The organism is Streptomyces sp. NPDC101490, assembly GCF_044767145.1.
GTDB lineage: Bacteria > Actinomycetota > Actinomycetes > Streptomycetales > Streptomycetaceae > Streptomyces.
Genome location: NZ_JBIWNI010000033.1, coordinates 1 through 48285 on the forward strand (window position 1 = coordinate 1; position 48285 = coordinate 48285).

Annotated in this window: 36 protein-coding genes, 1 tRNA gene, 1 rRNA gene and 1 pseudogene; 22 read left to right on the forward strand and 17 right to left on the reverse strand. The window is 72.7% G+C overall.

Features of this window, described 5'->3' with window-relative positions:
- Nucleotides 1-105: ribosomal RNA gene (rrf, locus tag ACIRQY_RS33270) — 5S ribosomal RNA — on the forward strand; the annotation flags it as partial.
- 4 nt (nt 106-109) lie between these two features.
- Nucleotides 110-185: transfer RNA gene (locus tag ACIRQY_RS33275), tRNA-Thr, on the forward strand.
- A gap of 105 nt (nt 186-290) precedes the next feature.
- On the opposite strand, the gene ACIRQY_RS33280 is transcribed toward ACIRQY_RS33275, so the two are convergent.
- Nucleotides 291-2939 (reverse strand): SpoIIE family protein phosphatase, encoded by a 2649-nt coding sequence (locus ACIRQY_RS33280; protein WP_351796753.1) that lies wholly within the window; start codon nt 2937-2939, stop codon nt 291-293.
- Between the two features lie 269 nt (nt 2940-3208).
- On the opposite strand from ACIRQY_RS33280, the gene ACIRQY_RS33285 reads away from it, so the two are divergent.
- The 9 genes and pseudogenes from ACIRQY_RS33285 to ACIRQY_RS33325 all read left to right on the forward strand — a co-directional run.
- Complete coding sequence (locus ACIRQY_RS33285; protein WP_403931924.1) at nt 3209-8683, forward strand: HAMP domain-containing protein; 5475 nt, start codon at nt 3209-3211, stop codon at nt 8681-8683.
- Nucleotides 8684-9033: 350 nt separating this feature from the next.
- A complete protein-coding gene (locus ACIRQY_RS33290; RefSeq protein WP_030694290.1) occupies nt 9034-9705 on the forward strand; it encodes a two-component system response regulator in 672 nt (223 codons plus the stop codon).
- Nucleotides 9706-9830: 125 nt separating this feature from the next.
- Nucleotides 9831-12647, forward strand: a complete 2817-nt coding sequence (locus ACIRQY_RS33295) for a DNA translocase FtsK (RefSeq protein WP_403931929.1) — start codon at nt 9831-9833, stop codon at nt 12645-12647.
- A 348-nt stretch (nt 12648-12995) separates the two neighbouring features.
- Entirely contained in the window at nt 12996-13826 is an 831-nt protein-coding gene (locus tag ACIRQY_RS33300; RefSeq protein ID WP_351796744.1) for a RodZ domain-containing protein, read from the forward strand.
- 91 nt (nt 13827-13917) lie between these two features.
- Entirely contained in the window at nt 13918-15417 is a 1500-nt protein-coding gene (rimO, locus tag ACIRQY_RS33305; RefSeq protein WP_351796741.1) for a 30S ribosomal protein S12 methylthiotransferase RimO, read from the forward strand.
- A complete protein-coding gene (pgsA, locus tag ACIRQY_RS33310) occupies nt 15414-16088 on the forward strand; it encodes a CDP-diacylglycerol--glycerol-3-phosphate 3-phosphatidyltransferase (protein WP_403931932.1) in 675 nt (224 codons plus the stop codon). The genes rimO and pgsA overlap by 4 nt, the downstream gene beginning before the upstream one ends.
- Nucleotides 16085-16621: a CinA family protein gene (locus ACIRQY_RS33315; protein ID WP_351796736.1), complete on the forward strand. Its 537-nt coding sequence runs from the start codon at nt 16085-16087 to the stop codon at nt 16619-16621. The genes pgsA and ACIRQY_RS33315 overlap by 4 nt, the downstream gene beginning before the upstream one ends.
- Before the next feature lie 94 nt (nt 16622-16715).
- Nucleotides 16716-17099, forward strand: coding sequence for a helix-turn-helix transcriptional regulator (locus ACIRQY_RS33320; RefSeq protein ID WP_351796733.1), 384 nt, complete (start codon nt 16716-16718; stop codon nt 17097-17099).
- 357 nt (nt 17100-17456) lie between these two features.
- Nucleotides 17457-17681 (forward strand): annotated as a pseudogene (locus tag ACIRQY_RS33325) (hypothetical protein); the annotation flags it as partial.
- 160 nt (nt 17682-17841) lie between these two features.
- Here ACIRQY_RS33325 and ACIRQY_RS33330 read toward each other — a convergent pair.
- From ACIRQY_RS33330 to ACIRQY_RS33340, 3 genes are all read right to left on the reverse strand, one after another.
- A complete protein-coding gene (locus ACIRQY_RS33330; RefSeq protein ID WP_403931936.1) occupies nt 17842-18609 on the reverse strand; it encodes an SDR family NAD(P)-dependent oxidoreductase in 768 nt (255 codons plus the stop codon).
- A 164-nt stretch (nt 18610-18773) separates the two neighbouring features.
- Nucleotides 18774-19598 carry an Fpg/Nei family DNA glycosylase gene (locus ACIRQY_RS33335; RefSeq protein WP_403931938.1) on the reverse strand — a complete coding sequence of 275 codons (825 nt, stop codon included), beginning with the start codon at nt 19596-19598 and terminating at the stop codon, nt 18774-18776.
- A 384-nt stretch (nt 19599-19982) separates the two neighbouring features.
- On the reverse strand, nt 19983-24635 hold the full coding sequence (locus ACIRQY_RS33340) for a DEAD/DEAH box helicase (RefSeq protein ID WP_403931941.1): 4653 nt from the start codon (nt 24633-24635) through the stop codon (nt 19983-19985).
- Nucleotides 24636-24726: 91 nt separating this feature from the next.
- Between ACIRQY_RS33340 and ACIRQY_RS33345 the strand changes: the two genes are divergently transcribed.
- The 3 genes from ACIRQY_RS33345 to ACIRQY_RS33355 all read left to right on the forward strand — a co-directional run bounded on the left by ACIRQY_RS33345 (nt 24727) and on the right by ACIRQY_RS33355 (nt 27032).
- Entirely contained in the window at nt 24727-25563 is an 837-nt protein-coding gene (locus ACIRQY_RS33345) for an AraC family ligand binding domain-containing protein (RefSeq protein ID WP_403931943.1), read from the forward strand.
- 333 nt (nt 25564-25896) lie between these two features.
- A complete protein-coding gene (locus ACIRQY_RS33350) occupies nt 25897-26727 on the forward strand; it encodes an AzlC family ABC transporter permease (protein ID WP_403931946.1) in 831 nt (276 codons plus the stop codon).
- Complete coding sequence (locus tag ACIRQY_RS33355) at nt 26724-27032, forward strand: AzlD domain-containing protein (RefSeq protein WP_403931948.1); 309 nt, start codon at nt 26724-26726, stop codon at nt 27030-27032. Before ACIRQY_RS33350 ends, ACIRQY_RS33355 begins: the two co-directional genes overlap by 4 nt.
- A gap of 78 nt (nt 27033-27110) precedes the next feature.
- Here ACIRQY_RS33355 and ACIRQY_RS33360 read toward each other — a convergent pair whose 3' ends face one another.
- Complete coding sequence (locus ACIRQY_RS33360) at nt 27111-28040, reverse strand: hypothetical protein (protein WP_403931951.1); 930 nt, start codon at nt 28038-28040, stop codon at nt 27111-27113.
- Between the two features lie 79 nt (nt 28041-28119).
- Here ACIRQY_RS33360 and ACIRQY_RS33365 point away from each other — a divergent pair, with 79 nt between their 5' ends.
- The gene (locus ACIRQY_RS33365; protein WP_351791127.1) at nt 28120-28314 is read left to right on the forward strand and encodes a DUF3046 domain-containing protein; all 195 of its coding nucleotides are present in this window, start codon (nt 28120-28122) and stop codon (nt 28312-28314) included.
- A gap of 435 nt (nt 28315-28749) precedes the next feature.
- Nucleotides 28750-29892 (forward strand): AI-2E family transporter, encoded by a 1143-nt coding sequence (locus tag ACIRQY_RS33370; protein WP_403931995.1) that lies wholly within the window; start codon nt 28750-28752, stop codon nt 29890-29892.
- 196 nt (nt 29893-30088) lie between these two features.
- On the opposite strand, the gene ACIRQY_RS33375 is transcribed toward ACIRQY_RS33370, so the two are convergent.
- On the reverse strand, nt 30089-31687 hold the full coding sequence (locus ACIRQY_RS33375) for an IucA/IucC family protein (RefSeq protein ID WP_403931954.1): 1599 nt from the start codon (nt 31685-31687) through the stop codon (nt 30089-30091).
- A gap of 63 nt (nt 31688-31750) precedes the next feature.
- On the opposite strand from ACIRQY_RS33375, the gene ACIRQY_RS33380 reads away from it, so the two are divergent.
- On the forward strand, nt 31751-33349 hold the full coding sequence (locus ACIRQY_RS33380) for an IucA/IucC family protein (RefSeq protein ID WP_403931957.1): 1599 nt from the start codon (nt 31751-31753) through the stop codon (nt 33347-33349).
- Between the two features lie 138 nt (nt 33350-33487).
- Here ACIRQY_RS33380 and ACIRQY_RS33385 read toward each other — a convergent pair whose 3' ends face one another.
- From ACIRQY_RS33385 to ACIRQY_RS33395, 3 genes are all read right to left on the reverse strand, one after another.
- Nucleotides 33488-34393: an NAD-dependent protein deacetylase gene (locus ACIRQY_RS33385; RefSeq protein ID WP_403931960.1), complete on the reverse strand. Its 906-nt coding sequence runs from the start codon at nt 34391-34393 to the stop codon at nt 33488-33490.
- Between the two features lie 61 nt (nt 34394-34454).
- Nucleotides 34455-34964, reverse strand: coding sequence for a DUF3291 domain-containing protein (locus tag ACIRQY_RS33390; protein WP_403931962.1), 510 nt, complete (start codon nt 34962-34964; stop codon nt 34455-34457).
- Between the two features lie 32 nt (nt 34965-34996).
- The gene (locus ACIRQY_RS33395; RefSeq protein WP_403931965.1) at nt 34997-35800 is read right to left on the reverse strand and encodes a helix-turn-helix transcriptional regulator; all 804 of its coding nucleotides are present in this window, start codon (nt 35798-35800) and stop codon (nt 34997-34999) included.
- A gap of 268 nt (nt 35801-36068) precedes the next feature.
- Between ACIRQY_RS33395 and ACIRQY_RS33400 the strand changes: the two genes are divergently transcribed.
- The 3 genes from ACIRQY_RS33400 to recX all read left to right on the forward strand — a co-directional run bounded on the left by ACIRQY_RS33400 (nt 36069) and on the right by recX (nt 38703).
- Entirely contained in the window at nt 36069-36518 is a 450-nt protein-coding gene (locus tag ACIRQY_RS33400) for a PTS glucose transporter subunit IIA (RefSeq protein ID WP_403931968.1), read from the forward strand.
- A 480-nt stretch (nt 36519-36998) separates the two neighbouring features.
- The gene (gene recA / locus ACIRQY_RS33405) at nt 36999-38132 is read left to right on the forward strand and encodes a recombinase RecA (protein ID WP_403931971.1); all 1134 of its coding nucleotides are present in this window, start codon (nt 36999-37001) and stop codon (nt 38130-38132) included.
- A 4-nt stretch (nt 38133-38136) separates the two neighbouring features.
- On the forward strand, nt 38137-38703 hold the full coding sequence (gene recX, locus ACIRQY_RS33410; RefSeq protein ID WP_351791105.1) for a recombination regulator RecX: 567 nt from the start codon (nt 38137-38139) through the stop codon (nt 38701-38703).
- Nucleotides 38704-39063: 360 nt separating this feature from the next.
- Here the strand turns inward: recX and ACIRQY_RS33415 are convergent, their stop codons facing one another.
- From ACIRQY_RS33415 to ACIRQY_RS33450, 8 genes are all read right to left on the reverse strand, one after another.
- Nucleotides 39064-39471 carry a rhodanese-like domain-containing protein gene (locus ACIRQY_RS33415; protein WP_351791103.1) on the reverse strand — a complete coding sequence of 136 codons (408 nt, stop codon included), beginning with the start codon at nt 39469-39471 and terminating at the stop codon, nt 39064-39066.
- Nucleotides 39468-40103, reverse strand: coding sequence for a cysteine dioxygenase (locus ACIRQY_RS33420; protein WP_403931974.1), 636 nt, complete (start codon nt 40101-40103; stop codon nt 39468-39470). The genes ACIRQY_RS33415 and ACIRQY_RS33420 overlap by 4 nt, the downstream gene beginning before the upstream one ends.
- A 96-nt stretch (nt 40104-40199) precedes the next feature.
- The gene (locus tag ACIRQY_RS33425) at nt 40200-40286 is read right to left on the reverse strand and encodes a putative leader peptide (protein ID WP_315986099.1); all 87 of its coding nucleotides are present in this window, start codon (nt 40284-40286) and stop codon (nt 40200-40202) included.
- A 32-nt stretch (nt 40287-40318) separates the two neighbouring features.
- On the reverse strand, nt 40319-42199 hold the full coding sequence (locus ACIRQY_RS33430) for an FAD-dependent monooxygenase (RefSeq protein ID WP_403931976.1): 1881 nt from the start codon (nt 42197-42199) through the stop codon (nt 40319-40321).
- A 190-nt stretch (nt 42200-42389) separates the two neighbouring features.
- Nucleotides 42390-43280 (reverse strand): amino acid ABC transporter permease, encoded by an 891-nt coding sequence (locus ACIRQY_RS33435; protein ID WP_403931979.1) that lies wholly within the window; start codon nt 43278-43280, stop codon nt 42390-42392.
- On the reverse strand, nt 43277-43951 hold the full coding sequence (locus ACIRQY_RS33440) for an amino acid ABC transporter permease (protein WP_403931981.1): 675 nt from the start codon (nt 43949-43951) through the stop codon (nt 43277-43279). Before ACIRQY_RS33440 ends, ACIRQY_RS33435 begins: the two co-directional genes overlap by 4 nt.
- A gap of 120 nt (nt 43952-44071) precedes the next feature.
- Entirely contained in the window at nt 44072-44893 is an 822-nt protein-coding gene (locus tag ACIRQY_RS33445) for a glutamate ABC transporter substrate-binding protein (RefSeq protein ID WP_403931984.1), read from the reverse strand.
- Between the two features lie 54 nt (nt 44894-44947).
- The gene (locus tag ACIRQY_RS33450; protein ID WP_403931986.1) at nt 44948-45745 is read right to left on the reverse strand and encodes an amino acid ABC transporter ATP-binding protein; all 798 of its coding nucleotides are present in this window, start codon (nt 45743-45745) and stop codon (nt 44948-44950) included.
- Nucleotides 45746-46021: 276 nt separating this feature from the next.
- Between ACIRQY_RS33450 and ACIRQY_RS33455 the strand changes: the two genes are divergently transcribed.
- Together ACIRQY_RS33455 and ACIRQY_RS33460 are read left to right on the forward strand one after the other, a co-directional pair.
- Nucleotides 46022-46732, forward strand: coding sequence for a response regulator transcription factor (locus tag ACIRQY_RS33455; RefSeq protein WP_403931989.1), 711 nt, complete (start codon nt 46022-46024; stop codon nt 46730-46732).
- Between the two features lie 18 nt (nt 46733-46750).
- Nucleotides 46751-48157, forward strand: a complete 1407-nt coding sequence (locus ACIRQY_RS33460) for an ATP-binding protein (protein WP_403931992.1) — start codon at nt 46751-46753, stop codon at nt 48155-48157.
- The last annotated feature ends 128 nt before the right edge of the window (nt 48158-48285 follow it).

The following is a 48285-nucleotide window of genomic DNA, read 5'->3' on the forward strand; positions in this document are numbered from 1 at the left end:
AGCGTTAGGGAAACGCCCGGTTACATTCCGAACCCGGAAGCTAAGCCTTTCAGCGCCGATGGTACTGCAGGGGGGACCCTGTGGGAGAGTAGGACACCGCCGAACATATGCCCTTTTAGCTCAGTCGGTAGAGCGTCTCCATGGTAAGGAGAAGGTCAACGGTTCGATTCCGTTAAAGGGCTCCAAAAGAAAGGCCCCCGCCTTGTGGCGGGGGCCTTTTTTGTGTTTCCGTAGCGAAGAAATGAGCCGGGTGGTTCCCCTCGTCAGGGGGAACCACCCGGCTTCGGCTGTCAGCGGTCGTGCGGCTCGCGCAGGCGCATCGCGAGAATGGCCATGTCGTCGGAGGCCGGGGCCTGGGCGAAGCGCTCCACCGCCCGCAGGATACGGGCGGCGACCGCGCCGGCCGTCAGGCCCGTGCACGTGCTGAGGACTTCAGCGAGACCGTCGTCGCCCAGCATCCGGGAGCCCTCGCGGCGCTCCGTCACACCGTCCGTGACACAGAGGAGAACATCGCCCGGGTCGAGCGTCACCGTCTGCTCGTACAGCTCCAGGTCGTCCATGACGCCGAGCAGCGGCTGCGGCTCGGCCGCCGGGCTGACCCTGCCGTCCGGGCGGAGGCGCAGGGGCAGCGGATGGCCCGCGCAGACGACCTTCAGGACCGCGGAACCGTCCTCCTGCGGATGCATCTCGCCGTACAGCAGGGTCAGGAAGCGGCTGCGGGGGCCCTCGTCGAGGATCGCCGCGTTCAGCCGCTCCAGGACCGCCGGGCCGCCGAAGCCCTCGCGGGCGAGGAGGCGCAGGGCGTGCCGGGCCAGACCGGTGACGGCGGCCGCCTCCGGTCCCGTACCGCAGACGTCGCCGATGGCGAAGCCGTAGACGCCGTCCCTGATGGGGAAGACGTCGTAGAAGTCGCCGCCGACCTCGTTGCCCTCGCCCGCCGCGCGGTAGATGACGTCCACCTCGACACCGGGGATGTCCGGGGTGCGGGGCGGCAGGAGACTGCGCTGGAGGGACTGGCTGATCGCCACGCGCTCCGAGTACAGACGGGCGTTGTCCAGGGCCAGGGCGGCCCGGCGCGAGAGGTCCTCGGCGAGCTCCAGGATCTCCTGGCGGAAATGGTCCTCCGAAGGACGGCCGAGGGTCAGCATGCCGATCACCCGGTTGCGGGCCACCAGCGGCAGGACGACCGTCTCGCCCGCCACCGTGCTCGCGGTGGTGAACGTGGCGTCGATGCCGGAGGACAGCGGGCCCGCCGGACGGTCGAGGGAGTGCACCGAGGCGGTCAGCGCGGCCCGGTGGGCGGCGTCGCCCGGGGCCGTCCAGACACGGGCGCCGGGGGTCGGCACCGGGTCCGGCGGGGCGATCGACGTCAGCAGGTCCTTCAGTCCGTCGATGCGGTCCTCGTCCTCGTGGAGCACGTACGACAGATACGGGTCGGAGGCCTGGTCGGCGATCGTGTAGACCGCGCACCAGGTGGCCAGGGTCGGGACCGTCATCTGGGCCATCAGGGCCAGGGTCTGGTCGCGGTCGAGCGTGCCCGCGAGGAGGTCGGACGCCTCCACCAGGAAGCTGAGGGAGCCGCGGCGCAACCTCTCCAGTTCGCCCAGGCGGGCGGACTCGACGGCCAGCGCGATGCGGTCGGCGGCGAACTGGAGGCGCAGGGCCTCCTCGTTGGAGTAGCGGTTGGCGGCCTCGGCCGCCACGCCCAGGGAGCCGGTGAGCCGGCCCTCGACCTTGAGCGGGACCGTGACCACCGAGCGCATACCGGTCGCTTCGAGGAGCGGGACGGCGCCCGGCACCGCGGCCAGGTCCTCGTGGACGGCGGGCATCCGGGCGGAGCCGTACCGGCTCGCGCCGGTCTCGACGGGGACGCGGGCGAAGCGCTGGCGGGCCGCCGGGAGACCGGTGGTCGCCCGTACCTCCAGTTCCGTCTCGTCGTCGGTGGCCAGCAGGAGGAAGGCCGCGTCGCCGTCGAGCATGTCGCGGGCGCGTTCGACGGTCCGCTGGAGCAGGCCGTCCAGGTCGTCGGGGGCGGGCGAACCGATGAAGACCTCGAAGGGGTCGACGGCCGTGCGGTTCTCGGTGCCCGGGTCGGCGGCGGGGCGCTGCGGGGTCTGGAGGACGGCCCGCTCGTGCTCGCGGACCAGGAGACAGACCGTGGACGGTTCGCCCTGGGCGTCGCGGACCCGGAGGTGGGAGGAGTAGACGGGGATGACACGGCCGTCGGAGCAGCGGAGGCCGTAACTGCCCTCCCAGCGGGAGAGGCGCAGGGCCTCGGCGAGACCGGTGCCGGTGCCGGGGGTGTGGGGCCAGGCGGCGAGGTCGCCGAGGGGTTTGCCGACGACCTGCCCGGCCTCGTACCCGAAGAGCTCCTCGGCGTCCTCGTTCCAGGAGGTGATGGTGCCGCCGCGGTCGATCTGGGTGACGGCGACCCGGACGCGGCTGTCGGCGACCGGGAGGAGCGCGTCGGGGACGACGGGGCCCGCGGAGCGGGTGCCGACCGCGCGCTGCGGGAGGTCGAGGCGGAACCAGACGTGCTTGCTGGTGGGGGAGTAGTCGACGCCCCAGCGGTGGGCGAGGGCGGCGCAGAGCAGCAGGCCCCGGCCGTTCTCGCGGTCGGGGTTGCCGAGCGTGCGGCCGCTCTGGACGGGGATCTCGCGCTCGGGATAGCGGTCGGCGACCTCGATGCGGATGCCGTCGTCCGAGCGGAGGCAGAGGACCTCGGCGGAGGTGCCCGCGTGGATGACGGCATTGGTGACGAGTTCGCTGGTCAGGACGACGGCGTCGTCGACGAGCTCGGGGTGTCCCCAGCCCTGGAGGGTGTCCCGGACGAACGCGCGGGCGGCCGCGACGGACCGCCCGACGGGCTCGAAGCCGGCAGTCGCCCGCGCGGTGATCACAGAACTCCTCGTACGCGTCTCGACGCCCGGCTCTGCCATGCTCGGTCTGTCCTCCCGCTGCCCGGTGGTCGTACGCGTGCCGTCCCGCCCCCGCCGGGCGGACCGGGGCGGATGGACAGCCGGGAGCCAGGTTACTTTCCTTCACCGTGCGCGCGGATGCCGGTCGCGCTGATTGCGCCCCCGCCGGGGTAGGGACGCTTGTGCGAAGCTGCCGAACTGTTATCGCCTGGTTGGCGGACGGTGAAACACTGGGCAGGCTACCGGCGGGAGCCGGAACGGAACGTTCGACCCCTTTCGGGAGGGACACGGTGGAAGCTGGCACGGCGGCGCGACGCGGCGGAGGCGGCGGTACGCGCGCGAGGGGCGGGCGTTCCCGTGGGGGGACGGTCCAGGTGGACGCGGCGGCGCTGGAGCGGCTGCTCGGCGCCCTGGTCTCCATGCGGGACGGGAACCTGCGCAGGCGTCTGACGATCTCCGGCGACGGGGTGATGGCGGAGATCTCCACCGTCTTCAACGAGGTCGCCGAACGGCAGTCGCACGTGACGGGGGAGCTGTCGCGGGTCCGCCGGGTGGTGGGCCGCGAGGGCAAGCTCTCGGAACGTCTGGAGGTCGGGTCGGGCGAGGGCGCGTGGGCGGTGGCGATCGAAGCCGCGAACGCGCTCGTCGACGATCTGGCGCGGCCGGTGTCCGAGGTGGGCCGGGTCCTGTCGTCGGTGGCCGAGGGCGATCTCGACCAGCGGATGGACCTGCGTTCGGAGGGGGCGGACGGGACGGTCCGGCCGCTGCGCGGGGAGTTCCTGAAGGTCGCGCGTACCGTCAACAACCTCGTCGACCAGCTGTCGCTGTTCGCGTCCGAGGTGACCAGGGTCGCCGTCGAGGTGGGTACCGACGGCAAGCTGGGCGGGCAGGCGCACGTGCGCGGGGTGTCCGGTTCGTGGAAGGACCTCACGGACTCGGTCAACACGATGGCGGGTCGGCTGACGGCACAGGTGCGGGACATCGCCCTGGTGACGACGGCGGTCGCCAACGGCGATCTGTCCCAGAAGGTCACGGCGAACGTGGCCGGGGAGATGCTGGAGCTGAAGAACACCGTCAACCGGATGGTGGACCAGCTCTCGTCGTTCTCCTCCGAGGTGACCCGGGTGGCCCGCGAGGTGGGCACGGAGGGCGAGCTGGGCGGCCAGGCGGAGGTGGCCGGGGTGTCCGGGGTCTGGAAGGACCTTACGGACTCGGTCAACACGATGGCCGGGAACCTGACCAACCAGGTGCGGGACATCGCCCTGGTGACGACGGCGGTCGCCAACGGCGATCTGTCGCAGAAGGTGCGGGTGTCGGCGCGCGGGGAGATCGCGCAGCTCGCGGACACCATCAACCAGATGACGAAGACGCTGCGGATCTTCGCCGACGAGGTGACCCGGGTGTCGGGCGAGGTCGGCGCGCAGGGGCTGCTGGGTGGTCAGGCGCAGGTGCCGGGTGCGGCGGGGACGTGGAAGGACCTGACCGACTCGGTCAACACCGTCTTCCGGAACATCACCACGCAGGTGCGGGACATCGCCCAGGTGACGACGGCCGTGGCCAGCGGTGATCTGTCGCAGAAGGTCACGGTGGACGTGGCCGGGGAGATGCTGGAACTGAAGAACACCGTGAACACGATGGTGGACCAGCTGTCCGCCTTCGGTTCCGAGGTGACCCGGGTGGCCCGGGAGGTCGGTGTCGAGGGACTGCTCGGCGGGCAGGCGGAGGTGCGCGGGGCGGCGGGGACGTGGAAGGACCTCACCGACTCGGTGAACACGGCCTTCCGGAACCTGACCAACCAGGTGCGGGACATCGCCCTGGTGACCACGGCGGTCGCCAATGGTGATCTGTCGCAGAAGGTCACGGTGGACGTGGCCGGGGAGATGCTGGAACTGAAGAACACCGTGAACACCATGGTGTCGCAGCTGTCGTCGTTCGCGGACCAGGTCACCAGGATGGCGCGGGACGTGGGCACCGAGGGCAGGCTCGGTGGGCAGGCCCGGGTGGACGGCGTGTCCGGGCGCTGGCGGGAGCTCACCGACTCGGTGAACTTCATGGCGGGGAACCTGACCTCGCAGGTGCGGCAGATCGCCCAGGTGACGACGGCCGTGGCGCGGGGTGACCTGTCGCAGAAGATCGACGTGGACGCGCGCGGCGAGATCCTGGAGCTGAAGAACACCATCAACACGATGGTCGACCAGCTCTCCGCCTTCGCCGAGCAGGTGACGCGGGTGGCCCGCGAGGTGGGCACCGACGGACGTCTCGGCGGCCAGGCGCAGGTGCCGGGCGTGGCCGGGGTGTGGCGGGATCTGACGGACTCGGTGAACGGCATGGCCGGGAACCTGACCACCCAGGTCCGCAACATCGCGCAGGTCGCCACGGCGGTCGCGCGGGGTGACCTGTCGCAGAAGATCGACGTGGACGCGCGCGGCGAGATCCTGGAGCTGAAGAACACCCTCAACACGATGGTGGACCAGCTGTCGAACTTCGCCGAGCAGGTGACCCGGGTGGCCCGCGAGGTGGGCACCGAGGGGATGCTCGGCGGTCAGGCCGAGGTGCAGGGGGTCTCCGGCACCTGGAAGGACCTGACCCAGTCGGTGAACTTCATGGCGAACAACCTCACCATCCAGGTGCGGCAGATCGCCGAGGTGACGACGGCGGTCGCCAAGGGCGATCTGTCGAAGAAGATCACGGTCGACGCCCGGGGCGAGATCCTTGAGCTGGTGACGACCGTGAACACGATGGTGGACCAGCTGTCGAACTTCGCGGACGAGGTCACGCGGGTGGCCCGTGAGGTGGGCACGGAAGGCATCCTGGGCGGTCAGGCGCGGGTGCGCGGGGTCACCGGCACCTGGAAGGACCTCAGCGACAACGTCAACCTGATGGCCAACAACCTGACGAGCCAGGTGCGGAACATCGCCCGGGTCTCGGCGGCGGTGGCCAACGGCGACCTGACGAAGAAGGTGACGGTGGAGGCGCGCGGCGAGGTCGCCGAGCTGGCCGAGACCGTCAACACGATGGTGACGACCCTGTCGTCGTTCGCGGACGAGGTCACCCGGGTCGCCCGCGAGGTGGGCACCGAGGGGGAACTCGGCGGCCAGGCAAGGGTCCCGGGCGTCGCGGGCACCTGGAAGGACCTCACCGAGTCGGTGAACTCGATGGCGTCCAACCTGACCGGTCAGGTGCGGCAGATCGCCGCCGTGACCACCGCCATCGCCAAGGGCGACCTCACCAAGAAGATCGACATCGACGCGCGCGGCGAGATCGAGGAGCTGAAGAACACCATCAACACGATGGTCGACCAGCTGTCGAACTTCGCCGAGGAGGTCACGCGGGTGGCCCGCGAGGTGGGCGTCGAGGGCATCCTCGGCGGTCAGGCGCACGTGCGGGACGTGGACGGCACCTGGAGCGATCTGACCGAGTCCGTGAACGAGATGGCCGGGAACCTGACCCGTCAGGTGCGGGCCATCGCGGCGGTCGCCACGGCCGTCACCCGGGGCGACCTCAACCTGAAGATCAACGGGGTCGACGCGGCGGGCGAGATCCAGGCCCTCCAGGACAACATCAACACGATGATCACCAACCTGCGCGACACCACCCTCGCCAACGAGGAGCAGGACTGGCTGAAGGGCAACCTGGCCCGCATCTCCGGTCTCATGCAGGGCCGCCGGGACCTGGACGACGTGGCCTCGCTGATCATGAGCGAGCTGACGCCGGTGGTGTCGGCGCAGCACGGGGCGTTCTTCGTGGCGATCCCGACCGGCTCCGCGCACAGCGACGCGGAACCCGTCGGCGAGGGCGACGGCTCGTACGAGCTGCGGATGCGCGGGAGTTACGGGTACTCCACCGGTTCCATGCCGACCTCCTTCCGGCCGGGCGAGACCCTCATCGGTACGGCCGCCGAGGAGAAGCGGACCATCCAGGTCAATGTGCCGCCGGGGTATCTGAAGATCTCCTCCGGGCTCGGCGAGGCGGCGCCCGCGCACGTGATCGTGCTTCCGGTGCTCTTCGAGGGCAAGGTCCTCGGGGTGATCGAGCTGGCGTCCTTCCAGCCGTTCACCCAGATCCAGCGGGACTTCCTCAACCAGCTGGCCGAGCTGATCGCGACCACCGTCAACACGATCAGCGTCAACACCAAGACCGAGGTGCTGCTCCAGCAGTCGCAGCGGCTCACGGAGCAGCTCAAGGAGCGGTCGGCGGAGCTGGAGCACCGGCAGAAGGAGCTCCAGGGCTCCAACGCCGAACTGGAGGAGAAGGCCGAGCTGCTGGCCCGGCAGAACCGTGACATCGAGGTGAAGAACACCGAGATCGAGGAGGCGCGGCAGGTGCTGGAGGAGCGGGCCGAACAGCTCGCCGTCTCCATGCGGTACAAGTCCGAGTTCCTGGCGAACATGTCGCACGAGTTGCGCACTCCGCTCAACTCGCTGCTGATCCTGGCCAAGTTGCTCGCGGACAACGCCGAGACGAATCTGACGCCCAAGCAGGTCGAGTTCGCCGAGACCATCCACGGCGCGGGTTCCGACCTGCTCCAGCTGATCAACGACATCCTCGACCTGTCCAAGGTGGAGGCGGGCAAGATGGACGTGTCGCCGACCCGGATCGCGCTGGTCCAGCTCGTCGACTACGTGGAGGCCACGTTCCGCCCGCTCACGGCGGAGAAGGGCCTGGACTTCTCGGTGCGGGTCTCGCCCGAGCTGCCCGCCACGCTCCACACCGACGAGCAGCGGCTGCTCCAGGTGCTGCGCAACCTGCTGTCCAACGCGGTGAAGTTCACCGACACGGGCGCGGTGGAGCTGGTCATCCGGCCGGCCGGGGCGGATGTGCCGCAGTCGATCCGCGAACAGCTCCTGGAGGCCGGTTCGCTGCGCGATCCGGAGGCCGATCTGATCGCGTTCTCGGTCACCGACACCGGTATCGGGATCGCCGCGAGCAAGATGCGGGTCATCTTCGAGGCGTTCAAGCAGGCGGACGGGACGACCAGCCGGAAGTACGGCGGTACGGGGCTGGGGCTCTCGATCAGCCGGGAGATCGCGCGGCTGCTCGGCGGTGAGATCTACGCGGCGAGCGAGACGGGCCGCGGTTCGACGTTCACGCTGTATCTGCCGCTGAGCCCCATCGAGTCCCCGTCGCACGGGTACGGGCAGGGGGCGCAGGACGCCGAGGAGCCGCAGGGCGGCGGAGCGGCGGGCATCCAGTCGTTCCCGTACTTCCCGCCGCCGTCGGGGCGCTCGGAGGACCGGTCGGGTGCCGGGGCGCTGTTCCGGCACCGGCGGAAGGCCGCTGCGGAGGCGACCGGGGCGGGCACCGTCGTGCCGCATGGGTCCGGCCGGGCGGAGGCGCGGGAGCGCGTCGAGCGGGAGCCGGAGCCCGAGAAGCGCCGGGGCTACGGCTTCTCGGGCGAGCGGGTGCTCATCGTCGACGACGACATCCGCAATGTGTTCGCGCTCACCAGCGTCCTGGAGCAGCACGGGCTCGCGGTGCTGTACGCGGAGAACGGCCGGGAGGGCATCGAGGTCCTGGAGCAGCACGACGACGTGGCGCTCGTCCTGATGGACATCATGATGCCGGAGATGGACGGGTACGCGACGACGACCGCGATCCGGCGGATGCCGCAGTTCGCGGGGCTGCCGATCATCGCGCTCACGGCGAAGGCGATGAAGGGCGACCGGGAGAAGGCGATCGAGTCGGGCGCCTCGGACTATGTGACGAAGCCGGTGGAGTCCGACTACCTGCTGTCCGTGATGGAGCAGTGGATGCGGGGCGAGTGAGCCCGCGCGGGGGCCCGTGGTGCGGGGAGGACACCGCGCGCCACGGGCCCCGGGCGCCCGGAGGAGGCCGCCCGGCGGCCTTCCCGGGCGCACCCGGCGAGGCCGTCGGACGGCTTCCGTGAGAAGGGTGTGAGAAGGCCGCGCACGGGGAACCTTCTGATCTCCCACCGCGTTTCAGGTACGTGCGCGGTGACATCGCGGTGACAGGGTGTGGCGACGGGCGGGGTGCGGCTACGATGACCGGCACAAGGACGGACGGCGTCAGAGAGTCGTCCCCTGGGGCGGCGCCCGGTGCCACCCCCGGTTCGGGGAGCCGGGGAGAGCCGTTGCCGGGGCGAGGAGGACGGGGCATGGTGCAGAAGGCCAAGATCCTCCTGGTCGATGACCGGCCGGAGAATCTGCTGGCGCTGGAGGCCATTCTCTCCGCGCTCGATCAGACGCTGGTGCGGGCATCGTCAGGGGAGGAAGCGCTCAAGGCGCTGTTGACGGACGACTTCGCGGTCATCCTGCTCGACGTCCAGATGCCGGGGATGGACGGTTTCGAGACCGCCGCGCACATCAAGCGGCGCGAGCGGACCCGCGACATCCCGATCATCTTCCTCACCGCCATCAACCACGGTCCCCACCACACCTTCCGGGGGTACGCGGCCGGTGCGGTCGACTACATCTCGAAGCCGTTCGACCCGTGGGTGCTGCGCGCCAAGGTCTCCGTCTTCGTCGAGCTGTACATGAAGAACTGCAAGCTGCGGGAGCAGGCGGCGCTGCTGCGGCTCCAGTTGGAAGGCGGCGAGGGCGGTCACGGCAAGGAGTCCGCCGGGCTCCTCGCCGAACTCTCCGCCCGGCTCGCGGCCGTCGAGGAGCAGGCGGAGGCGCTGTCCAAGCAGCTCGACGACGACTCCGCCGACGCCGCCGCGGTCGCCACCGCCGCGCACCTGGAGCGGAAGCTGACCGGGCTGCGCCGCGCCCTGGACGCCCTCGAACCGGGCACGGGAGCCGCGCCGACGCTGCCCGCCCAGGGCTGACGTACCGTCACGGACCGTTCCGGCGGCCGTCGTCCGGCGTGAGACGGCGTCACCTTCGCGCCCCGGCAGGGCGACACGTTCGGGTGAGGCGGACAGCGGCTGCTCACACCGGTAACCTCGGCACCATGGCTTCACGTACGTCCGGCAAGGGTTCCCAGGGCACGGCGGGCACCGCCAAGCCGCGCGCCGGCCGTACGGCGGGCGCCGCGAAGAAAGCGGCCCCCGCGAAGCCCCCCGCCAAACCGCCCGCGAAGAAGGCGCCTGCGAAGAAGGCCGCGCCCGCCAAGCGCGCGCCCGCGCGGAAGACCGCGAAGAAGGCCCCGCCCCGCCCCGCACCGTCCCCCACCGGGGGCGTGTACCGGCTCGCGCGGGGCGCGTGGCTGGGGGTCGCGCACGGTGTGGGGGCGGTGCTGCGGGGGATGGGACGGGGAGCCAAGGGCCTCGATCCGGCCCACCGCAAGGACGGTCTCGCGCTCCTCCTCCTCGGTCTCGCGCTGATCGTCGCCGCCGGTACCTGGTCCAATCTGCGGGGCCCGGTCGGCGACCTCGTCGAGATGCTGGTCACCGGTTCCTTCGGCCGGCTCGACCTGCTCGTCCCGCTGCTGCTGGGCGCGATCGGCGTACGGCTGGTCCTCTACCCGGAGAAGCCGGAGGCCAACGGCCGGATCAGCATCGGCCTCTCCGCCCTCGTCATCGGTGTCCTCGGCCAGGTCCACATCGCGTGCGGCTCGCCGGGGCGCGGTGACGGCAGCGCGGCCATGCAGGACGCGGGCGGGCTGATCGGCTGGGCCGCTTCCCAGCCGCTGGTCTTCATGATGGGCGAGGTCCTCGCCGTACCGATGCTGGTGCTGCTCACGGTCTTCGGGCTGCTCGTCGTCACCGCCACCCCGGTCAACGCGATCCCGCAGCGGCTGCGGGCCCTCGGCGCCCGCCTCGGCATCGTCGAACCCGCGTACGACCCGGCGGAGGCTGAAGGGTACGAGGGGCGCGAGGGGTACGACGAGGACTGGCGGGAGGCCCGGCCGGGGCCCCGCGCGGCCGGTCCGGTGCGGCGGCGCGGCCCCGCCGAACCGTACGACGTGGACCGGGCGGAGGAGGAGATGCTGGAGCGGCGCAAGGGCGCGGCCCGGCGTCCGGCCGGGCGGCCCGCCTTCGACGACGGCCCGGACCCGGTCGACATCGCGGCGGCGGCCGCCGCCGCGCTCGACGGCGCGGTCCTCAACGGGATGCCGCCGTCCCCGATCGTCGCCGATCTGACCAGGGACGTCACCGCCGACCGGAAGGCCGCCGCGCAGGCCGCCGCCGGGGGCGGGCGGGGCCGGGGGGGAACGGGGGTCGGAGGTGCGCCCGTGCCGCCTGCTCGGGGGAGTGACCAGCGGCCCGGCGGAGGCGTACCGGATCTGACCAAGCCCGCTCCCGAGCCGACGGATCTGCCGCCCAGGGCGGAGCAGCTCCAGCTGGCCGGGGACATCACCTACGCGCTGCCGTCGCTGGACCTGCTGGAGCGCGGCGGGCCCGGCAAGACGCGCAGCGCCGCCAACGACATCGTGGTGGACGCGCTCTCCAACGTCTTCACCGAGTTCAAGGTGGACGCCGCCGTCACCGGATTCACCCGGGGGCCGACGGTCACGCGGTACGAGGTCGAGCTCGGCCCCGCCGTAAAGGTCGAGAAGATCACCGCCCTGACGAAGAACATCGCCTACGCGGTGGCCTCCCCGGACGTCCGGATCATCTCGCCGATCCCCGGCAAGTCCGCGGTCGGCATCGAGATCCCCAACAGCGACCGCGAGATGGTGAACCTCGGGGACGTGCTGCGGCTCGCCGCCGCCGCCGAGGACGACCATCCGATGCTGGTGGCGCTCGGCAAGAACGTCGAGGGCGGCTACGAGATGGCCAACCTGGCGAAGATGCCGCACGTCCTGGTCGCCGGGGCCACCGGCTCGGGAAAGTCCTCGTGCATCAACTGTCTGATCACCTCGATCATGATAAGGGCGACCCCCGAGGACGTCCGGATGGTCCTCGTCGACCCCAAGCGGGTCGAGCTCACCGCGTACGAGGGCATCCCGCACCTGATCACCCCGATCATCACCAACCCCAAGCGGGCCGCCGAGGCCCTCCAGTGGGTGGTGAAGGAGATGGACCTCCGCTACGACGACCTGGCGGCCTTCGGCTACCGGCACATCGACGACTTCAACCAGGCCATCCGGGACGGCAAGATCAAACTTCCGGAGGGCAGCGAGCGCGAGCTCAACCCCTATCCGTACCTGCTGGTCATCGTCGACGAGCTGGCCGACCTGATGATGGTCGCGCCCCGGGACGTCGAGGACTCGATCGTCCGGATCACCCAGCTCGCGCGCGCCGCCGGAATCCATCTGGTGCTGGCCACGCAGCGGCCGTCCGTGGACGTCGTCACCGGCCTCATCAAGGCCAACGTGCCGTCCCGGCTGGCCTTCGCGACCTCCTCGCTCGCCGACAGCCGGGTCATCCTCGACCAGCCGGGCGCCGAGAAGCTCATCGGAAAGGGTGACGGGCTGTTCCTGCCGATGGGCGCCAACAAACCCGTCCGCCTCCAGGGCGCCTTCGTCACCGAGCACGAGGTCGCGGCCGTCGTGCAGCACTGCAAGGACCAGATGACCCCGGTCTTCCGGGAGGACGTCACCGTCGGCACCCGGCAGAAGAAGGAGATCGACGAGGACATCGGCGACGACCTCGACCTGCTGTGCCAGGCGGCGGAACTCGTCGTCTCCACCCAGTTCGGTTCCACGTCGATGCTCCAGCGCAAGCTGCGCGTCGGCTTCGCCAAGGCGGGACGGCTGATGGACCTGATGGAGTCACGGAACATCGTCGGGCCGAGTGAGGGATCGAAGGCGCGGGACGTGCTGGTGAAGCCCGACGAACTGGACGGGGTGCTCGCCGTGATCCGAGGCGAGTCGGAGGTGTGAGGGCGGGGCGGAGAGGGCCCGAGGACGCCGGGGCGCGGGGCCTGGGTCGCCGGGCGCGAGGGGGGCGAGGACGAGCGGGGTACGGGGGCGTGAAGACCTGGTGACGTGGCGGGCGGGGCGGGTGGGGTGCCCGCCGGGCGGGGTACCCGGCCGGGACCGGGCCGAGACTCACTCGTAAGGGAACGGCGGGCAACCGTTTCCCCTGGCCGTACGTCAAGTTGGACGGAGGGACAGCAGGATGTCCCAGCCTCATGGCGTACAAACAGCACCCGCCCGGTTGCCCCACCCTTTCGTACCACCCATAGACTGAACGTCCAGCAGGTGGCTACACGCTCGAAAGGCGCTCTCGTGTCCATCGGCAACTCCCCCGAAGACGACCGGACCTTCCCGGCAGACGACCGGGACTCGATCGGTCGCGCTCTCCAGCAGACCCGCATCGCCGCCGGTCTCACCGTCGAAGAGGTCAGTGCCTCCACCCGTGTCCGGATTCCGATCGTGCACGCGATCGAGGAGGACGACTTCTCGCGCTGCGGCGGCGACGTCTACGCCCGTGGGCACATCCGTACCCTCGCGCGCGCCGTCGGTCTCGATCCGGTACCGCTGATCGAGCAGTACGACGCCGAGCACGGAGGCCGCCCCGCGCCCACCCCCGCCGCCCCGCTCTTCGAGGCGGAACGCATCCGGCCCGAGCCCAGGCGGCCCAACTGGACCGCCGCGATGGTCGCGGCCATCGTCGCCGTCGTCGGCTTCGTCGGCTTCACGATGTTCAACGGGAACGACGACACCAAGGGCGCCACCACCGCCGCCGAGGGCGGTCCCGCGCCCGCCCCCGACAAGGCCACCTCCGCCGCCAAGCCCAAGCCGGTCAAGCCCGTCGCCCCGAAGCCCACCGAGAGCGCCATCGCCGCCGTCCCCCAGGACAAGGTCACGGTCAAGCTCTCCGCCCTCGACGACAAGAGCTGGATCTCCGCCAAGGCCCACGACGGCAAGGTGCTCTTCGACGGGCTCCTCCTCAAGGGCGAGTCCAAGACCTTCCAGGACGACGAGCGCGTCGACCTCGTCCTCGGCAACGCCGGAGCGATCGAGCTCTACGTGAACGGCAAGAAGCTCGCGGACAAGTTCGAATCCGGCCAGGTGGAGCGGCTGACCTACACCAAGGGCGACCCCGAGGCCGGCTGAGCCCCGCCGGAACGGCGCCCGATGTGACCCCCGTCGCCCAGGTGAACCCTGCGCGACGGGGGAACGGCCGGGACGAAGTAGTCTTGAGTCCATGCCCGAACGCCGTACCGTCGCCCTTGTCACTCTTGGCTGCGCCCGTAACGAGGTGGACTCGGAGGAGCTCGCAGGCCGCTTGGCAGCGGACGGCTGGGAGCTCGTCGAGAACGCCGAGGACGCGGATGTCGCCGTCGTCAACACCTGTGGGTTCGTCGAAGCCGCCAAGAAGGACTCCGTCGACGCCCTGCTCGAAGCCAATGATCTGAAGGACCACGGCAAGACCCAGGCCGTGGTCGCCGTCGGCTGCATGGCCGAGCGGTACGGCAAGGAACTCGCCGACGCCCTCCCGGAGGCCGACGGCGTCCTCGGCTTCGACGACTACGCCGACATCTCCAACCGCCTCCAGACCATCCTCAACGGTGGCAGCGTCGAGGCCCACACCCCCCGCGACCGGCGCAAGCTGCTGCCCCTCTCGCCCGTCGAGCGCCAGCAGGCCGCCGCCGCGGTGGCCCTGCCGGGCCACGGCGCCGTGGCGGCCCCCGAAGCCCCCGAGGACGTGCCGAGCGACCTGCCCGACGGGCTCGCGCCCGCCTCCGGTCCCCGCGCCCCGCTCCGCCGCCGCCTCGACACCAGCCCCGTCGCCTCCGTGAAGCTGGCCTCCGGCTGCGACCGCCGCTGCTCCTTCTGCGCCATCCCCTCCTTCCGGGGCTCCTTCGTCTCGCGCCGTCCCTCCGACGTGCTGAACGAGACGCGCTGGCTCGCCGAGCAGGGCGTCAAGGAGGTCATGCTGGTCTCCGAGAACAACACCTCGTACGGCAAGGACCTCGGCGACATCCGCCTCCTGGAGAGCCTGCTGCCCGAGCTGGCGGCCGTGGACGGCATCGAGCGCGTCCGCGTCAGCTACCTCCAGCCCGCCGAGATGCGCCCCGGCCTGATCGACGTCCTCACCTCCACCGAGAAGGTCGCGCCCTACTTCGACCTCTCCTTCCAGCACAGCGCCCCCGACGTGCTGCGGGCCATGCGCCGCTTCGGCGACACCGACCGCTTCCTGGAGCTCCTGGAGACCATCCGCTCCAAGGCCCCGACCGCCGGTGCCCGCTCCAACTTCATCGTCGGCTTCCCCGGCGAGACCGAGGCGGACTTCGCCGAGCTGGAACGCTTCGTCACCCACGCCCGCCTCGACGCCATCGGCGTCTTCGGCTACTCCGACGAGGACGGCACCGAAGCCGCCACGTACGAGCACAAGCTCGACCAGGACGTCGTCGACGAGCGGCTCGCCCACCTCTCCCGGCTCGCCGAGGAGCTCACCGCGCAGCGCGCGGAGGAGCGCCTCGGAGAGACCCTGGAAGTGATGGTCGAATCCGTGGACGACGAGGACGGTGTGATCGGCCGCGCCGCCCACCAGGCGCCCGAGACCGACGGACAGGTCATGCTCACCACGGCCGACGGTGCGAGCCCCGACCTGGCCCCGGGCCGTATGGTCAGGGCCAAGGTCGTCGGCACGGAGGGTGTCGACCTGGTGGCCGAGTGTCTTTTCGAGGAGGCGGGCAGATGACCGGAGTCCCGGCATCCGCGACGGGCGGGACCGGAAGGCCGACGCCCCGAGGCAAGCTGGGCACGGCGGCCGTCAACCAGGCCAGTCTGTGGAACATCGCCAACATCCTGACCATGATCCGGCTCGTCCTCGTGCCGGGCTTCGTGCTGCTGCTGCTCCAGGACGGCGGTCACGACCCGGTCTGGCGCGCCTGGGCCTGGGCCGCGTTCGCCGTCGCCATGATCACGGACATCTTCGACGGGCACCTCGCCCGTACGTACAACCTGGTCACCGACTTCGGGAAGATCGCCGACCCGATCGCCGACAAGGCGATCATGGCGGCCGGGCTCATCTCGCTCTCGATGCTCGGGGACCTGCCCTGGTGGGTCACCGGGGTCATCCTGGCGCGGGAACTGGGAATCACCCTGATGCGCTTCTGGGTGATCCGGCACGCGGTCATCCCGGCCAGCCGCGGCGGCAAGATGAAGACGCTGGCCCAGGGCACGGCCGTCGGCATGTACGTGCTGATGCTCACCGGGCCCCTGGCCACCCTGCGCTTCTGGGTGATGGCGGTGGCCGTCGTCCTGACGGTCGTCACGGGTCTGGACTACGTCCGGCAGGCGATCGTGCTGCGCCGTGAGGGGCTCGCCGCCGAGCGGGCGGACAACCGGCCGGAGACGGCGGCACGGTGACCGAGGCCGCCCGGGTGCTGGCGCTGCTCGCGGAGCGTGGTCACACGCTGGCCGTGGCGGAGTCGCTCACGGGTGGTCTGGTGGCCGCCGAACTCACCTCGGTGCCCGGCGCCTCCGCCGTCTTCCGGGGCTCCGTCACCGCCTACGCCACGGCCCTCAAGCACGAGCTGCTCGGCGTCGCCCCGGACCTCCTCGCGGCGCGCGGAGCGGTCGATCCCGAGGTGGCACTGCAGATGGCGGCGGGTGTACGGGACCGGCTCGGCGCCGACTGGGGGATCGCGACGACCGGAGTCGCGGGCCCCGACCCCCAGGACGGACAGCCCGTCGGCACCGTCTACGTGGCCGTCGCCGGACCCCCCGCCACGGACGCCCGCGCCGGGAAGGTGGCCGCTCTGCGGTTGAACGGCGACCGCGCGGAAATCCGTACGGAGAGTGTACGGAGCGTGCTGGAGCTGCTCCGTGCGGAACTCCCGGCGAATGCGCGGGCACAGGATACGGAACACAACGGGGGGAATGGATGTTTGCAGCCCTGAGTGAACACGACATCGCTCCCCGCACGGCTGCGGCGCGAGGCGGTACGGTGGGGCGTGAAGGATGCGGCTACGCGGTCCGAGGAGGGAGCCACCGATGATTCTGCTCCGTCGCCTGCTGGGTGACGTGCTGCGTCGGCAGCGCCAGCGCCAGGGCCGTACTCTGCGCGAAGTCTCCTCGTCCGCCCGAGTCTCGCTCGGCTATCTCTCCGAGGTGGAGCGGGGGCAGAAGGAGGCATCCTCCGAGCTGCTCTCCGCGATCTGCGACGCGCTGGACGTACGGATGTCCGAGCTGATGCGTGAAGTGAGCGACGAACTGTCCCTGGCCGAACTGGCCCAGTCGGCAGCGGCGAGCCAGCCGGTGCCGTCGCCGGTCCGCCCGATGCTCAACTCGGTGTCGGTGACATCGGTGGGCGGTGTGCCCACCGAGCGGGTGACCATCAAGGCACCCGCGGAAGCGGTCGACGTCGTCGCCGCCTGAACCGAAACGGTGCGAAGCCCCGGTCGGCGCCCCCTGGTGGGGTGCCGACCGGGGCTTCGTCTTTGTGGGGCCCTTCCGGCGGGCGGTGTGGTGCCGCTGCCGGGCGGGGCGGTTTCATAGTCTTCCGCGCGGGGCGGTCCCGCGACCGTCGTGTGTGGGGCGTCCCGTGGCCGTCGCGCGCGGCGCTGCGGTGGTTCGCCCTTTCGTTTTGTCGCGTAATGCCTGAGATGCCGGGTTCTGGTCGGGCGTGCCATGGTGGGGGGAATGTGCGACCGGGCCGTGTGCGCCGGGTCTGCCTCCGGTGCGCCCTCCCGCGGGGTGATCCCGCCGGTCTAGCGTCGACGGCAGGAGGCGGCCATGGTGCGGCGACGGGTGCCGCCGGCGACGCTCGCGCTGGTCGCGGTCGGGCTGGTGGCCGGGGGGCTCTGGTGGTGGGCGGTGCTGCGCCTGCTGCTGGTGCCGGGTGAGGCCGGACCGGTCGAGGGGGCGGTGGCGGCGGGCGGCTGGGGGCTGAGCCTGCTGCCGGTGCACGCGGCGGCGGCATCGGTCCGGGCCGGGAGGGGCGGCGGGTCCGGGGGGTCCGGAGGCTCGTGGTTCGGCCGGGCCGGGGGATCGGGTGATTCGGGGGTGGACGGCTCCGGGCGGTGCGGTCCGGGTGGGAGTGACGGCTCGGGCGGTCTCTCGGTACGGGCTCCTGGCTCCGGCGGTGCGGGGGGTGCGGGGCGCTTCCGGATGCGGGGGATCACCAGGGCATGGCCACGCCGCCGTTCGGGCGGAGGATCTGACCGGTCGTGAAGGCGGAGGCGTCGCACGCGAGGTGCAGGACCGCGTGCGCCACGTCCTCGGCCTCCCCGACCCGCCCCAGCGGTGAGTGGCGGACCATTGCCGCCTCCGCCTGTTCCTGGGCCGCCGGGTCGTGCCGGTCGGTCATCGGGGTGCGGACCCAGCCGGGGGCCACCGCGTTGACCCGGATGCCGTAGCGGCCCGCCTCCACCGCCAGGGTCTTCGTCAGCTGGACGACGGCCGCCTTGGCGACGCTGTAGCAGAGCAGTCCCGGGCTCGCGGTGTCCATCGCACCCGAGGCCATCGTGACGATCGAGCCGGGCACGCCCGCGTCGATCATCGAGCGGGCCGCCTCCTGGCAGGCGTGGAGGACACCCTTGAAGTTGACCGCGAGGACGCGGTCCAGATCCTCGTCCCGGGTCTCCAGGACCGTGCTCGTGTGCATGATCCCCGCGACCGCCGCCATCACGTGCAGCGGTCCGGCCGCGCGGACGGCGACGGCCAGCGCGGCGCGGTCCGTGACGTCCAGGACGTGCGGGTACGCGGAGCCTCCCGCCCGGGTGATCAGAGCGATGGTCTCCTCGACGCCCCGCGCGTCGAGGTCCGCGCCGTGCACGGTGGCGCCGGACCGGGCGAGGAGGAGCGCCGTCGCCCGCCCGATGCCGCTCGCGGCGCCGGTGACGAACGCGGTGCGGCCGGTGAGGTCGTACGCGGGGAGAGTCGTCATGACCGGACCGTACGACTGGATCTGACGGATCGTCAATTGATGGGGATGGGTGGGATGGGTCGGCTGGGAGGGGCGGAGGGAGTGGGTGGGGTGAGGGGGGGAGGGGGATGGGCGAGGCGGTGAGGTTGTCTCGGGCTGGTCGGGTTTCGGGGGCCTCAGGGGCCTCAGGGGGCTTCGGGAGTGGCGGGGGTGGTGGGGGATTCGGTGGTGGGGCCGTGCTGGCAGCCGGGGCACCAGTACGTCACCCGGTCGTCCAGCTCCGCCTTGCGGATCGGGGTGCCGCAGCGCAGACAGGGGCGGCCCGCCCGGCCGTAGACGTACAGAGGGGTCCCCGGGCGGCGGGTCGTGGTGGTGCGGCGCTCCGGGTGGTCCTTGTTCGCCTCCAGAAGGCGGTGGGCGGTGGCGGCCAGTCGTTCGGGAGTGCCGGGGGCCAGTTCGCCCACCGGGAGCCAGGGGGTGACGCCCGCGAGGAAGGCCAGCTCGGACTTGTACACATTGCCGATGCCCGCCAGGTTCCGCTGGTCGAGCAGGGCCTCGCCGAGTGGTCGGGCAGGGTCGGCGCCCAGGCGGCGCGCGGCCTCCGCCGGGTCCCAGTCGGGGCCCAGCAGATCCGGGCCGAGGTGGCCCACCGTGCCGGACTCCTCGGCCGTGCGGATGAGTTCGAGCACGGGGAGCCGGTAGCCGTACGCGGTCCACTCCGCGTTTCCGAGGACGGCCCGGATCTGGTGGTCGGGGCCGCCGCGCGGGTGCCGCCCGGTGGCGTACACCCGCCAGGCACCGTCCATCCGCAGATGGGAGTGGAGGGTCAGCCCGCCCTCGATCCGGGTGAGCAGGTGTTTGCCGCGTGCGGTGACGTCCAGGACCGTACGGCCGGTCAGGTCGGCGGTGGCGAACCGGGGCACCCGGAGGTCCGAGCGGGTCAGCACCCGCCCGGCCAGCGCGATGTGCAGGCGCCGGGCGGCCTGCCAGACGGTGTCTCCCTCGGGCACGGTTCCATTGTGCCGGGCGGGGCACGGGCGCACGGGCGCTGTGGGGGCGAGACGCGCTCGGCGGGCCGTGCGCGGGGAACCTGCGGGACGGCCCTGCGGAGCTTCGTGGACCGTGCCATGGGTGCTGTGCCGTTGTGGGAGTGCCGCCGACTGGCCGTTGTGCGTTCCCGCGGAGCCCCGATTGCCGTGCCGGGTGCCGTGGGGCGGGCGGGATCCGGAAGAGTGGCCTGGTGGCCTGGTGGCCCGAGGCGGAGGCCCCTCGGTGGTTTCTCCGCCGGACCGGACGGTGGCCGGGCCCGCCTCCGGTCGCGGTGCGGTGGGACCCGGCATCGGGCGGGGTGGTCGCCGGGGCCGCGCGAACCGCCCGAGAACCTCTGGACCGGGTCACTGCGCGCGCAGGCGCAGACCTCTGGGGGTCGCCACGAAGCCCGCCGTCTCCAGGGGGCGGGCCAGCGGGGACGTCAGGGCCGTCGCGCCGTTGATCCGCTCCACCGTGACCGTGCCGAGCGTGCCCGCCCGCGCCGCCTCCGCCAGGGCGCCCGCCGCCGCCGTCAGGGCTGGATCGTCCGGCTCGGCGGGCCAGCACAGGAGGGTCTTGCCGCCCCGCTCCATGTACAGCGTCAGTTCGCCGTCGACCAGGACCACCAGCGCGCCCGCCTTCCGGCCCGGCTTGTGCCCGGCGTCGGTGGGCGGCTCGGGCCAGGACAGGGCGGCCCCGTACGCGTTCGCCGGATCGGCCGCCGCGAGGACCAGCGCGCGCGGGCCCGCCGCCGCCTCCACGCCCCGGTCGCGCGCGGTGGCCGCCGCCCGCAGCCGGTCCACCGCCCCGTCCACCGCGAACTGCGCCGCGCCGAGCCCCTCCACCACGTACCCGCGCCGGGCCTGCCCGCTGTCCTCGAAGGCCGCGAGGACCCGGTACACCGCCGAGAAGCCGCCCGCCACGCCCTCGGCGGCCACCGCGCCCCGGGTGACCACACCGTGCCGGTCCAGCAGGGTCCTGGCCAGGGCGTGCGCCCGGTGCGTCGGCTCCGGTTCCGGCCGGGGCAGCAGCGACCAGCGGCCGGAGACCGTCGGCGGGCCCGTCCGGGACACGGGGCGCGCGGCACCCGTCAGTGAGCCGTACCGGCCGCGAGGGACCGTGCGGCGCGCCCGGTGGGCGGTCGCCCCCGCCGTACGGCCCGAGCCGAGGACCGAGCGCAGCGGGGCGAGGGTGTCGTTGGTCAGCCGCCCCGACCAGGCCAGCTCCCAGACGGCGTCGGCGAGCTGCGGGTCGGTCGCGTCCGGATGGGTGGTGGCCCGGATCTGGTCGGCGATCTGCCGGAAGAACAGGCCGTACCCGCCGGACAGCACGGTCAGCACCGACTCGTGCAGCGCGGACAGCTCCAGGGGGTGCGGCGGCGGCAGGAGCAGCGGGGCCGCGTCCGCGAGGTACAGCGAGACCCAGCCGTCCTTGCCGGGCAGCGAGCCCGCCCCGGCCCACAGCACTTCGCCGGTGGTCGTCAGCTCGTCCAGGAGTCCCGGGGAGTAGTCCCGCACCCGGGACGGCAGGACCAGCTTCTCCAGGGCCGAGGCGGGCACCGGCGCGCCCTGGAGCTGCTCGACCGCACGGGCGAGGCCGTCGATCCCGCGCAGCCCGCCGCCCCCCAGGTGCTGCCACTGCGGCAGGAACGTGGCGAGGGCCGCCGGGGGCACCGGCTCCAGCTCGTGGCGCAGGGCCGCGAGGGAACGGCGGCGCAGCCGCCGCAGCACCGTCGCGTCGCACCACTCCTGGCCGATTCCGGAAGGGTGGAACTCGCCCTGGACGACCCGGCCGGACGCGGCGAGCCGCTGGAGCGCGCCATCGGTGACGGCCGCCCCGAGTCCGAACCGTTCGGCGGCCGAAGAGGACGTGAACGGGCCGTGGGTACGGGCGAACCGCGAGAGGAGGTCCCCCAGGGGGTCCTTGACCGGCTCGGTGAAGGCCTCGGGAACCCCCACCGGCAGGGCCGTGCCCAGGGCGTCCCGGAGGCGGCCCGCGTCCTCGATCGCGGCCCAGTGCTCCCGGCCCCCGATCCGCACCCGGATCGCCCGCCGGGCCGCCCCCAGCTCCGGCGCCCAGCCCGCCTCCGCTCCGCGCTCGGCCAGCTCCGCGTCCGTGAGCGGCCCCAGCACCCGCAGCAGGTCGGCGACGCCCTCCACATCCTTGATCCGCCGGTCGTCCGTCAGCCACTGGAGCTCCCGCTCCAGCTCCGTCAGGACCTCCGGGTCGAGCAGCTCGCGCAGTTCCGCCCGGCCGAGCAGCTCCGCGAGGAGCCGGGAGTCCAGGGACAGCGCGGCCGCCCGCCGCTCGGCGAGCGGTGAGTCGCCCTCGTACAGGAACTGCGCCACATAGCCGAAGAGCAGCGAGCGGGCGAAGGGCGAGGGCTCGGGGGTGGTGACCTCGACCAGCCGGACCCGGCGGGCCTCGACGTCCCCCATCAGCTCCATGAGCCCCGGCAGGTCGAAGACGTCCTGGAGGCATTCGCGGACGGCTTCGAGGACGATCGGGAAGGAGCCGAACTCGCTCGCCACCTGGAGCAGTTGGGAAGCGCGCTGGCGCTGCTGCCAGAGCGGGGTGCGCTTGCCCGGATTCCGCTTCGGCAGCAGCAGGGCACGTGCCGCGCACTCGCGGAAGCGGGACGCGAACAGCGCCGAGGCCCCCACCTGGTCGGTGACGATCTGCTCGATCTCGCCCCGGTCGAAGAGGGTGTCGGCCGCGCCGACGGGCGGCGTGTCGGCGTCGTACACCGTGTCGAGGTGCCGTCCGGGATCGACCGGCTCGTGGTCGAGCAGGTCGAGGCCCATGTCCAGGCCCATCAGATCGGCGTCCGGCAGCCGCAGCACGATGCCGTCGTCCGCGTGCATCACCTGGGCGTCCATGCCGTACCGCTCGGCGAGCCGCGCCCCGAGGGCCAGCGCCCACGGGGCGTGCACCTGCGCCCCGAACGGGGAGTGGATGACGACCCGCCAGTCCCCGAGCTCGTCCCGGAACCGCTCGACGAGGATCGTCCGGTCGTCCGGCACGTGCCCGCAGGCCTCGCGCTGCTCCCGGAGGTAGGCGATCACATTGTCCGCCGCCCAGGCGTCCAGCCCCGCGGCCAGCAGCCGCAGCCGCGCGTCCTCCTCCGGAAGGGCGCCGACCTCGCGCAGGAACGCGCCCACGGCCCGGCCCAGCTCCAGCGGGCGGCCCAACTGGTCGCCCTTCCAGAACGGCAGCCTGCCCGGCACCCCGGGCGCGGGGGAGACGAGGACCCGGTCACGGGTGATGTCCTCGATCCGCCAGGAGGTGGTGCCGAGCGTGAACACGTCGCCGACCCGGGACTCGTACACCATCTCCTCGTCGAGCTCCCCGACCCGCCCCCCGCCCTTCCTGGGGTCCGAACCCGCCAGGAACACGCCGAACAGACCCCGGTCGGGGATCGTGCCGCCGGAAGTGACGGCGAGCCGCTGGGCGCCCGGCCGGCCGGTCACGGTCCCGGCGACCCGGTCCCAGACCACGCGCGGACGCAGCTCCGCGAAGGCGTCCGACGGATAGCGGCCCGCGAGCATGTCGAGCACGCCCGTGAACGCCGACTCCGGCAGGGACGAGAACGGCGCCGCCCGCCGGACCAGTGCCAGCAGGTCGTCCACCTGCCAGGTGTCGAGCGCCACGGTCGCCACCAGCTGCTGCGCCAGCACGTCCAGCGGATTGGCGGGGATCCGCATCGACTCGATCGCCCCGGCGCGCATCCGCTCGGTGACCACCGCCGCCTGCACCAGATCGCCCCGGTACTTGGGGAAGACCACGCCCGTCGACACCGCGCCGACCTGGTGCCCCGCGCGGCCCACGCGCTGGAGCCCGGAGGCCACCGAGGGCGGCGACTCGACCTGCACGACCAGGTCGACCGCGCCCATGTCGATGCCCAGCTCCAGGCTGGAGGTCGCCACCACGGCGGGCAGCCGGCCCGCCTTCAGGTCCTCCTCGACCTGGGCGCGCTGCTCCTTCGACACCGAGCCGTGGTGGGCGCGGGCGAGCAGCGCGGGGGCGCCCCTGGCGGCTCCCGACTGGGCCATGACCTCGGCCGGGGGAGACCCGTCGGGCAGCGGTTCGCCGGTCGCCCGCTCGTACGCGATCTCGTTGAGCCGGTTGCACAGGCGCTCGGCGAGGCGGCGGGAGTTGGCGAAGACGATGGTGGAGCGGTGCGCCTGGACGAGGTCCGCGATCCGCTCCTCGACGTGCGGCCAGATCGACGGGCGGTCGCCGCCGTCCTTGCCTTCGGACGCGGGCGAGCCGCCCAGTTCGCCCATGTCCTCGACGGGGACGACGACCGACAGGTCGAACTCCTTGCCCGACGCGGGCTGGACGATCTCCACGGCTCGCCCCGGCGACAGATAGCGGGCGACCTCGTCCACCGGCCGGACCGTCGCGGACAGGCCGATCCGGCGCGCCGGGCGGGGCAGCAGCTCGTCCAGCCGCTCCAGGGACAGCGCCAGGTGGGCGCCCCGCTTCGTGCCCGCGACCGCGTGCACCTCGTCGAGGATGACCGTCTCCACCCCGGAGAGCGCTTCGCGGGCGGCGGAGGTCAGCATCAGGAACAGCGACTCGGGGGTGGTGATCAGGATGTCCGGCGGGCGGGTCGCGAGGGCCCGGCGCTCGGCCGGGGGAGTGTCGCCGGAGCGGATGCCGACCCGGACGTCGGGCTCGGGCAGGCCCAGCCGCACCGACTCCTGGCGGATGCCGGTCAGCGGCGAGCGCAGGTTCCGCTCGACGTCCACGGCCAGGGCCTTCAGCGGGGACACGTACAGCACGCGGCAGCGCTTCCGCGCCTCGGCGGGCGGGGGCGAGGAGGCCAGCCGGTCCAGGGAGGCCAGGAAGGCGGCCAGGGTCTTGCCCGAGCCCGTGGGGGCCACGACGAGGACGTCGGAGCCCGCGCCGATGGCGGTCCAGGCGCCCTCCTGCGCCGCCGTGGGCGCGGTGAAGGCCCCGGCGAACCAACCACGGGTCGCGGGGGAGAACGAGTCGAGCGCGGACCTGACCATGCCCCCCATCGTGCACCCGCCCACTGACAACCGCCCGGACCTGGGGAAACCCGTTCGCGCCCCGGAGGGTCGGCTGCCGCAGAATGGAGGCATGACGAGCGGGGAGCGGGCCCGGTACTGGCAGTACCCCGAGCTGCCCGGGGTGGACCTGCTGCACGCCCGCTACGTCCGCAAGGTCTTCGCCCGGCACACCCACGAGACCTTCGTCCTCGCCGCGGTCACCGAAGGCGTCGAGGCCTTCCACTACCGCGACGACCTGGTCCGCACGGGCCCGGGGCAGGTCGCCCTGGTGAATCCCGACACCCCGCACACCGGGCACGCGGGCGTGCCCGAGGGCTGGACGTACCGGACGATCTACCCCGACGCGGAGATCGTCCGGTCCATCGCCGCCGACGTCCTCGCACTGCGCGGCTCGGTCGGCTTCACCTCGCCCGTCGTCGACGATCCCGCCGCCGCCCGGCTCGTCGTCGGCGTCCACCGGGCCGCCGAGGAGGGCAACGCGCTGGCGGCCGACAGCATGCTCCGGCTGGTCACCGCCCGGCTGCTGCGCGGCCACGGCGGGCAGGTCAGTCCGCTGCCGCCGCGTACGGCGGGCGGGCGGAACGCGGCACGCGCGCGTGCCGTCCTGGAGGACCGCATGGTCGCGCCGCCGACCCTGGAGCGCCTCGCCACCGACCTGGGCACCAGCCCCTTCGCGCTGCTCCGGGCCTTCCGGGACGCGTACGGGATGCCGCCGCACACCTGGCTCACCGACGCCCGCGTGCGGCGGGCACGGCGACTGCTGGACGCGGGGACGACACCGGCGGCCGCTGCCGCCGCCGTCGGCTTCACCGACCAGTCGCACCTCAGCCGCCACTTCACCCGGAGCGTCGGGGTGCCGCCGGGCGCCTACCAACGCGCGCGTGGCACGGGGGGCCGGGTGTCCTAGCCACTGCCCTCCCCGGCCACGTACGCGGAAGGCACCGTTCCGTCGGGAACGGAAGAGGGTCCGCCTCGAGCGGCCCGGGTACGCGCGCGGGGAGGCCGGTGGCGGGGCCGTAGGTCTCCGTTCGGCCCGAGTAAGCGGGTGGGGTCCCCGGCACCTGTCCAGGGGGGCGTATGCGCCCTTTCGGCCGGATCACGCGCGCGAGGGCCCGTCCCGGGGTCCGTCACGCTCCACGACCGCCCCGACCCGGGCACGCGCGCGCGAGGGATCCCCTTCGGGCGCCCGCCGCAAGAACGTACAAGACCCGGCCGACGACACTGCCGTACCGTCCCTGACGTGGCAGAACAGACAGCACCTCCCGTCATACGCGACGGAGCACCCGGCGAGACATCCCCCACGGCACCGGGCGGGACGCCCGACGCGGCGCACGGCATACCCCGAGCGGCATCGGCCGAGCCCGACCCGACACCCGCCAAGCCCGACGCGGCCGTCGTCCGCGACGCCCTCGGTGTCGGCGTGGCCGTCGGCCTCTCCGGCTTCGCCTTCGGCGTGACCTCCGCGGGCTCCGGCCTCAGCGTCCTCCAGACCTGCGTCCTCAGCCTCCTCGTCTTCACCGGGGCCTCGCAGTTCGCGCTCGTCGGCGCCCTCGCCGCGGGCGGCAACCCCTTCACGGCCGCCGCCGGAGCCTTCTTCCTCGGCACCCGCAACGCCTTCTACGGCCTGCGGCTCTCCCAGCTCCTCGCCGTGCCGAGGGCCGCCAGGCCGTTCGCCGCGCACTGGGTGATCGACGAGACCACGGCCGTAGCGCTCGCCCAGCCCTCCCGCAGGGCCGCCCGGATCGGCTTCACCGTCACCGGCCTCACCCTGTACGTCCTGTGGAACGCGACCACCCTGCTCGGCGCCCTCGGTGCCGAGGCGATCGGCGACACCGACGCCTGGGGGCTCGACGCGGCCGGTCCCGCCGTCTTCCTCGCCCTGCTCGCCCCCATGCTGAAGTCCACGACCGAACGGACCACCGCCGGGCTCGCCGTCCTGCTCGGCCTCGGGCTGCTGCCCTTCCTGCCCGCCGGGGTCCCGGTCCTCGCGGCGGCCCTCGCCGCGCCCCTGGTGCTGTGGTTCCACGGCCGCCGCACCGGCCCGCCCGCCGGGACGGAGGACCCCCGATGAACGTCTGGATCGCCATCGCCCTGACCGCCGGCGGGTGCTACCTGCTCAAACTGCTCGGGCTGCTGGTCCCCGCCGGGGCCCTGGAACGGCCGCTCGTACGGCAGCTCGCCGCGCTCCTCCCCGTCGCGCTGCTCGCCGCGCTCACCGCCCAGCAGACCTTCGGAGCGGGTCACGACCTGGTCCTCGACGCCCGCGCCGCCGGAGTCGCCGCGGCCGCCGTCGCCCTGGTCCTGCGGGCCCCCTTCCTGGTGGTCGTGGCCGCCGCCGTACTCGTCACAGCAGGGGTACGGGCCCTGGGCGGGTGAGGACAGGGCGGGCGGCGACCGGCCCCGCGGGGGGCTCCGTGCCCGCGCGGCCGGAGCCCCGCCGCCCGTCCCCTCCCGTCAGCCGATGGCGCGGCCGTGCGCCCGCAGGACGCGCAGGGCCTCGACCGTCACGATCGGACGCCACTCCAGGGCCGAGCCGGGGGCCCAGGCGCGCCAGCGGATCGGCCAGCCCCCGTCCGGTCGCTGGTCGGCCGCGAGCCGGTCGAGCGAGCGGGCCATCTCGTCGTCGGTGAACCAGCGCGCGGCCAGCGAGCCGGGCACGCGCGCGTAGTCGTGCGGATGGTGCAGTTCCCCGGGCGCGTACCCCTCCGGCACCGGATACTCGGCCTCCCGGTCCGGGTCCAGGACGGCGAGGCGCTGTTCGCGCACGAGCCGCCCGAGGCGGGCGGCGGCCGCCTCCGCGCGCGCGTGGTCCGGTGCCCCGTCCAGGAAGGCGACCGCGGCCTCGATCTCGTACGGATGCGACTTCTTCAGCGATTCCACGGCCGCCCAGCAGTACTCGGTGGCCCGGAACAGCCACGCGTGCCAGACCTGGTTGCGGTGCAGCAGGCCGACCACCGGGCCCGTGGTGAGCAGCGCGCTCGGCGGGGAGTCGACGACCGGGACGAAGGGCGCCGACGGGTAGGGGCGCTGGGACGGGTGCACGGCGGGCAGTGCGCCGTCGGGGGAGGACACGGCGGTGAGGTAACGGCAGATCCGCTCCGCCCGCAGCCCGCCGCAGCGGCCGATCGAGTCGAGGACGCGCAGCGCGTGCGCGGTGTGCAGCGGCTGGCTGACCGGGCCGCGCAGATCGGGTTCCAGGGCGTGCCCGTAGCCGCCGTCCTCATTGAGGTACGACGCGAGGGCCGTCTCGACCTGGTCCGCCCCACCGTTCAGGAAGTGGTGGGCGAATCTGCGCTGTTCGAGGACGCGGGCCGTCAGCCAGACGAAACGCTCGGCGCGGGCCAGGGGAGTCGCGGGCGGGGCGGGGAGTGGTTTTTCGGCCATGCTCCGACCGTAGAGCGGAACGCCGTGGTGACAAGGCTCACGGAGCGGGCTGCACTCTTGGGAGCGGGATACTGGCGTCATGCGGTTGACGATTTTCTGGGAGCGGATGGCCGACCACTTCGGTGCGTCGTACGCCGAGTCCTTCGCGCGTGACCATGTGATGGCGGAGCTGGGCGGCCGGACGGTGCGCGAGGCGCTGGACTCGGGCTGGGAGGCGAAGGACGTGTGGCGGGCCGTCTGCGCGGCCGTCGGCGTACCGGCCGACAAGCGCTGACGGGGGCCGGAGAGCCCGGCGGATGGCCCGGGGAACCCCTGTCCCACGGGGGGTGACCGGGGTGATGTGAGGGGGCCCGGGTGGAATGTCCGTGCGGTGCGCGAGACTGGCGGGGTGGCTCCGACTGACGAATCCGACGTGACACGACCGAACACATCCCGCGAACCCGGCGAATCTCCCGGACCGGCCGCCCTCCCGGCTCCGGTCGACGGGGGCGCCGACGGCGGTGCGACACCCGTGCCCGCCGGTACGGCGGCGGTCGGCGGCGGGCGCGTCGCCACGCAGGCCGCGCCGGACGGTCCGGGGACCCCCGGAGGCGTACCGGACGTGCCCGCCGGGGCCGGGCCCGACAGAGCCCGGACCGCCGGGAGCCTGCCCGTCGAGCGGGGCGGGTCCGTCGACGAGCGGGGTGTCCCCGCCGGGCAGGCCGCGCGGATGCCGCGCTGGCTGCCCCGCGCGCTCGTCCTCGCCCTGGCGCTCTACTCCTGCTTCCTCCTCGGCAACTGGGCCTTCCACCAGCTCATCGGTCTCCTCGTCAACATCCTGCTCGCGTTCTTCCTCGCCCTGGCCATCGAACCGGCGGTCGGACGGATGGCGGCCCGGGGGATGCGGCGGGGACTCGCCACCTTCCTCGTCTTCCTCACCGTCATGGTCAGCGGCATCGGCTTCGTCGTGCTCCTGGGGTCGATGCTCGCCGGGCAGATCGTGGACATGGTCGAGAACTTCCCCGAGTACCTCGACTCACTGATCAACTGGATCAACCAGAACTTCCACACGGACCTGTCCCGTGTCGAGGTCCAGGACAGCGTCCTGAGCTCGGACTGGCTGCAGAAGTACGTGCAGAACAGCGCCTCCGGCGTCCTCGACGTCTCCACCACCGTCCTCGGCGGCCTGTTCCGGCTGCTGACGATCTTCCTGTTCTCGTTCTACTTCGCGGCCGACGGACCCCGGCTGCGGCGCGCGCTCTGCTCCGTCCTGCCGCCCGCCCGGCAGACCGAGGTGCTGCGCGCCTGGGAGATCGCCGTCGACAAGACCGGCGGCTATCTGTACTCGCGCGGGCTCATGGCCCTCATCTCGGGCGTCGCGCACTTCGTGCTCTTCGAGATCCTCTCCGTGCCGTACGCGCCCGCGCTCGCCGTCTGGGTCGGTCTGGTGTCGCAGTTCATCCCGACCATCGGCACCTATCTGGCCGGTGCCCTGCCGATGCTGATCGCGTTCACCGTCAACCCCTGGTACGCGCTGTGGGTGCTCGGCTTCGTGGTCGTCTACCAGCAGTTCGAGAACTACGTCCTCCAGCCGAAGCTCACCTCCAAGACGGTGGACATCCACCCGGCGGTGGCGTTCGGCTCCGTCATCGCGGGCACGGCGCTGCTCGGCGCGGTCGGCGCCCTGATCGCGATCCCGGCCGTGGCGACCCTCCAGGCCTTCCTGGGCGCGTACGTGAAGCGGTACGACGTGACCGACGACCCGCGCGTCCACGGTCACCGGCGGTACGGCGAGGCCGTCGTCGCCCGGTTGCAGAAGGCCCTCCAGCACAAGAAGGAGCCGGCGCCGGAGGAACCCGCCAGGGAAGGCTGACCGGCGGTCTCCGCGACGGGGTCGCCGACGGTCCCGCACGGGACCGGTCCCCGCGCGCGTGGGGCGGCCGTGCCGGGGCCGTAGGGACGACGGCGGCCCCGTTACGCGCGGCCGTAGGGACGACGACGGCCCCGCTTACGCGCGCGTGCTGCCGACCGGGACCGGACCTCCCGGGCCGTGACCGACCTCGACCCCGCTACGCGCGCGTGCTGCCGACCGGGTCGTCCACGAGCGGGTTCGGGACCGGCAGGTAGTGCGGGGCGGTGCCCTCCGCCCCGATCCAGCGGGAGAGCAGGTTCGCCTTGCCGGGGAGGGTGGGCGCGGCGAGCAGCCCGGCGACGTCGGGCGACCCGGGCAGCCGGCCGTCGCGCTCGAACTCCTCGCGGGCCCGCGCCCACAGGGCGGGCGCCGATCCCGGGAAGCGGTCGTCGAGGGCCCCGGCGACCTCGGAGAGGTTGTTGACCACCAGGCAGTAGACGAGCCGCCGCCAGGCCGCCTCGGGGGGCGTCTCGGGCACGGTCTTGGCGCCCTCCGCGTCACGGAACACCGACTGCACGGGGACACCCAGGGAGTCCACGGCGATCAGGGTGTTCTGCAGATGGCACTCCACGACCACCCCGAAGCGGGTGAACACCTCCAGGACCGGTCCGACGACCCGGCGCAGATACGCCGACCACCACGACAGGGGATCGGTGACCCGGTCGAGGGGATTGCCGGGGAAGCCCTCCACGAGCGCCGCCGCGAGGACCGCCGTCGTACCGGGTGACAGATGACGGTCCAGACCGTCCCTGACGAGTACGGCGCAGGTCTCGAAGAGCCCGTCCACCGTGCGGTAGCCCCGGTCGCTGAGCCAGGCCGACGGCCCGCCCACGGCGGCGAACGCGGCGGTGACCCGGGGGTCGGTCCGGCGGACGTGCAGCAGCTCGTGACGGCGCATCCGGCGGATGTCGTTGGTGATCCGCACGTCCAGACTGAACTTCAGGAGCAGGTCGCCGCGTGCGCGGGAGCCGTCGCCGGGGACGTACAGGGTGCGCACCGACGAGGTCGGCCGGGCGCTCCCGCGCGTGGTGCCCAGCCGGACGAGACGGCCCTCGGCGAAGGCGGCGCGCAGCCGGGGCGTCCGGGCCGAGAGCTCCAGCTGCCAGGGATGGGCGGGGAGCAGCCGGTAGCCGGGCGGCGCCTCGCCGAGGGCGTCCAGGGCCCCGGTGTCGCCGTCCTCGACCAGGGCGTCCTCGCGTACGCCGAGCAGCACCAGCGGGAACCGGGCGTACGCCTCCGGGGCGTACCGCAGCCACGACGTGGACGGCCCCCAGGAGGTACGGGCCTTGGGCGCCGGATGGTACGGGTGGCCCATGACCAGGGACTGCTCGGAGCGGAGCCAGGGGTCCTCGGGCGGCACGGCCCGGGCACGGGCGGTGAGGAGGGCCCGTACGGCGTCGCGGCTGGCGGCCATCTCGGCGGACAGGGCCGGATTGGAACGGCCGGTGGTGGCCCGCATCTCCTGGGCGGCGAGGTCGGCCAGACCGGCGTGGTCCAGGGCCCGCCAGGACCGGCCCGTCCACAGCTCGGGGGCCGAGGGCCGGTGCCCGGGGCGCACCCGCAGGAGACGGCCGCTGGCGCGGAGGCGGTGGACGCTGTGCCGAGGATCCCGGCCGAGCGGGTCAGCGGACAGCTCGGGCCACGGGTCGTCCCGCTCGCCGTCCGGGGCCGGAGCGGGGTCCGCCGCCTCGCGGAGGAGGCAGTTGAGCAGGGGCGTCACCGCCAGCGCGTCGGCGGCCCGCGTCAGTGTGTTCATCGTTCTCAGTATGTGTGGACCGGGTCATGTGTGGATCGACTTCGACCGCGATAGAACAGACCCATGTGCAGAACCGCCGCGGAGCGGGCCCTCGCCGCCGAGCTCGACACCGTACGGCCCGGGCTGACCGCCGCGTACACCACGGGGCTCCCGGACACGAGGAGCGCGGTGCTGACCCGGCTGTGGCGCGGTCTCGTCCACGAGCCGATCCCCTGGATCACGGCCAGGACGGCCGACCGCGAGGGCGTCACCCTGCGGCTCGCCGACGGGCGGCGGCTGCACGGCCCGCCCTCGGACCCCTGGGCGACGGCCGCGACGGTCACCCGGCTCGACCTGGACGGACGCCCCTTCGACCACCCGGCCGAACTGGTGACGGCCCTCGCCGTCCCCGGAGGCGGGCGGCTGGCCGCCGAACTCGACCACAGCGTCGCCTCGATGGCGCTGTCGCGCACGACGCCCCGCCGGGCCGTCACCGTGCCGCCCACGGCCCCCTGGGACGCGGAACAGACCGACACCGACGGGCACCCGTACCACCCGGGCTGCCGGTCCCGCCCGGGCTTCTCGGCCGCCGAGGAGCTGGCGTACGCGCCCGAGCACCGGCCCGTCGTCCCGCTGCGCCTGGCCGTCGTCGAGGACGCCGCCGTGTCGGGCGCGTGGCCCGACGAACTCCGCGACGGTTCCGCCGTACTGATCCCCGTCCATCCCTGGCAGGCCGAGCACGTGCTGTCCGGGCTCCCGCTGCGCCCCGGCCCGGACGCCCACCCGCTCCTCTCCCTGCGCACCCTCGCCCTGGGCGAGGGCGGCCCGCCCTGGGGCACGCGCGCGTACGGGGAGCGCGACCCGCACGGGAGCACGCGCGCGTACGCGTACGGCGGCGTGCACGTGAAGACCTCGCTGAGCACCCGGCTCACCTCGACCGTCCGGGACATCTCCGCGTACACGGTGACCCGTGCCGTCGCCACCTCCGTGTTCCTCGAAGGACTGGCCGCGCGGTTCGAGGGCCGGTTCCACATCGCCCGTACGCTGGCGGCGGCCGGGGCGGGCACCGCCGATCTGGCGGTGCTCCTGCGGGAGGCGCCCCATGTCCACGCGCGCGTGGCGGCGGGGGAGAGCGTCGTACCGGTGGCCGCCCTGCCCGCGCTGTTCGCGTCCCGCACCCCGGCCGAACGGTTCGATCTGACCGTGGGGTTCGCCCGGCTGGCCCTCGGGGTCTGCCTGGAACTGCTCGACCTCGGAGTGGCCCTGGAGGCGCACGGCCAGAACCTCCTCGTGGTCGTCGACGCCGACGGGCGCCCGTTGCGGCTCGTCTACCGGGACCTCGCCGACATCCGGATCAGTCCCGTCCGCCTCGCCCGGCACGGTGTCGCGGCCCCGCCGCTGACCGGCCGTCTCCTGGACGACGACCCGGAGGTGCTGCGCCGCAAGGTGCTCGGCGGGCTGGTCACCGGTGCGCTCGGCCCGCTGGCCGGGGACGCGCCGACCCTCGGCACGGTCCTGGAGAAGGTCCTCCCGGACCTCGTCCCGACCCCGGACCTGCGCGCCCTGCGCACCGAGCCGCTCCCGGCGAAGGCGCTCACCCTGATGCGGCTGGACCCGGAGGGGCGGGAACGGTGGACCGGGCTCCCCAACCCCCTGGGGACGGCCTCCGGCCACCGCGCGTGACCGGGCGGTACAGCCGTTCCTCACCCGAGGACGGTGCGGGGCACCACCGGGCCTGGAGCGGGTCCCGCCGGACGGGCCCGAGGGTGAGGCCGCCGGGTCGTGCCCGGCCAGTGACGGCCGCCGCGCCCCCGGCCGTCCTCAGACCGCCGTCGGCCCGTCCTCGACGAGAGGGACGCCGAGGCGTCCGGCGACGGTGGCGAGGGCCTCTCCGAGCGGGAGGGCGATCCGGGCGTCGGCGAACTTGTCGCCGCGGGTGGGGTCGCGGTTGACGATCACCACGGGCGTACCGGCGTCGGCGGCCTGACGGACGAACCGCAGCCCCGACATCACCGTCAGGGAGGAGCCCAGCACCAGGACCGAGGAAGCGGCGCGCACCAGTTCCCGGCAGTGTTCCACCCGTTCCACGGGCACGGTCTCCCCGAAGAACACGACATCCGGTTTGAGGTCCCCGCCGCACACCACGCACGGGGCCACCCGGAAGTCCGCGGCCTGCTCGTCGGTGAGATCGGCGTCCCCGTCGGGGTTGATCGCGGCGGGCACCGGGTCGAACCCGGGGTTGGCCTCGCCCAGGCGTTCGGCCAGTGCGCGCCTGGCGCTCCTGTCGCCGCAGCGGAGACAGACGACCCGGTCGAGGCTTCCGTGCAGCTCCACGACCCCGGCGCTGCCCGCCGCCTGGTGCAGACCGTCGACGTTCTGCGTGACGACCCCGCCGAGCAGCCCCCGCCGTCCGAACGCGGCCACCGCCCGGTGCCCGTCGTTGGGCCGGGCCCGCCCGAAGGTGCGCCAGCCGAGATGGCTCCGGGCCCAGTACCGCCGCCGGGCCCCCGCGCTCGCGGTGAAGTCCTGGTACGTCATCGGCGTGTGCCTGCTCAGGCTGCCGCCCGCGCCCCGGTAGTCGGGGATGCCCGACTCGGTCGAGATCCCGGCCCCGCTGAGCACCAGCACGCGGCCGGTGCGCAGGGCCCCGACGACCGGCTCCAGGTCCGTCGTGCCCGGCGGGAGATCCCCGTCCGGGGTCCAGCTGAGCGTGGGGCGCGTGCGCATGACGCCAGAGTACGGAACCTTCCGCCGTCACGGCCCGTCGCGGCCCCGGCCCGTAATCCCTTCAGACGACCGTGGGGTCTTCGACGGGTGCCACGCGCGCGTGCTCGGCGGCCTCGGCGGCGGTGTGGGCGGAGGCGAACGCGAACGCGCGCGGGGACGGCCCGTTCTCCCGCAGGTCCGCCAGCCGCTCCAGGGCCTCGGCGACGGTCGGACGGTGACCGGCGGGCACCCACCACAGCACCAGGTGCGCCGCCGCGTGCCGCTCGAACCAGTCGCGCCGCCGCCGCATCACCTCCAGGTGCCCGCTGCGGTAGGTGAAGTCCCACAGGGCCTCCTGGGTCTCCCACACCGACATGTTGACGATGACGTCCTCACCGGCCGGACGCAGGGCGGTGGCGTCGGCGGCCCCGTCCGCGACGAGGCGCCACACGAAGCCGGGCGCGGCGTCGGCGGCGGCGTTGACCGTGTCGAGCATCTCGACGAAGGGCGCGACACGGGGGTCGTCGAGGGGGTGGAGGAGCGTGGCCACATTGAGCTGGGCGAGGTGCGCGGCAGGCGGGGACGCAGTCATGGCCTCATCCCAGCACGGCGCGGATTTCTATGTCAATCTTGATTGTTTTTAGAATCTTCGACGACGACGCAGCATTCGCCCGGACGGGAGTCCATCCGGGCCCGGACGGCGCCGCCGGTGCCGAGCAGGCCCTCCAGGAGGGCGAGGTTCATGCCGCAGACGAGCGGCGGGAAGCGTTCGGCGACGGAGTGGAAGGGACAGTTGCGCATCCGGACGACGGCCGGGGGCGCCTCCGGCGCCGCCTCCGCCGGTCCGACGGCTCCGGGTGTGACGGGTGCCGGTCCGGTCGCCTCCGGCGCCGCTCCGGGCGCTCCGACGGCCCCGGTGATTCGGTCGCTACCGGCGCCCTCCGTGCGGGCGAGGGTGTCGGCCGGTTCGAGGTGGGGTTCGTAACCCCGTGCGGCCAGGGTCTCCATGGCCTCCGCCAGGCTGCCGCAGGGGGTGGCGGGGCCGCGCAGGGCCTCGCCCCTGCGGCGCGCGGCGGTGCGGAGCTCCACGTCCAGACCGGCCCGCTCGGCGGCCTCGGCGAGCAGTTCGGCGGCGGTGAGGTAGTCCCGGGAGGGCAGGGACACCGCGTGCTCGGCACGCGCGCGCGTGTAGACCTTGGCGGGCCGCCCGGCCCCGGGGCCCGAGCGGCCCGTCAGGCGTCGGCTGCCGCTCTCCAGCAGGCCCGCCCCGGTCAGTCTGTCCAGGTGGTGCGCGGCGAGCGTGCGCGTCACCCCGGTGGCCTCGGCTGCCTCGTTCCGGCCGACCTCGCGGCCCTGGGCCGCCACGTACTCGTACAGGCGGCGCCGGACCGGGTCCTGGAGCGCCGTGATCGCGTCGATGTCCTTCACCACGCCATTCTAGGAACAACGCGGGTTGGCGATAGAGGGTGGCCGATCGGGTGGACGGTGTCCGCGCGGGCGGGTGCGGCGAGATGTGCGTCACTCGGCGGAATGGCGACCGCTCCTGACCGAAAGTCACGCAACGTGTTACGGCGTGCGCGTTCGGTTGGTAAGGATGGGGGTCGCGCTCCCGCGTTCCGTGGAATCCCCTGGGCGGGGGCGCCTATGGGTGCCCGGCGTCCGCCGTGGGCCCGTTTCCTCGGAAAGGCTCTTCCTCATGACTACCGTGACGTCGCCGCTGGCCGGTCGTGCCGTCGGGCTGGCCAACGTGCCCGACCCCGTCTTCGCCGGTGCGATGGTCGGACCGGGTACCGCCGTCGACCCCCCGCGCGAGCCCATCGAGGCCGTGGCCCCCGTGGACGGCCAGGTCGTCTCCATGCACCCGCACGCCTTCGTCGTGATGGACGAGGACGGGCACGGCGTCCTCGTCCACCTCGGCATCGACACCGTCCAGCTGAACGGCGAGGGCTTCGAGTTGCTGGTCCACAAGGGTGACCGGGTCAAGCGGGGCCAGCCCGTCGTCAAGTGGAACCCGGCGGCCGTCGAGGCGGCGGGCAAGTCGCCCATCTCCCCGGTCGTGGCCCTGGAGGCGTCGGCGGAGCAGCTGAGCGGCGTGGCCGAGTCCGGGGAGATCGCCGCGGGTGGTGAGCTCTTCGTCTGGAACTGACCCGCCGGGTACGGGGTGGGGCGTCGCGGTCGCGCGGCGGTGACGCTCCTCGGGGTCAGGTCTGTGGAAGTCCGGTCCGCCGGAGCCGTCCGCGGGGTTCTCGCGGGCGGCTCCGGCGCGCCACGGTCTCGGTCGACGGCGGCATTGGTGTCAGTGGCGTCGGCCGGTGGTGCCGGTGGCTCGGGTGAGTGGATTCCACGACTCCGGCGGACGGATTCCACGGCTCCGGCGGGTGATGTCCGGTGGGACGAATCGTCGCCGACCGGACATCGCCGGGTGGGCTCGATCCGCCTCGGGTGGGGTCGTGTCACGCTTGACACTGAAATCGAACATCCATTCTCATGGAAGTCCGGCCCCTGGAATCGCGGGCTTGTCGGCAAGTTGTCCACAGGCCGGAGGGGACGTCGGAGCCCGTTGTCAGTGGCAGGGGTTAGCGTCTTTCCCATGAAGCGATCGACTCAAGCAAACCGGGTGGAACCCATGGCAGGAACCGACCGCGAGAAGGCGCTCGACGCCGCGCTCGCACAGATTGAACGCCAATTCGGCAAGGGCGCCGTGATGCGCATGGGTGACCGTGTCCAGGAGCCGATCGAGGTGATCTCCACCGGATCGACCGCGCTCGACATCGCGCTCGGCGTCGGCGGCCTGCCGCGCGGCCGTGTCGTGGAGGTCTACGGACCGGAGTCCTCCGGCAAGACGACCCTGACCCTGCACGCCGTCGCCAACGCCCAGAAGGCCGGCGGCCAGGTGGCCTTCGTGGACGCCGAGCACGCCCTCGACCCCGAGTACGCCAAGAAGCTCGGCGTCGACATCGACAACCTCATCCTGTCCCAGCCGGACAACGGCGAGCAGGCCCTCGAGATCGTCGACATGCTGATCCGCTCCGGCGCCCTCGACCTGATCGTCATCGACTCCGTCGCCGCGCTCGTCCCGCGTGCGGAGATCGAGGGCGAGATGGGCGACTCGCACGTCGGCCTCCAGGCCCGGCTGATGAGCCAGGCGCTCCGGAAGATCACCAGCGCGCTCAACCAGTCCAAGACCACCGCGATCTTCATCAACCAGCTCCGCGAGAAGATCGGCGTGATGTTCGGCTCGCCGGAGACCACGACCGGTGGCCGCGCCCTGAAGTTCTACGCCTCGGTGCGCCTCGACATCCGCCGTATCGAGACCCTCAAGGACGGCACGGACGCGGTCGGCAACCGCACCCGCGTCAAGGTCGTCAAGAACAAGGTCGCGCCCCCCTTCAAGCAGGCCGAGTTCGACATCCTCTACGGCCAGGGCATCAGCCGTGAGGGCGGTCTGATCGACATGGGCGTGGAGCACGGCTTCGTGCGCAAGGCCGGTGCCTGGTACACGTACGAGGGCGACCAGCTGGGCCAGGGCAAGGAGAACGCCCGCAACTTCCTGAAGGACAACCCCGACCTCGCCGACGAGATCGAGCGGAAGATCAAGGAGAAGCTGGGCGTCGGCGTCCGGCCCGATGCCGGGAAGACCGACGCGGCGGACGCGGCCGCGAGCACCGACGCGACCGGTGCGGACGACGCGGCCAAGACCGCCCCGGCCGCCGCTGGCAAGACCGTGAAGGCGGCCAAGGTCACCGCGGTCAAGAGCTGAACCGGTGACCGGTCGTACCGAATGGCCGGGTGACAGTCCCGACTCGTCGAGGGCCGAGAAGGAACTGTCACCCCAGGAACCGGCTGAGCGGGCGCGGGCGATCTGCCTGCGCCTGCTCACCGGGAGCCCGCGCACGCGCAAACAGCTCGCCGACGCGCTCCGCAAGCGGGAGATCCCCGACGAGGTGGCCGAGGAGGTCCTCTCCCGCTTCGAGGACGTCGGACTCATCGACGACGCCGCCTTCGCCGGGGCCTGGGTGGAGTCCCGGCACCACGGCCGGGGGCTCGCCCGCCGTGCCCTCGCCCGGGAGCTGCGGACCAAGGGCGTCGAACCGGCTCTCGTCCAGGAGGCGGTGGGGCGGCTCGACTCCGAGCAGGAGGAGGCCACGGCCCGCGAGCTGGTCGACCGCAAACTGCGCTCCACCCGTGGCCTGGAGCGCGACCGGAGACTGCGCAGACTCGCCGGGATGCTCGCCCGCAAGGGCTACCCGGAGGGCATGGCCCTCAGGGTCGTCCGCCAGGCGCTGGAGGCGGAGGGCGAGGACACGGACGGGCTCGACGAGTCCTTCTGATCTCGGGGGAAGATCAGAAGGACCCGGGGAGCCCGTCCGGAAGGCCGGTGAGGATCCACGACCGCACCGGAAGGCCGGGCCGGTCGTTTCCGCCGTCGCCCGTCGCCCGTCGCCCGTCGCCCGTCGCCCGTCGCCCGTCGCCCGTCGCCCGTCGCCCGTCGCCCGTTGCCCGTTGCCCGTTGCCCGTTGCCCGTTGCCCGTTGCCCGTTGCCCGTTGCCCGTTGCCCGTTGCCCGTCGCCCGCGGTCTGCCCGCAGCCCGGGGTCCTCTGCTCGGCTTCGGGTGGTTCAGCGGGCTGGGGTCGGCGGCTGAGGGGACTTGCTGTCGTCCCCTCGGCTCCACCCGCCACGGCGGGTGTCCGTCAGGGCGCGGGCTTGGGGAGGAGGACCGGGAGGCCCGCCGCCTTCCACGCCTGGAAGCCGCCGATCAGGTCCGTCGCCCGGTGCAGGCCCAGACGGCGCAGGGACTCCGCCGCGAGGGAGGAGGCGTAACCCTCGTTACACAGGACCACCACCCGCAGGTCGTGGCTGTCCGCCTCCGCCGCGCGGTGGCTGCCCAGGGGGTCGAGCCGCCATTCCAGCTCGTTGCGTTCCACGACCAGGGCGCCCGGGATCAGACCGTCCCGTTCGCGCAGGGCCGCGTAGCGGGTGTCCACCAGGAGCGCGTCGCCCGCTTGGTACGCCCCGTACGCGGCCCGGGGCTCGATCCGGTCGATACCCGCCCTGACCTGTTCCAGGAGTTCGTCGATGCCCACACGTCCCGTGCTCACTGCCAGTCCTCCGGACGCTCGACCTGCTCAAGACGGAGCACCGCGCCCGTCCGGCTGAACCGCCGGATCAGGGGGAGCGGCGGATAGTAGGCGTGCACCGACACCGCGTGGGTGTCGGAGGACTCGTTGAGGACCTCGTGCACATGGTGGCGGCCGAAGGCGCGGCCACCGCCCTCCGGGAGATGGCGGGAACGGTCGAGGCCGTCAGCCAGCTCCAGGGTCTTCCAGCCGGTCGCGGGCAGCCGGACGGCGAGCGCGTTCTCGGTCAGCGTGCCGTGCGCGGTGGCGAAGGCGCCCAGTGATTCGGCGTGGTCGTGCCAGCCGGTGCCCGTGCCGGGTGGCCAGCCGATCAGCCATGCCTCGCTGCCGCCGGGCCCGTCGAGCCGCACCCAGGTGCGGCCCTCGGGGTCGAGCGGCAGGGAGTCGACCAGTGCCCGGTCGGCGGCGGTGCGCCGTACGAAGTCGAGGAGGTCGGCCTCCGTCGGCCTGCGGGAAACACCCGGCGGGCCCACCGCGCCGGAAACGACGGCGGTACTGGCGGTGGAGACCGGGGCGGGACCGGGGGAGGGGAGGGAGCCGGGCGCGGGGGCGCCGGCCGGATTCGGGAGGTGCGCGGGCGCGGTGGAAGACATGGGTGACCGTCCTGGGTTCGCCGAGGGCGCGCGACGGCACGGCACACGGACGGGAGCCGGGTGGCGGCGGGGCGCGCGGGGAAATGGAGAGCGAGATCAGCAGGACGGGCGACACACGCAGCCCGCGTAGCGGACGAGGTCCATATGGACCCTCCGCCACAGGCGCGCATAGGTGTCGGTCACGTTCCGGAGTACACCATGCGCGCCGGTGGGAATCAACGCGTGTCCGCTGTGCGGTCACTCCCCGTGGACACGCCCGCCTTCGCGTCGGCTTTCACGTCGGACTGTGCTTCGGCCTTCGCTCCGCTCTTCGACTTCTTCCTCGGGCCGTTCCCGGTGCCGCTTCTGGCACCCGCCCCGGTGCCGCGCCCGGCACCGGTCCCGCTGTCGGCGTCCGGTCCGGTGCCGGACCCCGCGTCCGCCCCTGCCCCCGCCCCTGTCCCCGCACCCGTCTCTGCCGCGGGCTCCGTGCCGGGCTCCGTCTCGGAGTGCGGCGAGCCGCCGCGTACCGCGTCCGCCGCCGCGTACAGCTCCTCGGGGCGGACTCCCGAGAAGGCGGCGACGAGGTGCCCGTCGGGCCGGACGAGCAGGACGGCGTGGGCCGGTGCGCCCGGGTACGCCTCGGTGACCAGGACCTCCGCCTTCGCGGGGAGCGCGCGTACCGCCTCTTCGAGCCGGGGCATCACGCCCGCACCCCGCCAGTGCCGCCGGTCCCAGACCCCGGTGCCGGGGGCGACCAGGAGGACCAGGAGACGGCCGTGGCCGAGCCGGTCCCTGAGCCGTACGGTCGTGCCGTCCGGCGCGGTCACCCGTACGTCCTCGACCGGGGCGCCCGTGGGGGTGCCGACCGGGACGCGCCCCTCGGTCGGCTCCGGGGCGAGAGGGGAGTGGGGGTGCGCGGGGGGTGCGCCGAGCGGTCCGCGTCCCACGTGTCCGTCGGCGAGGAGGGCGTCGTGGCCGCGCCCCGCCCCGGGGAGGTAGGCGCGCAGTCCGCCGCCGCCGCGCAGGGCGGGCAGCGACTGGTCCGCCGCGCGCAGCCGGTCGGCGACGGCCGGGCGGCGTTCGCTCTGGTAGCTGTCGAGGAGCCGTTCCGAGGCGCCGTGGTGCCAGGTGTGGGCGAGTTTCCAGGCCAGATTGTGGACGTCCCGGAAGCCCTCGTCGAGGCTCTGGGTGCCGACCGCGCCCAGCAGATGGGCCGCGTCCCCGGCGAGGAAGACCCGGTCGACGCGCCAGCGGCGGGCCAGCCGGTGGTGCAGCGTGTACACGCCGGTGTCGATGAGTTCGTACGGCGGCGTCACCCCCTCGCACCACCCGGCCAGGGTCTCGCGGATGCGGGCGACCAGGGCGTCGGGAGTGACGAGGTCACCGCGCGGCGGCAGCAGCCAGTCGATCCGCCACACCCCGTCGGGCAGCGGCCGGGCGGTGATCTCGTCGGGCGCGCCGCGCCATGGCGGCTGACGGTGCAACAGGGCCTCGCCGGGCCAGGGGAGTTCGGTGCGGAGGGCGGCGACGGCGTGCCGTTCGACGGCGGTGCGGCCGGGGAAGCGGATGCCGAGCAGCTTCCGTACGGTCGAGCGGGCGCCGTCGCAGCCGACCAGATGGCTGCCGCGCCACCAGGTGCCCCCGGGGCCCCGGGTGTGGGCGATCACGCCGTTCCGGTCCTGCTCGATGCCGTCGAGCCCGGCCCCGGTGACGACGGTGACGAGATCCTGCCGGGAGAGGGCGTCGCGCAGCCCCCGGGCGAGGGCGTGCTGGGGGATGTGCAGCGGCGCGGCCGGGGCGGAGGGGGCCTCGGGGTCCTCGGACCACTCCTCCGTACCGCCGAGGCCCAGGTCGAGGGTGAGGTGGCGGACCAGTTGGCGGCGGCGCACCCCGCGCCAGCCGACCCAGCGGAGGCCCTCGTCACGGAGGGTGGTGCAGCCGAGCCGTTCGACCATGGCGGCCGTGTCGGCGCGCAGCACGACGCTGCGGGCGGGACGGGGCTCGTCCTTGCCGTCGCCCTCGTCGAGGACGACGCTGGGCACGCCCTGCGCGGCGAGCGCGAGGGCGAGCGCGAGGCCGACCGGCCCCGCGCCCACGATGATCACCGGGTCCACGGCGCGGCTCCTGAAGGCCGGACGGTCATGAGGGCAGCACAGTCGAGTGTGGCACGAGCCCGGTGGTTGATCACAGAACGTATGCAACCCACTGAGGGTGCTTGCGTCAAGCGCCGGGCTGGGCGCGGTGCGGCTGACCTCGGGTCAGTACCGTTCCGGCCCAGCCCCGTTGCTCCGGGGGCCGGTCGGGTCAGGCGCCGGTGACGGCTTCCGACTTGGGTTCGGGCGCTCCGGCCTGGGCGGGAAGGACGACCGCGCCGGACTTCCCACCGCGCCGCAGCCGCTTCTCCAGATACCCGGCGAGGGTGGTGAGGAGCGAGTTGAGGGCGATGTAGATCAGGGCGATGACGGTGAAGGTGGCGATGGTGTTGGCGCCGTAGTTGGCGGTGATCTGCCGGTTCTGGCTGAGCAGCTCCGTGAAGCCGAGGAGGGCGCCGCCGAGCGCGGTGTCCTTGACGATCACGACGAGCTGGCTGACCAGGGCGGGGAGCATCACGGTCACGGCCTGCGGGAGCAGCACGGACAGCATGGTCTGGCCCTTGCGCATCCCCAGCGCCACGGCCGCGTCGCTCTGGCCTCGGGGCAGCGACAGCACACCGGCCCGTACGACCTCGGCGATCACCGAGGCGTTGTAGAGGACGAGGGCGGTGACCACCGCGTACAGCGGACGGAAGTCGGAGCTGACCGGGGTGAACTGCGCGTACACGGCGCTGGCGAACATCATCAGGAGCAGCACCGGGATGGCGCGGAAGAACTCCACGACCGCGCCGACGGGCACCCGTACCCAGCGGTGGTCCGACAGCCGGCCGATGCCCAGGGCCGCGCCGAGCGGCAGCGCGATCAGGATGGAGAGCGCGGCGGCCTTGAGGGTCTCGGTGAGACCGGGCAGCAGATACGTCGTCCAGACCCGGGAGTCCGTGATGAACGGGCTCCACTTGTCGGCCGCGAGCTGGTTCTTGTCGGCCAGGGCGGAGAGCACCCACCAGCCGATCACCGTGAGGACCGCGAGAAAGACGATCGTGAAGACCACGTTGAGCCGCTTGGCGCGGGGCCCGGGAGTGTCGTAGAGGACGGAGCTCATCGCTTCACCGCCAGTCGTTTGGCCGCCCAGCCCAGGATGAGGCCGGTGGGGAGGGTGAGGATGAGGAAACCGAGGGCGAAGAGACTGAAGACGGCGAAGAGCGCGTCGGCCTCGTTCTCGATCATCTCCTTCATCAGGAACGCCGCTTCGGCGGCGCTGATCGAGGCGGCCACGGTGGTGTTCTTGGTGAGGGCGATCAGGACGTTGGCGAGCGGGGTCACCGCCGCGCGGAAGGCCTGAGGGAGCACCACCAGGGTCAGCACCTGGACGAAGTTCATGCCCAGGGCGCGGGCGGCCTCGGCCTGGCCCGGCGGGACGGTGTTGATGCCGGAGCGGATCGCTTCGCACACGAACGTGCCGGTGTAGGCGACCAGTCCGAGGATCGCGAGCCGGAATCCGATGGTGGTCGAGTCGTTGGCCCCGAGCGTGATGCCGAGGGTCTGATCGAGCACCAGTGAACAGGCGACGATGACGACGGTCAGCGGTGTGTTGCGGACGAGGTTCACGTAACCGGTGCCGAAGGCCCGCATCAGCGGGACGGGGCTGACCCGCATGGCGACGAGGACGGTGCCCCAGACCAGCGAGCCGACGGCCGAGTAGAGGGCGAGCTGCGCCGTCACCCAGAAGGCGCCGAGCAGGTCGTACTGCCCGGAATCAAGAAAGTCGAACACGATGCCCGCGCTCTCCCCTGGTGGTCGGTCGGTGTGGAGGGCCGGTGCGTGGGCAGCGGCCGGTGCCGGTGCGACGGCCGCCCCGGTTGGGGGCGGCCGCCACTGCCGGGGTGCGTCGGATCAGCTCGCGACCTTCGGCGCGAGCTCGTACTTGTAGCCGGAGGGGCCGAAGTGCTGCTTGACGAGCTTCTCCCAGGTGCCGTCGGAGACCATCTTCTCCAGCGCCTTGTTGATCTTGCCGCGCAGCTCGTCGTCGCCCTTCTTGAGGCCGATGCCGTAGTTCTCGTCGCTCATCCGGAGGCCGACGAGCTTGAACTTGCCCTGGTTCTCCTTCTGCGCCGCGTAGCCCGCGAGAATGGAGTCGTCCGTCGTGAGCGCGTCGACGCGCTTGTTCTCCAGGCCGGTCAGGCACTCGGAGTAGCCACCCAGCTGGCGCAGGTCGGCCTTCGGGGCGAGCTTGTCGCGGACGTTCTGCGCGGAGGTCGAGCCGGTGACCGAGCAGAGCTTCTTGGCGTTGAGGTCCTCGACCTTGGTGATCGAGTTGTCGTCGGCGCGCACGAGGAGGTCCTGGTGGGCCAGGAAGTACGGACCGGCGAAGTCGACCTCCTTCTTGCGCTTGTCGTTGATCGAGTAGCTGGCGACGACGAACTTGACGTCACCGTTCTTGATCAGGTTCTCGCGCTCGGCGCTGGGCGCCTGCTTGAAGTTGATCTTGTCCTCGGCGAAGCCGAGCTCCTTGGCCACGTAGCGGGCGACGTCCACGTCGAAACCGGCGTACTTGCCGTCCGGGGTCTTCAGGCCCAGGCCGGGCTGGTCGAACTTGATGCCGACGTTGATCTTGTCGCCGTTGCTGCCGGAATCGGAGCCGGTGCCACAGGCGGAGGCGGTCAGGGCGAGGACGACGGCGGCCGCGGCGGCGGCGGAGGTGCGACGAAGCTTCATCGAGGAATGTCCCTTGGTCGAGAAGTGAGTGGGGAAGAACAGGCTCGAACTCACTCAGTGGTGAAGGATCTTGGAGAGGAAGTCCTTGGCCCGGTCGCTGCGCGGGTTGCTGAAGAACTCCTCGGGCGTCGCCTGCTCGACGATGCGGCCGTCCGCCATGAAGACGACCCGGTTGGCGGCGGAGCGCGCGAAGCCCATCTCGTGGGTCACGACCACCATCGTCATGCCGTCCCGGGCCAGTTGCTGCATGACCTCCAGGACCTCGTTGATCATCTCGGGGTCGAGCGCGGAGGTCGGCTCGTCGAACAGCATGACTTTGGGGTCCATCGCGAGCGCGCGGGCGATCGCCACGCGCTGCTGCTGACCACCGGAGAGCTGTGCCGGGTACTTGTCCGCCTGGGTGCCGACGCCGACCCGTTCGAGCAGGGCGCGGGCCTTGGTCTCGGCGGCCTTCTTCTCCGTCCTGCGGACCTTGATCTGGCCCAGCATCACGTTCTCCAGCACCGTCTTGTGCGCGAAGAGGTTGAAGGACTGGAAGACCATGCCGACGTCGGAACGCAGCCGGGCCAGCTCCCGGCCCTCGGCGGGCAGCGGCTTGCCGTCGATGGTGATGGTGCCGGAGTCGGTGCTCTCCAGCCGGTTGATCGTGCGGCACAGCGTCGACTTGCCGGACCCGGAAGGTCCGATGACGACCACGACCTCGCCGCGGCTGATCGTCAGATCGATGTCCTGGAGGACATGCAGTGCGCCGAAGTGCTTGTTCACACCGGACAGTACGACCAGGTCGTCCGCGGCGCGCGGGGCGTCCTCCGGCCCCCTGGGCACGGACTTGGACACTGACTCTCCGCTCATCGGCCTCTTGCTCCGTCCTCCTCGGTTGGGGAGGACACTAGAGACCCGATGTGATGACCGTCATCACATCTGAGCGGAAATTGAGGATAACGATCGGGCCGCAACCGGACACTCTGTGTGAAGAGGGCGCTCCGGGCCGTACCGGACGCGGGGCGGAAGCACCACCGTCACCGGGGGACACTTGACGGCCACACCCATGTTCTGTGTTCATGCTCCGGTGGCACCTGGTACACAGAGAGCCGCCATCAGGACATCTTCACGGAGGAGGAGGTACGCATGAGACTGCTGCTCGTCGAGGACGACGACCACGTCGCCGCCGCCCTCTCCGCGATCCTCGCCAAGCACGGCTTCGCCGTCACCCACGCCCGCAGCGGCGAGGAGGCGCTCCAGGCCGTCCTGCCCACCGCACAGGGCGAGCGCCCCTCCTTCGGCGTGATCCTGCTCGACCTCGGCCTCCCCGACCAGGACGGCTACCAGGTCTGCGGCCGCATCCGGAAGCTCACCACCACCCCGGTGATCATGGTGACCGCGCGCGGCGACGTACGCTCCCGGATCCACGGGCTCAACCTCGGCGCCGACGACTACGTCGTCAAGCCCTACGACCCCGGCGAACTGCTCGCCCGCATCCACGCCGTCAGCAGGCGCAACGGCCCCGCCGAGGAGACCCCCGGCGGCGCGCCCGCCGACGGGACGCTGCTGCGGCTGGGCCCCGTCACCATCGAACTGCCCACCCGGCGGGTCAGCGTCCACGGCGAGAGCGTCCCCCTCACCCGCAAGGAGTTCGACCTCCTCGCGCTCCTCGCGCAGCGCCCCGGAGTCGTCTTCCGCCGCGAACAGATCATCAGCGAGGTCTGGCGCACCAACTGGGAGGGGACCGGCCGCACCCTGGAGGTCCACGTCGCCTCCCTGCGCTCCAAACTGCGGATGCCCGCCCTCATCGAGACCGTGCGGGGCGTCGGCTACCGGCTGGTCGCCCCCGCCGCCTGACCGCAGAACGGCCCCTCCGTGCGCACCCGCCTCCTCCCGCTGCTCATCGTCCTGATGGCGGGCGTCCTGCTCGCCCTCGGCTTCCCGCTCGCCGCCAGCCTCGCCGCCGCCGAACAGCAGCGGGTCGTCGTCGACCGGCTCGACGACGCCGCCCGCTTCGCCGCGCTCGCCCAGTTCGTCAGCGAGACCAGCCCCGGCACCGACGAACGGCGTACCACCCTGCGCGGCGAACTCGCCAGCTACCACGACGTGTACGACATCCGTACCGGGATCTTCTACCGCGACAACCGTGCCATGGCCGCCGCCCCCGAGGACTGGGTCGTCCCCTACGACGGGGAGGGCCGGCGCGCCTTCAACGAGTCGCTGCTCGGCCGCCGCAGCCACGACCCGCCGCAGGTCTGGCCCTGGCAGCGCGACGCCCGGCTCATCATCGCCTCGCCCGTCGTCCGTGACGGGGACGTCGTCGCCGTCGTCGTCACCGACTCGCCCACCGGGCCGCTCCGTTCCCGCATCCTGCGCGGCTGGCTGCTGATCTTCGCCGGAGAGGCCGTCGCCATGCTCGTCGCCGTCGGTGCCGCCTTCCGGCTCACCGGCTGGGTCCTGCGGCCGGTCCGCGTGCTCGACTCCGTCACCCACGACATCGCCACCGGCCGGATGAACTCCCGGGTCGCCGCGACCGGCGGCCCGCCCGAACTGCGGCGCCTCGCCTGCTCGTTCAACGAGATGGCCGACAACGTCGAAGAAGCCCTCGAACAGCAGCGGGCCTTCGTCGCCGACGCCTCCCACCAGCTCCGCAACCCGCTGGCCGCGCTGCTCCTGCGGATCGAGCTGCTCGCCCTCGAACTCCCCGAGGGCAACGAGGAGATCGCCTCCGTACGGACCGAGGGAAGGCGCCTCGCCCAGGTCCTCGACGACCTCCTCGACCTGGCGCTCGCCGAGCACACGGCCGCAGAGCTGCGGCTCATCGACGTGGGCGCGCTCACCGCCGAACGGATCGCGTCCTGGCGGCCGGTCGCCGACGACAAGGGGGTCGCCCTCACCGGGGAGTGCGGGGCGGTCACCGCCTGGGCCGATCCGGTCGCGCTCTCCAGCGCCCTCGACGCCGTCATCGACAACGCGCTGAAGTTCACACCCCCGGGAGAAGAGGTCACGGTGGCCGTCGCCCCGGGCCGTACGGACGTCTCCGTCGTCGTCGCCGACCACGGTCCCGGCCTCACCGACGAGGAGCTGAGCCGGGTCGGCGACCGCTTCTGGCGCTCGGGACGCCACCAGAACGTGAAGGGCTCGGGCCTCGGCCTCTCCATCACCCGGGTGCTGCTCACGGCGGGCGGCGGCGGCCTCGCCTTCGCCCCGAACGCACCGCACGGCCTGCGGGTGACGGTCACCGTCCCGCGCCACGCGTCAGAGCGCTTGTCACGGTCATGACCGTGAGTGGCCGCCCTGTAATGGGAACCCCTAAGACCGCGTTTGAGATCTGCCGTGTCCCGTTGCTGAAGGGCTCGTTGAACTCTCTGTGAGCGGCGTTGGGGGTGGGTACCCATCGGACCTGACGG

What these genes read in the sequence shown, in the direction of transcription:
- ACIRQY_RS33280 (WP_351796753.1), bottom strand. Translation starts at nt 2,939, where the DNA reads ATGGCAGAGCCGGGCGTCGAGACGCGTACGAGGAGTTCTGTGATCACC.
- ACIRQY_RS33290 (WP_030694290.1), top strand. Translation starts at nt 9,034, where the DNA reads ATGGTGCAGAAGGCCAAGATCCTCCTGGTCGATGACCGGCCGGAGAAT.
- ACIRQY_RS33295 (WP_403931929.1), top strand. Translation starts at nt 9,831, where the DNA reads ATGGCTTCACGTACGTCCGGCAAGGGTTCCCAGGGCACGGCGGGCACC.
- rimO (WP_351796741.1), top strand. Translation starts at nt 13,918, where the DNA reads ATGCCCGAACGCCGTACCGTCGCCCTTGTCACTCTTGGCTGCGCCCGT.
- pgsA (WP_403931932.1), top strand. Translation starts at nt 15,414, where the DNA reads ATGACCGGAGTCCCGGCATCCGCGACGGGCGGGACCGGAAGGCCGACG.
- ACIRQY_RS33320 (WP_351796733.1), top strand. Translation starts at nt 16,716, where the DNA reads ATGATTCTGCTCCGTCGCCTGCTGGGTGACGTGCTGCGTCGGCAGCGC.
- ACIRQY_RS33330 (WP_403931936.1), bottom strand. Translation starts at nt 18,609, where the DNA reads ATGACGACTCTCCCCGCGTACGACCTCACCGGCCGCACCGCGTTCGTC.
- ACIRQY_RS33340 (WP_403931941.1), bottom strand. Translation starts at nt 24,635, where the DNA reads ATGGTCAGGTCCGCGCTCGACTCGTTCTCCCCCGCGACCCGTGGTTGG.
- ACIRQY_RS33345 (WP_403931943.1), top strand. Translation starts at nt 24,727, where the DNA reads ATGACGAGCGGGGAGCGGGCCCGGTACTGGCAGTACCCCGAGCTGCCC.
- ACIRQY_RS33355 (WP_403931948.1), top strand. Translation starts at nt 26,724, where the DNA reads ATGAACGTCTGGATCGCCATCGCCCTGACCGCCGGCGGGTGCTACCTG.
- ACIRQY_RS33360 (WP_403931951.1), bottom strand. Translation starts at nt 28,040, where the DNA reads ATGGCCGAAAAACCACTCCCCGCCCCGCCCGCGACTCCCCTGGCCCGC.
- ACIRQY_RS33365 (WP_351791127.1), top strand. Translation starts at nt 28,120, where the DNA reads ATGCGGTTGACGATTTTCTGGGAGCGGATGGCCGACCACTTCGGTGCG.
- ACIRQY_RS33370 (WP_403931995.1), top strand. Translation starts at nt 28,750, where the DNA reads ATGCCGCGCTGGCTGCCCCGCGCGCTCGTCCTCGCCCTGGCGCTCTAC.
- ACIRQY_RS33375 (WP_403931954.1), bottom strand. Translation starts at nt 31,687, where the DNA reads ATGAACACACTGACGCGGGCCGCCGACGCGCTGGCGGTGACGCCCCTG.
- ACIRQY_RS33380 (WP_403931957.1), top strand. Translation starts at nt 31,751, where the DNA reads ATGTGCAGAACCGCCGCGGAGCGGGCCCTCGCCGCCGAGCTCGACACC.
- ACIRQY_RS33385 (WP_403931960.1), bottom strand. Translation starts at nt 34,393, where the DNA reads ATGCGCACGCGCCCCACGCTCAGCTGGACCCCGGACGGGGATCTCCCG.
- ACIRQY_RS33390 (WP_403931962.1), bottom strand. Translation starts at nt 34,964, where the DNA reads ATGACTGCGTCCCCGCCTGCCGCGCACCTCGCCCAGCTCAATGTGGCC.
- ACIRQY_RS33400 (WP_403931968.1), top strand. Translation starts at nt 36,069, where the DNA reads ATGACTACCGTGACGTCGCCGCTGGCCGGTCGTGCCGTCGGGCTGGCC.
- recA (WP_403931971.1), top strand. Translation starts at nt 36,999, where the DNA reads ATGGCAGGAACCGACCGCGAGAAGGCGCTCGACGCCGCGCTCGCACAG.
- ACIRQY_RS33420 (WP_403931974.1), bottom strand. Translation starts at nt 40,103, where the DNA reads ATGTCTTCCACCGCGCCCGCGCACCTCCCGAATCCGGCCGGCGCCCCC.
- ACIRQY_RS33435 (WP_403931979.1), bottom strand. Translation starts at nt 43,280, where the DNA reads ATGAGCTCCGTCCTCTACGACACTCCCGGGCCCCGCGCCAAGCGGCTC.
- ACIRQY_RS33445 (WP_403931984.1), bottom strand. Translation starts at nt 44,893, where the DNA reads ATGAAGCTTCGTCGCACCTCCGCCGCCGCCGCGGCCGCCGTCGTCCTC.
- ACIRQY_RS33450 (WP_403931986.1), bottom strand. Translation starts at nt 45,745, where the DNA reads ATGAGCGGAGAGTCAGTGTCCAAGTCCGTGCCCAGGGGGCCGGAGGAC.
- ACIRQY_RS33455 (WP_403931989.1), top strand. Translation starts at nt 46,022, where the DNA reads ATGAGACTGCTGCTCGTCGAGGACGACGACCACGTCGCCGCCGCCCTC.